Below are 55,674 nucleotides of genomic sequence, written 5' to 3'. Positions count from 1 at the left end.
GTGGCCTTCGGCCTGCGGGTGCGGCGCGGCGCCGACAAGCTGCCGGAAGCCGCCATCCGCGAGAAGGTCAACGAGTTGCTCTCCCTGGTGCAGATCGACTGGCTGGCCGAGCGCTATCCGGCCCAGCTGTCCGGCGGCCAGCGCCAGCGCGTGGCGCTGGCGCGCGCACTCGCCATCTCGCCGCGCGTGCTGCTGCTGGACGAGCCCTTCGGCGCCCTCGACGCCAAGGTGCGCAAGGAATTGCGGCGCTGGCTGCGCCACCTGCACGAGGAACTCCCGGTCACCTCCGTTCTCGTCACCCACGACCAGGAAGAGGCGTTGGAACTCGCCGACCGGGTGGTGGTGATGGGTCACGGCAGGATCGAGCAGGTGGGCTCCCCCGCCGAGGTCTATGACCATCCCGCCACCGCCTTCGTGCACGATTTCATCGGCGAGACCATCGCTTTGCCCGGCGAGGTGCGCGGCGGCGCGCTCTATTTCGGCACCCAGGCGCTGGGCCTCGATCCGCAGGGAGTGGCCGACGGTCCGGCGCGCATCCTCGCCCGCCCGCATGACGTGGACCTCGCCGATCCCGGCACCACGCCCTTCGCCGGCAAGGTGCTGGCGGTGCGCACCTTCGGCCCCACCCGCCGCGCCGATGTGGAACTGACCAGCACCGGCGGCCCGGTGGTGGTCGAAGCCGCCGTGCCCCATGGCCAGATCCTGGAGCCAGGCACCCAGGTGGGCCTCCTGCCCCGCCGCTACCGGGTCTTCTCCCAGCCCGCGCGGTGAGACGAGGCGGGAAGGCGGGCGACGATTTTTCGCCATGGGCGTATGATGAGAATGCCTCAGGCTGTCCGTCCCGGAGGCCTGAAGGGAGAACGTCGTGCCCCCGCTCCTCGTCGTCGCGCTGGGCGCCTTCGGCGCCGCCGCTGTGGTCAAGGTGATCGTCGCCGAAACGCGCCGCATTAACGCGGCGCTCGATCGCCGTCGTGCCGCCAGCACGAATGAGATGAAGACCGTGCCGCTGGAGCGCGACCCGGTCACCGGCGACTACCGTCCCAAACAGAACTGAAGGCCCGAGCCGAGCTGGCTCCGCGCGCCAAGCCGGGCTGCCCGCCGAAAGTCGCTCGCAATCACATCCACGCGGGCACGTTCCCGGCGGCTCTTGAGAAGCCTCATCCGGCGACGGTCAGGACCGCACCCGGCGGGCTCATCAATCGCGGGCGGGCGCGCAGGCGGCGGCGGGCCGGCAGCCGGGCACCGTGGCGCCAAGCCCCGGAGTGGCGGCGCGGCGAGCGGCGCGGCTCTTCTCGTGCTCGCGGTGCACGGCATAGAGGCCCGCGCCCACCACCAGCACCATGCCCACCGTGGTCCAGGCATCCGGCAGATCGCCGAAGACGAAATAGCCCGACACCAGCGCCCCGAACACCAGCAGGTAGCGCAGGGGCGAGACCGAGGCCACCGGTGCGTTGCGGAAGGCGAAGACGAGCAGCAGCGTGCCGCCGGCAAAGGCAACGCCCGAGGCGACGATATAGGCTACCACCGCCACCGAAGGCAGCTTCCAGCTTTCCCAGGCCATGAAAACGGCGGCGGTGGCGCACAGCACCAGCGTGCCGGAAAAGCCCACCACCGTGCCCGGAATCTCCCGGCCGATGCCGCGCGTCGATACGTCCCGGATGGCGCCAAACAGAGCGGCCAGCAGGGGCAGGATGGCGATGGCTTCGAAGGTGGCCGGATCCGGCCGGGTCACGATCACCGCGCCGCAGAAGCCGACCACGATGGCGCACCAGCTGCGCCAGCCCACCTTTTCGCCCAACATGGGCACGGCCAGTGCCGTAGTGATGAGCGGCGTCGCCATGTAGATGGTGGTGGAGGAGGCGATGGCCATTACCGCCAGCGCAGCCACATAGACGAAGGTGGTCAGCGTATCGAGGGTGGAGCGCATCACCACGCGGGGGTGAAATGCGTAGCGCAGGGCCGGAAGGTCGCCCGCACGCACGATCAGCCCGAACAGTACGATTCCGGCCAGGAACGAACGCAGGCCCAGCGCCTCCCCGAGCGGGATCTCCCGGATGGAGAGCTTGAGGAACGTATCGTTGGTGACGAAGAGCGCCATGGACAGGGCCATGGCGAGCAGCCCCTTCGCCGTGGACGACATGGCCGGCTTTGCCGCCGCAGGGCCGGCTGCGGTCGCCTTGGCCGATTGAGGGAGACGGCTCATGCCCTGCGCTCCACCGGACAACCGGCGAAGGAGAGGACAGGCGTTGCGGCAATGAAGCTGTCGCCGACGCGCAGGCGCGCGGCAGCCCGGGGCAGGCTCACGATCGACCTCTTGGGGTTTGCTCCCACGGCGCGAACTTCCTGTCCGCACCTCATCGATTAGTTGAACCAGATGTAGCTGATTTCAGGTAAATCGCGCCTTGCGGAATCCCAAGGGCTCGCGCTCGAGCCCTTCGCGCGCCGCATGCCGCCGCCACCTCACCGCCGCATTTCACCTTCGCGCCGGCACAGGACGTTAGCGGGAAACCTCCTAGCTCCGGGCGAAGGCAGGGCGCCGGGCGCAGTAAGCTTCAGCCGCCGGTGGTGCTCATGTGGCGGCTCACGGCTGGCTGGCGCGTGCGACGGTCGATGACGAAATCGTGGCCCTTGGGCTTGCGGAAGATGGCCTCGTCGATGGCCTGCTGCAGCACGGCGTCGTCCTTCGAGGCCCGCAGCGGCGCGCGCAGATCCGCGGCGTCGTCCTGGCCGAGGCACATGTAGAGGGTGCCGGTGCAGGTGACTCGCACGCGGTTGCAGCCCTCGCAGAAATTGTGGGTCATGGGAGTGATGAAGCCGAGCCGCCCGCCGGTCTCCTTCACCTGCACGTAGCGGGCCGGGCCGCCGGTGCGATAGTCGATGTCGGTGAGGGTGAAGCGCTCTTCCAGCCGCGCGCGCACGTCGGAGAGCGGCAGATACTGGTCCACACGCTCCTCGCCCACCTCGCCCAGCGGCATCACCTCGATGAGGGAGAGGTCGTGCCCCTCGCCGTGGGCCCATTCCATCATGGACGCGATCTCGTGCTCGTTCACGTCCTTGAGCGCCACCGCGTTGATCTTCACCTTGAGCCCGGCCGCGCTGGCGGCCTTGACGCCCTCCAGCACCTTGGAGAGCTCACCCCAGCGGGTGATGGCGCGGAACTTGGCCACGTCCAGCGTATCAATGGAGACATTGATGCGCTTCACCCCGCAGGCGGCGAGGTCGGCCGCGTGGCGGGCGAGCTGGGAGCCGTTGGTGGTCAGCGTCAGTTCCTCGAGCTGCCCGGTTTCCATGTGGCGGGACAGGCTGCGGAACAGGGTCATCACGTCCCGGCGCACCAGCGGCTCGCCGCCGGTGAGACGCAGCTTGCGCACCCCGCGCAGCACAAAGGCGCTGCACAGGCGGTCCAGCTCTTCCAGGCTGAGCAGGTCCTGCTTGGGCAGGAAGGTCATGTGCTCGGCCATGCAATAGACGCAGCGGAAATCGCAGCGGTCGGTCACGGAGACGCGCAGATAGGTGACGGCGCGGCCGAACGTATCCACCAACGGTCCGGCCTGAGCCGCCGCTGCCACGCTTGGCCGGTCGATCAGATCCCTCGGCACGTCACTCACGAGACCACTCCCCACATCCACCCTGCGCCGCCTCTCCTGCCGGCTTCTTGCCGATCTCGAAGGCCCGCTCCCGCCGGCCTCCCTGTTTCCAAAGAGGCTGCGGCAGTGCGCGGACTTCGGCGCACGCTCTATATATCGTATGCAAGCAACCCATGGATAGGGTCGGGTCCGGTACACATTGCGGTGTGGCCCCGCCCGAGCATGCGATTGGAGAACGAAAATGCCCACAGCGACTGCCCCCGCCGCGGCATGGCCCACCGAGTTGCGCGTGGTGAATGACCGGCACGCCCTCGCCGTCACCTTCGATGATGGCAAGAGCTTCACCCTGCCGGCGGAATACCTGCGCGTGGAAAGCCCCTCCGCCGAGGTGCAGGGCCACAATCCGGACGAGAAGATCCTCATCGCCGGCAAGCGCAACGTGCGCATCGCGCAGGTGGAGCCGGTGGGCAATTACGCGGTGCGGCTCATCTTCGACGATGGCCATTCCACCGGCCTCTACACCTGGCCGCTGCTCCACGCCTATGGCGCCGAGCAGGAAGAGAAGTTCGGCGCCTATCTCAAGGCGCTTGAGGAGAACGGCCTGTCGCGAGGGTAAGGCACGCACGATGACGTGAGAGTGTAACCGGGCACGGGCGTCGGCCGAAGCGCTCAAGGAGCGCGTTCGGCCGTGTCGCGGCGAATGGCGCCTCGCTCCGGAGAACTGCCCGATGCCCGCACCGACACGCTCCTCTCCACGCGCACGCCTGATGCACGCCACCGCCCTCATGGTGGCGCTTGCGACTGCCGCCGTAATACCGGCCGTCGCCGCTCCGCAGAACCAGCGTCTCACCGTAGTGGAGCTGTTCACCAGCCAGGGCTGCTCCTCCTGCCCGCCGGCGGACGCCAACCTCGTCGCCCTCAGCCGGCGTCCGGATGTGCTGGCCCTCAGCTTCAGCGTGACTTATTGGGACCATCTCGGCTGGCGCGACACCTTCGGCAAGCCGGAATTCACGAAACGCCAATATGCCTACGAACCGCAATTGGGCGAGCGCGGGCCGTTCACGCCGCAGATGGTGGTGAACGGTCGCATCAGCCGCGTCGGCTTCAACCTGGCGGAGATCGAGCGGACCATTTCAGCCGCCGCGCCCTTGAGCGGACCGGACATCGCGCTCGGGCCAAGGGAGGTGTCCATCGACCGGGGAGCGGCGCCGCCGGCCGAGGCCGACATCTGGCTCGTGGCCTATGATCCGAACGTGGTGGAGGTGCCCGTGCGGCGCGGCGAGAATTCCGGCCGCACCTTGCCCCACGTGCGCGTTGTGCACCGGCTGGAACGCCTCGGCGGCTGGGACGGCAAGCCCCTCCACATCGCCCGGAGCGAGACGCCGTCGGGCCTTCTCACAGCGGTCCTCGTCCAGCTTCCGTCCGGCGGCCCGATCCTGTCGGCGGTGACGGAATGAGCCACACGCCGGGCAGGGCTGGAAGCGGCCGAAGCCGCCCCCGGCGGGATAAGGGGACCGTCGGCCCCCTGCCCTCACTTCACCCGTTCGAGGACGGAGACGTAGTTGGCTACGGCGGCACCACCCATGTTGAAGATGCCGGCCATCTTGGCGTCGGCGATCTGCATGTCGCCGGCCTCGCCCATGAGCTGCATGGCGCAGAGCACATGCATGGACACGCCGGTGGCGCCGATGGGATGGCCCTTGGACTTCAGCCCGCCCGAGGCGTTCACCGGCAGCTTGCCGGTCTTCTGCGTCCAGCCCTCGCGCACCGCCCTGTAGCCCTCACCGGGGGCTGTGAGGCCCATGGCCTCGTACTCGATCAGCTCGGCGATGGTGAAGCAGTCGTGGGTCTCCACCAGGTCGAGGTCATCGAGGCTGATGCCGCCCTGCTCCAGCGCCTTCAGCCAGGCGCGGCGGGCGCCCTCGAAGGCGATGGGATCGCGTCGCGACAACGGCAGGATGTCATTGGCGTGGGCGCGGGCGCGGAAGGCGACGGCGCGCTGCAGGGTCTGCGCCACGTCGGGCGAGGCGATCACCAGCGCCGCGGCGCCGTCCGACACCAGCGAGCAGTCGGTGCGACGCAGCGGGCCGGCCACATAGGGGTTCTTCTCGGAAATGGTGTTGCAGAACTCGAAGCCGAAATCCTTGCGCATCTGGGCGTAGGGATTGGAAACACCGTTCTTGTGGTTCTTGGCGGCGATGCGCGCCAGTTCCTCGGAGCGGTCGCCGTAGCGCTGGAAATAGGCCTGCGCGATGCGCCCGAACACGCCGGCGAAGCCGCCGTCGATGTCGGCTTCTTCCTTGCGGTACGAGGCGTTGAGCAGGATGTCACCCACCTCGGCGGTGGGCTTGGCGGTCATCTTTTCAGCCCCCACCACGAGGGCGATGCGGCCCTGCCCGCTCTCGATATAGTTCAGAGCCGAGTGGATGGCCGCCGATCCGGTGGCGCAGGCATTCTCCACCCGCACCGCCGGGGTATGGGCCAGCTCCGGCACGCTCAGGGCCGGCATGGCGCCCTGGAAATCCTGCTTCTGGAAGCCGGCGTTGAACACGCCCACGTGGATGGAATCCACATCCGAGGGGGCAAGGCCCGCATGCTCGATGGCGGCGCCCGCGACGCGGCCCATCAGCGCCTCGGTGTCGGCATCCTCAAGCTTGCCGAACGGCGAATGGGCCCAGCCCACGATGGCGGCCTTGGTCTCCAGATCTCCTAAAGGCATGTCGTTCTCCCGGCGGCGTGACACCGCGTTGTGTTGGTCTTGGTTGAGATAGGTGCGCGGCCTGCCTTATGACAGGCCCGCGATAAAGCCATCCGGCATCACGAAAATCTGCTCGGCGGCAGGGGCCGAGGGCAGGCCCGGCATGGTCATGATGTCCCCCGCCAGCGCCACCACGAAGCCGGCGCCGGCGGACAGGCGCACCTCGCGCACCGGCAGCACATGGCCTTCCGGGGCGTTGCGCGCCGCCGGATCGGCCGAAAAGGAATATTGCGTCTTCGCCATGCACACCGGCAAGTCTCCGAAGCCCGCGATTTCGTATTCATGCAGCTTGCGGGCGGCGGCGGGGGCGATGTCCACGCGGGCGGCGCGGTAGATCTCGCGGGCGATGGTCTCGATCTTCCGGGTGAGCGGAAGCTGGTCGGGATAGAGGGTGTGGAAGGTGGAGGGACGGGCCACCAGCTCCAGCACCTCGCGGGCGAGGTCTTCAGCCCCCGCACCGCCTTTCGCCCAATGGCCGCAGACATGGACGCCCACGCCCAGGGGCGCCAGGGCGGCGCGCACGGCCTCGGTCTCCTCATGCGTGTCGGAGGTGAAATGGTTCAATGCCACCACCACCGGCAAGCCGAACTTCTCCAGGTTCTCCACATGTCGCTTCAGGTTGGCGCAGCCGCGCGTGACCGCATGCGGATCCGGCGTTCCCAGCTCCTTGAGCGAGACGCCGCCATGCATTTTCAGCGCCCGCACGGTGGCCACCACCACCGCGGCGGAGGGCGCAAGGCCCGCCTGCCGGCACTTGATGTCCAGAAACTTCTCCGCCCCGAGATCGGCGCCGAAACCGGCCTCGGTCACCACCACGTCGGCAAGGCCGAGGGCGGCCTTCGTGGCCATCACCGAATTACATCCATGGGCGATGTTGGCGAACGGGCCGCCATGGACGAAGGCGGGAGTGCCCTCCATGGTCTGCACCAGGTTGGGCTGGAAGGCATCGCGCAGCAGCGCCACCATGGCGCCGATGCCGCCGAGCTCCTCCGCGCTCACCAGCCGGCGCCCCCGGGTCTGGCCGATGACCATCCGGGACAGGCGCTCCTCCAGGTCGGCGAGATCGGTGGCGAGGCACAGGATGGCCATGACCTCGCTGGCGACCGTGATGTCGAAGCCGTCCTCGCGGGGGAAGCCGTTGCCGGGACCGCCGAGCCCCACCGTGACGTGGCGCAGCGCCCGGTCGTTCAGGTCCATCACCCGCCGCCAGCTGATGCGCCTTGCGTCGAGGTCGAGGCCGTTGCCCCAGTGGATGTGATTGTCGATGAGCGCCGACAGCAGGTTATGCGCGGCGGTGATGGCGTGCAGGTCGCCGGTGAAATGCAGGTTGATGTCCTGCATGGGGACGATCTGCGCCCACCCCCCGCCGGTGGCCCCGCCCTTGGCACCGAACACCGGGCCGAGGGAGGGCTCGCGCAGGCACACGGCGGCCTTGGTGCCGAGCCGGGCCAGCGCATCGCCGAGGCCGATGGTGGTGGTGGTCTTGCCCTCCCCCGCCGGGGTCGGGTTGATGGCGGTGACAAGCACCAGGTGCCCGCGCGGCCGGGATTCGATCTCGGTGATGAAATCCAGCGCCACCTTGGCCTTGTAGGGTCCATAGCGGTAGAGCGCATCCGCCGGGATCCCCAGGGCGTCCGCCACCTCGGCGATGGGCCGGGGCGTCACGCTGGCGGCGATGGCGGCGTCGGATGAGGGATCGAGCGGGCGGGCGGTTCTCTCGTGCATGCATCAGTCCCTGGGCGGCGGCGACCCTATCGGGTCCCGCCACGCGAGGGAAGCATGGGCGCGGCAAAAATGCTGTGCCCGGACGGGAGGGAAAGCCCCATGCTGCGGCTCACCGGGGCAAGGCTCCAGGAGCCCGGCCAAGTTTCAGCACGGGTCCAGCGCATGGACCCCGCGCATGGGTCCATCACAGGCCTCCGGCAGGCCCCGGCACACCGACTTCCGGCCTGCTGCGCAGGAGTCTCGTGCTGGGTCCCGGCGCGCATTCCGCTCACGCTGCATGCGTCCGGGACACGCGCCTCAGCCGCCCTTCTGGGTGTCCTCGGCCTTGCGCACGGGGGCCGGCTGGTCCACCGCGTCGAGGCCCTTGTCGATCTTCTGCACGATCTTGGTCAGGTCGTCCGGCTCGGGCTTCAGGTCGCGGGCGTGGGCCCACTGGAAGCCCGCCTCCAGCTTGCGGCCCACCTTCCAGTAGGCATCGCCCAGATGGTCGTTGATGACCGGATCCTGCGGCATCAGCTCGATGGCGCGCTCAAGCTGCACCACCGCCTCGTCGTAGCGGCCGAGGCGGTAATAGGCCCAGCCCAGGCTGTCCACGATGGGGCCGTCGTCGGGCCGCAGCTTCGCCGCCTTGCGGATCATCTCGACGCCCTGGTCGAGGTTGATGCCCTGGTCCACCCAGCTGTAGCCCAGATAGTTGAGCACGTGGGGCTGGTCCGGGTTCAACTCCAGCGCCTTCTTCAGGTCGGCTTCCGCCGCCGGCCAGTTCTTCGAGCGCTCGTTGCAGATGCCGCGGAAATAGAACAGCGCCCAATTGCCCTTGGTGGGCTGGGGAATGAGGGCGAGGGCCTTGGAATAGGTCGCGGCGCATTCGGCGAACATCTTGCGGGACTGCTGGATCTTGCCCAGCGCCACGATGGCCTCGATGTCCTTGGGATCGGCCGCGATCATCTTGTCCAGATGGGCGCGGGCCTCCTTGTACTTGTCGGCGGCGTCGAGGTTGACGGCCAGCTGGACCTCGGCGTTGCGCTTCAGCGGCGAGCTGTCCGGCACGCTCTCATAGACCTCGATGGCCTTGGAGGGCTGCTTCAGCTGCTCGTAGAGATCGGCGAGCGTCAGGCTGGCGAAGGGGTGCTCGGGATAGAGCCAGATGGCGAGCTGCAGATAGACGAGGGCGAGGTCCTCGCCGCCCTGCCGGCCCACGGTGGAACCGAGGCCGTAGAGCACCTCGGAGGAGCCCTCCTGCGCCGTCTTGACCAGCGGCGGCAGGGCCTTGCCCGCCTTCAGGTCGCGGATGGCCGCCATCACGATGGGGTGGTTGGGCAGCTGCTTCTCGAAGCTGGCATAGGCGGCCAGCGCCGCGTCGATGCTCTCGTTGCGCGAGGCCCAGCGGGCATAGGCGTCGATGGCGCGCAGCGAGCCGGGATCGATCTTCATCGCCTGCTCGAGGCGCTTGCCCGCTTCCTTCTTCTGCCCGGCGGCATCGAGGATCAGGCCGGCGTGCAGCTCCTTGAGAGGCACGTACCAGTCGGGGCCTTCCAGCCGGTCGATGAGCTCCACCGCGCCCTTGGTGTTGCCGGAGCCGTAGAAGGTCCAGGCGGCCAGCAGCGTGGCGGTGAGATCGCCGATGGGGCCGCGCACGGACAGGGCGAGGTTGGTGCGGGCGGTCTGGTAATGGGCCTTCTTGATGGCGCGCACGGAAAGCGCCAGGCGGGCGATGCGGTGAGTGCGGTCCGCCTTCACCATCCGGTCGGCGAGCTTCATGGCGTCGTCGATGTCGCCATCCATGAGCATGGCGAAGAAGGTGCGCTCGACGATCTCGTCATTGCGCGCATCGAGCTTCATCAGGTTGCGCAGGTAGGTCACCGCCGCATCCGAATCGCGCTCGGAGCTGGCGAGCCGCGCGGCGAGATAATTGCCGGCCAGCGAGGTATCGACGTCGGGGACCGCTTCGGCGCGGGCCGGGCTCGCCGCGAGATGGAGCACCGCAGCAAAGCCGGCCGCGAGGGCCAGGGAGAAAAAGGGGCGTGCAGTCGTCACCGATCGTATGTCCTGAAAAAGCCCCCGGCCGGTTGAACGCCAGAGATACGGGTGAAGGATCCAAGCGGGGCGAGATGGCGCGAGGATGGCGGCTTTCCTGTGACACCGCAAGTTACGTGCGCGTAATGCCGCGGAAGCGATACCGCAGGGTGGTGGTGCGGTGCGGGAGACGGGCTCGCGCACGGGCGTGACGGCCCAGCCCGATCTGCTATAAGCCCGCCCCATGGAACTGATGCGCGCGCGCGCCCCGGCGAAGATCAACCTGACGTTGCGCATCGAAGGCCGTCGCACCGATGGCTTTCACGATCTCGCGAGCCTCGTGGCCTTTGCCGGCGCCGGCGACCTCGTCTTCCTTCATCCCGATGCGCCGCTGGCGCTGGAGGTGTCCGGCCCCACCGCCGCCGCCGCCGGCCCTGACGACGACAATCTGGTGCTGCGCGCCGCCCGTGCCTTTACGGAACGGGTGCCCGGCGCGCGGCTCGGCCGTTTCGTGCTGGAAAAGCGGCTGCCGGTGGCGGCGGGGCTGGGGGGCGGCTCGTCCGATGCCGCCGCCGCGCTGCGCCTGCTCGCCGGCCTCAACGGGCTGGCGCTGGACGATCCGCGCCTGTTTGCCGCCGCCCGCGCCACCGGATCGGACGTGCCGGTGTGCCTTGATCCGCGGGCGCGGCTGATGCGCGGGGTCGGCGATGTTCTGTCCGCCCCGCTGGCGCTGCCGCCCTTGTCGGCGGTGCTGATCAATTGCCGGGTCGCCGTGCCCACCGCCGGCGTGTTCCGGGCGCTGGGCCTTCAGCCGGGCGCGACGCTCGCCGGTCCGGAACACCCGGACGCCCCGCCGGAGGCAACGGCGGGGGATACGGCCGCCCTGCGCGCGTTCCTTTCCGGCCTGCCCAATGATCTGGAGCCGCCGGCCCTGGCGCTGGCCCCTGAGATTGGCCGGGCCATGGCGCTGCTGGCCGAAGCTCCCGAGGCGCGCCTCGTGCGCATGTCCGGCTCCGGCGCCACGGTGTTCGCGCTCACCGACAGCTGCCGCGCCGCCGCCGCGCTGGCACGGCGCGTGCTTGCGCAACAGCCCGGCTGGTGGGTGAAACCCACCGTTCTCCGATAGGGCTGAACGCCACCATGACGCTGCCCGCCTTCCTGCTCGCCGCCCTCGGCGAAATCGCCGGCTGCTTCGCCTTCTGGCATGTGGTGCGGCTCGGCGGCTCGCCGTGGTGGCTGCTGATGGGTATCGCCAGCCTTGCCGCCTTCGCCTATGCCCTCACCTTCGTGGAGGCAGAGGCCGCCGGGCGGGCATTCGCGGCCTATGGCGGCATCTATATCCTTTCGTCGCTGGTCTGGATGTGGACCGTGGAAGGCGTGCGCCCCGACCACTGGGACGCCACCGGCGCGGCCTTGTGCCTCGCCGGGGCCGCGGTCATCGTCTTCGGCCCGCGCGGCTGAGGCTCAGAAAGGCCCCTGCCCGCGTGGTGCGTCATTCTGTGGCGCGGCCTTCTCGCGGGCGAGCAGGCGCTGGTAGACCCAGCCCATGGCCACCAGCACCACGCCGAGGCCGATGAAGGAGACCGCGCGCAGCACGCCCTCCAGATCCGCCATGTCGGAAAGGAACACCTTCAGCACGGTCAGCACCATCACCGCCGCCGAGGCGAGGCGCAGGATGCGCGATCCCCGCCACAGGCCGATGCCGAGCAGCACCATGCCGGACACCAGCCACGCCGCCGAATAGGCGTACCACTCGGCCGAGCTGATCTGGTCGGGATCGAGCACGTCGCCCTGGAACAGGCGGCTCACCTCGAAGGTGATGTAGGCCAGCGCCAGTACGATGGCGAGGCCGCCCGCCGCCAGCTTCACCCGGGGGCGCGCCTCCGGCTGCACCCCGGCGAAGACCAGCGCAAGCACCGCCGGCAGCGCGAAGGCGACGAGCAGGTCGTTGAACAGCACCCCGCCGACGCTCTCGCCGGTGGCGAACGGGTTGTTCTCGCCGAGGCCGTTGAGGGCGCACAGCGCCGCGATCGCCGCGACGAGGTCCGAGAACAGCCGGTAGAAGCTGCGCCCTGTGATGGTGGCAAGGCGCGACAGGCCCACCGCATAGGCACCGTAGATGGTGGCGAGCAGCCCGGTCTCGAACAGGCGGGTGCCGCTGGCATAGATGTCGCCGCCGTGGGCGAGGTGGCGCACTTGCGTTGCCGCCAGCATCACCGCGAACAGCAGCGCCAGGCTCTCGTGCACCCGGCGGCTCCAGTCGTCACCGGTCTTGGCGAGCAGGAAGGCGGCGCCGGCGAAGGCGAAGGCCGGCACCCCATAGCCCCACAGCAGCCAGTTGAAGATGGGCGTCGCGCCCGGCTCCACGGCGATGGTGGGCAGCCACACGATGCGCCCCAGCACCACCAGCGCGAGCCCGGCGGAGAAGGCGCGCAGCCCCGGCAGCGGCCGCAGGGTCGAGATCCACGCCACGCCCAGCGCCGCCAGCGCGAGGCCCACCGTGAGCCAGCCCTTCTCCAGCGCGAAGGTGAGCGCGAGCGCAAGGGTCACCACCGCGCCGGCGGCGAAGATGGTGCCGCCATAGACGCGGGTGGCGCGCGACAGCCGCTCGGCGGCGAGGGTGAACAGGAAGGCGAGGGCCAGCGCCAGCGCCGCGAACGGCACGCTGCGGTCCAGCTCGGTCAGGCGCGCATAGGCGGCGATCAGCATCAGCACCGGGCCGAGGGTGCCCGTCACCGCCCAGCCGACGAGGACGAGGAACCGCCCACCGCGCCACGCGCCGGCAAGGCCTGCCCCCAGCATCAGCGCGCCCATGCCGAAGGCGTAGACCATGAAGTGGCCGATCGACAGCCGCGCCGGCTCGGGCAGCGCGCCGGCCATGGGTCCGGCGGGGGCCATGGCCGTGCCCGGCAGCGGCGGGAACACCCATTGGGTGAGGATCGCCGGCGCCAGCGCCGCCACCACCAGCGTGGCCAATGTCATGGGCTTCACCCGCCACGCCAGCGCCAGCACGCCCACGGCCGCGAGCACGAAGACCGAGAGCGGCATGGCACCCACCTGCCCGTCCACCGCCGCCACGGCGGTGACGAGCAGAGCGCCCACGGCGCCGAGGATGGAGATCGGCTCCGGCCGTGGGCCGGTATCAGGACCCCAGAACAGGCGGGGCGCCAGCAGCAGGGCGGTCAGCGCCAGCAGCACCAGCCCCAGCGCGCCCGAGGCGCTCACCGCCTGCGGCACGGCGAACACCACCAAAGTGAGGCCCCACGCCACCACGCCGATGATGGCAATGTAGGCCAGCCACGCCCAGCCACGCACCCGCGCCACGGCGAGCGCACTCGCCGCCACCGCCGCGATCAGCAAGGCCACGCCCCAGGCATTGGGGTCCTTCGAGGTGATGAGGAAGGGCGTCACCGCCGCGCCGATGAAGCCCAGCGCCGCCAGCGCCGGGCCATGCAGCAAGGCGGCCAGCAGGGTGGCGACGCCGCAGGCCGCCAGCAGCAGGAAGGCGGCCTGCGGTGGAATGAGATGGTACAGCTCATAGGCGGCATAGATGCTGCCGAAGGCGGTCATGGTGCCGGCGGCGGTGAGGATGCTCGGCACGTCGGGCACGCGCCCGAGACCGGCAAAGGGGCCGGCGGACGGCGCCAAGGGCGGCTCGGCCGGCTCTTCCCCGCGGGCGCGACGGCGCAGCACTTCGCCCCCCGCAAGCAGCGCGACCGCCAGCAGCAGCCCGAGCCCCACCCGCATGGCCGGGCCGATGAGGTCCTGCTCCACGGCGAAGCGCACCAGGAACACCCCGCCCAGCGCGAGGGCGAGGCCGCCCACCCACACCGTCCAGCGCGCGCCCACCTTCTCCTCGAACCCGGCGAAGCGCTCCTTGAGCTGGCCGGAGTCAAAGCCCGGACGCGGCGGGACCGGCGGCACGGCGTCCTCGGGCTGCGATGGCGTCGACAGGGACGGCGGCCGCGTCACGTCATGCAGGGCCGGCGGCAGGGCGGGTTCAGGCGGCGGGGCGACCTGTTCCGGCGGCCGGGGCGCGAAGGGCGCCAGCGTGACCGGGCCTGAGGGAATCGGGGCGGCGGCGGGCGGCGTCTCGGGAACGAGGCCGAAGGCCTGCGCCTCCAGCGCGGCGACCCTGGCCTCCAGCACGCGGATGCGGCCCCGATGCTTGAGGACGAGAACGAAGGCCACCAGCGTCATCACCGGAAAGGCGAGAACCACCAGAATGAGAAGAGCCCATTCATCCATCGCCATGCACCCGTCTGCTGCCACGCCGGCCTTGGGCCGACTCCGCGCGGGAAACGCGCACGTCTCCCCCACCGGCATCGGGGTGTAGCGCAGCGCCCGGCGCAACGCTAGCTGAGCCACGTTAAGTGCTCAATTCTTATAATGATTTTGCTCTTCGCCGTGGCGGTAGCATGGACACGCCGGCGGACGGTGCCGGCCGGCGCTGTCCTTATCGCCTCACCCCTCGCGGAAGCGGTTGGTGATGGGATAGCGCCGGTCGCGGCCGAAGTTGCGGCCCGTCACCTTCACCCCCGGCGCCGCCTGCCGGCGCTTGTATTCGGCGATGTTCAAAAGCCGCTCCACCCGCGTCACGGTGGCAGCGTCGAAGCCGTCGGCGATGATCTGGGCCACCGAATGCTCGCGCTCCACCAGCCGTTCGAGGATGGCATCCAGCACCGCGTAGGGCGGCAGGGAATCCTCGTCCTTCTGGTTGTCGCGCAGTTCGGCAGTGGGCGGCTTGTCGATGAGGCTGTCGGGGATGACGATGCCGTTCGGCCCCAGTGCGTCCGCTGGCTTCCAGCGGTTGCGCAGGCGCGACAGGCGGGTGACCTGGGTCTTGTAGAGGTCCTTGATGGGATTGTAGCCACCGTTCATGTCGCCATAGAGGGTGGCGTAGCCGGTGGACATCTCGGACTTGTTGCCGGTGGTCACCACCATGGCGCCGAACTTGTTGGACACCGACATGAGCAGCGCACCGCGCACGCGGGACTGGAGGTTCTCCTCCGTCACGTCGCGCTGGGTGTCCTTGAACAGGGGCGCGAGCGCTGTTTCCATGCCCTCCACCCCGGCGGCGATGGGCACGATGTCGTAACGCACGCCCAGGGCCTGCGCCACGGCGGCCGCATCCGACAGGCTGTCGCCGGACGTGTAGCGATAGGGCAGCATGATGCAGTGGACGCGCTCCGGCCCCAGGGCATCCACCGCCATGGCGGCGCAGATGGCGCTGTCGATGCCGCCCGAAAGCCCCAGCACCACGCCGGGGAAGCGGTTCTTGTTCACATAGTCCCGCAGGCCCAGCACGCAGGCGGCATAGTCCGCCTCATCGCCCTCGATGCGGTCGGCCAGGTTGGCGCCGAGGCACTTCCAGCCGTTCTCGAAGCGCTGCCACTTGGAGATGCGCACGCGCTCCATGAAGCCGGGAAACTGCAGGGCGAGGAAGCGGTCGGGATTGAGGGCGAAGGAGGCGCCGTCGAACACCAGCTCGTCCTGCCCGCCCACCTGGTTCACATAGAGCAGCGGCAGGTGGCTCTCCACCACGCGGGCCACCGCCACGTTCTCGCGCTCGGCATAGACGTTCTGGCGATAGGGCGACCCGTTGGGCACGATGAGGAGTTCCGCGCCGGTCTCAGCGAGACATTCCACCACGTCCGCGCCCCAGATGTCCTCGCAGACCGGCACGCCCAGGCGCACCCCCTTGAACGGGATCGGCCCCGGCAGCGGGCCGGGCGTGAACACGCGCTTCTCGTCGAACACGCCGTAATTGGGCAGGTCCACCTTGTGGCGAACGGCGGAGATGCCGCCGTTTTCCAGCAGCAGCACCGAATTGTAGAGCTTGCCCTCCTCCACCCAGGGCGCGCCGATGAGCATGGCCGGGCCGTCCGCGGTCTCGGCGGCCAGCATCTCGATGGCGGCGCGGCAGGCCTGCTGGAACGCCGGCTTCAGCACCAGGTCCTCAGGCGGATAGCCGGCGATGAACAGCTCGGGGAAGACCACGAGGTCCGCCCCCGCATCTTTCGCACTGGCACAGGTGCGGCGGGCAAGGTCCAGGTTGCCGGCCACATCGCCCACGATGGGGTTGAGCTGGGCGACAGCGATGAACAGGGTGTCGACGGGAGCGTCGGTCTCGGGGGCGCCGGGCGCTGTGCCGGTAGGGAGGACGGTGGTCATGGAATCGGATTTAACCCCAGCTGCGAAGGGGGGAAAGGGCAAGAAAAGGGCAGGCGCGAAATCTGCCTCATCCGGCGCCATCGCAGCACCCCGGAGGGGCTGCCGCGCGGCGTTTTTCGTCGATCACAGGCCGAGCCGCGACCACAGGGCGCGCTCCTCCACCGCCGCCAGGGCGCCTTCCGCCGCCTGACCGGCGAGCGTTCCCGCCAGGGCAGCGCCAAAGCCACCCGCGCGGCGGGGGATGAGGCCGGAGGATGACTGCACCAGCGGCAGCCGCACCTCCTCGCCATAGCGCGCCTTCAGGATGGAGCGCACGTCGCCCAGCCCATCCACGAGGCCGAGGCCCGCCGCCTGGGTGCCGAGCCAGAACTCGCCGGAGAACAGGCTCTCGTCGTCGGCCGGCAGCGCGTCGCCGCGCCGCGAGCGCACGAGGTCCACGAACACGGTGTGGAGTTCCTTCAAGAGCACGTCGAGCCGCTCCACGTCCTCCGGCCGGGTGGGACGGAAGGGGTCGAGGGTCACCTTGCGCTCGCCGGCGGTGAAGACCCGCCGCTCGACGCCCAGCTTCTCGATGGCCTTGTCGAAGCCGAATCCCGCCGTCACCACGCCGATGGAGCCGACGATGGAGCAGGGATCGGCGAAGATCTCGTCCGCCGCGCAGGCGATCATGTAGCCGCCGGACGCCGCCGCATCCTCCACGAAGGCGAAGACGTGCTTCTCCTTCTCCTCCGCCAGCGCGCGGATGCGCCGGAAGATCAGGTGCGACTGCACCGGTGAACCGCCCGGCGAATTGATGAGCAGCGCCACCGCCGGTGCCGATTTCACGGCGAAGGCCTTGTCCAGTGCCTGCGCGGTGCCGGCCAGCGACAGGCTGCGCGCAAACGGCGTCGTCTGCATGCCGATGGCGCCGGAGAGCCGCACCACCGGCACCACCGGCAGGTCCCGGCGCCACTTCTTGGGGAGGATGCCGCTGACGCGGCGCGAAAGGGAAGAGAGGAAGCTGTCGGCCATGGTCCAGATGTAGGGCGCGCAGGTGACGCACTCAAGGCGGAGGGAGCAAGGGCGAACAGGTTCAGGGCTGGGCGAGACCGGACTGCACGAGACCTTCCCCCTGTCGCAGCACCGCATCGGCGGCGGCGGTGGGGGTGCCGTCCGCATCAGTGAGGACAAGGCCCGGCAGCAGCGCCGGCGGCGTCCGGCGCCCCTTCACCGCGCGCACCAGAAGACGCACCGCCGGCCGGTCGGGACGCGGATGCACGGGGAGAATCTCCACCGCGCCGAAACGACCATCGAGCGCCGCAAGAATCGCCGCCAGCGCCTGCGGCCGGTGGATCAGGCAGAGCACGCCCCGTGCCGCGAGGCAGCGGTCGGCGGCGCGCACCCACTCTTCCAGCAGCGCGTCGTCCGCCATGTGGGCGCGGGCGCGGGCCTCGTCGGGGGAGATGCGATGCTGCGCCGTATCGTTGAAGGGGGGATTCGTGAGCACGAGGTCCGCCGCCCCCGCCTGCGGCACCTCGGGCCCCGACGGGCGGCCGAGGCGGGTGACATCGCCCGCCACCACCTCGACCCGCGCGGACAGATCGTTCAGCGCCGCATTGTCCCGCGCCAGATCCGCCAGCTCCGGCGCGATCTCCACCAGCACGGCCTGCGCCTGCGGCACGCGGGTGAGGAAGGCGAGGCCGCAGCTGCCCACCCCGGCGCCGAGATCCACGACGCGGCGGCGATCGGCCGGGGCGAAGGCGGCGAGCAGCAGCGCGTCGTGTCCCACGCGGTGGCCCGTTTTCAGCTGACGCAGCGTCAGTCCGCCGCCGAGAACGCTGTCGGTGGTGTATGCGGGTGGCGCGGTGTCAGTCGCCATCGCGGAGCGCCGCGCCGAAGCCGGCCTCCCGGAGCAGGCGCCGGGCGCGGTCCACATCCTCGTCCACCACCAGCAGGCGGCGGGGCAGGATACCGATGGTGCCTTCCATGACGCTCATATACTGGTCCGCGACCATGTGCCCGATATCGGCCGACACGAACAGCGCCTCGATGGCGCCGATGAGCACCAGATCGTTGGTCCGCACCAGCTCCTGCATCGTATTCCACCCGACCTAGCGGCAATGTGCCCGACCGCGCGACGCGAAGAAAACCGCCCGGCGCTTGCACGGAGCCCGTCAGCATCCCTATGGTGCGCCCCAAAGAATGACAAGCGGGAGCGTTTCTTGGCCCTCGTCCTACCGTTCGAGCCCAACGAGCCGTCCATCGAGGCCCTGGTCGCCCTGGTGAAAGCGGACATGGAACGCGTGAACGCCACCATCCTGGCGCGCACCGGCTCCGACGTGGCGATGATTCCCGAGGTGGCCAACCACCTCATCTCCTCCGGCGGCAAGCGCTTGCGGCCGATGCTGACGCTCGCCTGCGCGTCGCTCTCCGGCTATCGGGGCGACGGGCATGTGAAGCTCGCGGCGTCCGTGGAGTTCATGCACACCGCCACCCTCCTCCACGACGACGTGGTGGACGAGAGCGACATGCGCCGGGGCAAGCTCGCCGCCCGCAAGCTGTGGGGCAACGAGGCCAGCGTGCTGGTGGGCGACTTCCTGCTGGGACAGGCCTTCAAGATGATGGTGGAGGTGGGCTCCATGACCTGCCTCGACATCCTGGCCACCGCCGCCTGCGTCATCGCCGAGGGCGAGGTGATGCAGCTCGCCGCCGCCAAGAACACCGCCACCTCGGAAGACGATTATCTCGCCGTCATCCGCGGCAAGACCGCCGAGCTGTTCGCCGCCGCCTGCGAGGTGGGCGCGGTGCTGGGCCAGCGGCCCAAGGCCGAGCAGGCTGCCTGCCGCTCTTACGGCATGAATCTGGGCATCGCCTTCCAACTGGTGGATGACGCCCTCGACTACGGCGGCAGCCAAGCCAAGCTCGGCAAGAATGTGGGCGACGACTTCCGCGAGGGGAAGATCACCCTGCCGGTGCTGCTCGCCTTCCGCCGCGGCGACGCCACCGAGCGCGCCTTCTGGCAGCGCTGCCTGGAGAAGGGCGAGGGCAACGATGCCGACCTAGCCCAGGCCATCGGCCTGATGACGCGCCACCGCGCCATCGCCGACACGGTGGAGCGGGCGCGCCACTACGGCGCCATCGCCAAGGACGCGCTGGCCCTGTTCCCCAACGGGCAAGCCAAGGACGCGCTGATGGAAGCCGTGGATTTCTGCCTGTCCCGCGCTCACTGATACCATTGGCCTCGGTCGTTGACCGAGGCCAAGTGGCCAAGCCCGTGCGACACGCATCTCGAACAGCAAAAGGCCGGCCCCTTGCGGAGCCGGCCTTTTTCGTGTGTCGCGGAACAGGATCAGGCGAGGGCGCGACGGCCGCCGGGGATGAGGGCGGCGGGCTTCAGCGCATAGGCGCCTTCGCCGGCAAGGGCCACCACCAGGGACGCCACCACGAGGAAGGCGGGATATTCCCAGCCGCCGCCGGTGGTGGAGAACACCCAGCCGTTGGGCAGGTGGTAGTTCAGCGCGCCGAGCATGATGGGGATGAGCAGGATGGCCACCTGGCGGGCATAGACGCCCGAGGCGATGAGCAGGCCGCCGATGATCTCGGCCGCGATGATGGGCAGGGCGAGGGCGGAGGGCAGCCCGATCTTGCCGAGGAAGCCGGCGAAGCCCGGCACGGTGAAGATGAAGACCTTCATGAGCCCGTGCGAGACCCACATGAGGCCGAGGGCGAGACGAAGGATGAAGAGGCCGTAGGGGGCGGTGCGGTTGTCAACCATGGGAGTGATCTCCGGTTTGATGTGGCACCACCTCTAGCTTTCGCACTCCCGCAACGCCATAATCAAGAAATCAAGCTGGAGTTTGCATTCACGCAAATCACATCCTCGCGCGGAGCGAGAGGCAGCGTGAGGCGAATGACCGTAGGGCCAACGAGCGTGTGGGATTGGGAATGATCGCCTGGGACGATTTCCGCCTGGTGCAGGCCATTGCGCAGAGCAGCTCCCTTGCCGGCGCAGCCGAGCAGCTGGGGGTGAACCACTCCACCGTGTTCCGCCGGCTCGGCGCGCTGGAGGAGCAGCTCGGCGCCCGCCTGTTCGAGCGCGCGCGCTCCGGCTACGTGCCCACAGCCACCGGCGAGGAGATGGTGCGCCTCGCCGAGCGCATGGCCGACGAGGTGCTGTCGGTGGAGCGGCGAATCACCGGGCAGGACCTGCGGCCCTCCGGCGAACTGCGCGTGACCACCAACGACACATTGCTGGTGCACATGCTCACGCCCGTTTTCGGCTCGTTCCTCAAGGCTTACCCCGAGATCCGGCTGGACGTGGTCATCTCCAACCAGTCCCTCAGCCTGTCGAAGCGCGACGCGGATATCGCCATCCGCGCCAGCGACCGGCCGGGGGACACGCTGGTGGGCCGGCGGATGGCCTCCATCGCCTGGGCCATCTATGCCCGCGCGGACCTCGCGCCCGCGACCCCGCTCGGCACCGGCGATTTCAGGCGTTACGACTGGATCGGGTTTTCCGACAATCTCGGCGGCATCAAGCCGGCCAAATGGCTGCGCGAGCGGGTGGACGAGGACAAGCTCGTCTATCGCGTCAACACGGTGCTGGGGCTGGCGGAAGCGGCGGCGGAGGGCATCGGGCTCGCGGTGCTGCCCTGCTTCATCGCGGCGGTGACGCCGGACCTCGTCCAGATCGTGCCGCCGCAGCCGGAGATGGAATCCGGCCTGTGGCTGCTCACCCATCCGGACATCAAGGCCACGGCGCGGGTGCGCACTTTCATGGAGCATGCCGGCCGCGAGATCGGCAAGCTGCGCGGCCGCATCGAGGGCCAAGAAACGCCAGTGGACGCAGTGGCGGCCGCGGAGGAAATGCTGGCCGAGGACTGAGCGGCCGGGATTATTCCGCAGAGGCTTCCGTGGTGGGGCTGCGAGGCTTGGTCTTGGCGCGGCGGGAGGCGACCTGCGACTTGTCCCCGCCCGCGCTCACGAACTCGCACCACATGGTCTGCACGCCGGCGAGCGAGCCGCGGAACGAGCCGGGGCCGGTCTTCACCAGATCGAAGCAGGGCTCGAAGGTCATGCCCTTCACGAAGCCGCACACGTTATCGCCGCGCACGCGCAGGGTGTTGGCCGGCAGGCGGACAAAGCGCGGCTCCTTGTCGGGCATGGTGATCATGCCGGCGACGGAGCCGTCGGGATAGATCCGCCCCGCGCCCTTCGATCCCTCGAAGCAGCTGAAGGAGAACATCTTGCCCACCGCGAAATCCCGCGCCTGCTGGGCGGAGAGCTGCTGGCCGGAATTCTGCTGGGCCAAGGCCGGGCCACTGGCGAATGCGGCAAAGCCCAAGGCCGCGAAAAGGATGCTGCGCATGGCTCGTTCGCGAATACCTGTTTGATCCCTACCACGTTGCGCAGAGACCGCGGGTTGTTGTCAAGAGTCCGGAACAGCAGGGGAACACCCGAGGCGCCCGCCGTGTCGGATTTCGCCGGGACCGTGCCTTCCATGTCGCGGAAAGGCCCGGCCCGGCGTTAGGACTTAGGTCACCAGCGTGCCCGAACTGTGGCGGCTAGGCCGCCACACGCACCCGCGCCACCGGGCGCTCCTTGATGGGCAGGTTGATGGCGGCGGAGGCGAACGACAGCGCCACCGAGAGCCACCACACCCAGCTGTAGGAGCCCGTCGCCACATAGAGCATGCCGCCCAGCCACACGCCGAGGAAGCCGCCCACCTGGTGGGAGAAGAAGGCGAAGCCGTACAGCATGGCCATGTACCGGGTGCCGAACATGAGCATCACCAGGCCCGAGGTGGGCGGCACGGTGGAGAGCCACAAAAAGCCCATGGCCGCGCCGAACACGTAGCAGCTGAGCGGCGTGATGGGCATGAGCACGAACACGGCGATGGCCACGCCCCGCCCCGCATAGATCCACGCCAGCAGCCACTTGCGCGACACCCGGCTGGACAGGTAGCCCGCCGTGAGCGAGCCGAGGATGTTGAACAGGCCGATCAGCGCCAGCGTGTAGGCGCCCACCGACAGGCTCACGCCGTTGTCCACCAGGAAGGCCGGCATGTGCACGGTGATGAAGGCGAGCTGGAAGCCGCAGGTGAAGAAGCCGAGCACCAGCATCACGTAGCTCGGATGCCGCAGCGCCTCGCCGATGGCGGCGCCGATGCCCTGCTGCGGTGCCGATGCCGCTACGCCCGAACTGGCCGCGCCGGATTTGGCCGCAGCCACGCCACGGGTCGCCAGCGCCAGCGAGAACGGCATGACGATGAGCAGCGCGGCGCCGAACACGATCAACGTCTCGTGCCAGCCGATGGTATCCATCAGCGCCCGGCTGAGGGGCGGGAACAGGAACTGGCCGAACGAGCCCGCCGCCGTCGCCGCGCCGAAGCCGATGGACTTCCATTCGTCGGGCAGCAGCTTGCCGAAGGCGGCCAGCACCAGGTTGAACGAGGCGGCGGACAGGCCGAAGCCCACCATGATGCCGGCGGTGAGATGCAGCATGCCGGGGGTGGTGGCATAGGACATCAGCACCAGGCCGGCGGCATAGAGCAGCGCGCCGCAGCACATCACCCGCACGGTGCCGAAGCGATCGGCGATGGCGCCGGCGAACGGCGAGCCGAGGCCCCAGAGCAGGTTCTGCAGCGCCACCGCGAGGCCGAACACGTCACGCCCCCAGCCGAATTCCTGCGACATGGGCAGCAGGAACAGGCCGAACACCGAGCGCGGGCCGAAGGTGATGAGGGCGATGACGCAGCCGGCGACCAGGATGAGCATGGCCGGAAGCGCGCGCCGCGCGCCGGGAGGCGCCGGCATCGAGGACGTGGCAGACATGGAAAAACTCGCTGTGCGGCGCCGGGGGGCACCTTTCACAGCCAGTCTACGGATTTGCCGGCCCTATTGAAAATCAATATTGATCAACCGATCCATGAAGGATGCTCATGGAAGGCCGACCGGCGATGGCCGGTGGAGGGTCCACCGGCCATCGCTCGGAGCCTGTTTGGAACTTCAAAAGGGCATAACCGCAATTACCGCCGTCATGGCCGGGTCAAGCCCGGCCATGACGATCGTAGCGAACTTCCAGGCCAACTCGCGAGACTCAGGGCGCCAGCACTCAGCCCCGGCGCGGGCCATCGCCGTGCGGGCCGTGGCCACCGTGGCCGCCGCCCTGGAACTGCTGGCGCAGCATCAGGTTGAGGCGCTGCTTCTGGCCATCGTCCAGGGTCTTGTAGAGCGGGTCGGCGGCGTCGGCGATCTTGCGCAGGTCGGTGGCGCTGGCGTCCATGCGGGTGGCCATGGCGCGCATGCGGGCGATGGGATCGGGCGCTGTGTTGGCTTCGCGGGCGGCTTGGCGGGCGGCGCGGGCTTCGTCGCGTCGGGCCGCGCGGTCCTTCGACACCTGCTTCAGCGTGGCCTCGACGCCGGGCCAGAGCTTCTCCTGGTCGGGGGTCAGCTTGAGCGCGGTCTTCAGGGCGACGATGCGCGCGTCGGTAAGGATGGCGCGATCCTCGGCGCTGGGATGCCAGCGGCCGCCGGTGTCGGGGCCGGCGTTGGAATTGGCGGCGAAAGACACCGCCGAGCCGGCGATAAGCGCAGCGGCAGTGGCGGCAATGACGGCGCGTTTCATATGCAGTCCTCCTTCAAGGGGCGAAGGAAGCATCGGTCCGCAGCCGCTCGCGGGCAACTTAAAGTTCTGTAATCAGCCTTCAGTTACAAGTCGTTACGCCGGCTCTTGCACGGTCACATCCACGCCGTTTCACCGGCACGATTTCGCCATGACTTTTAAGACGCCTGCCTCTCCCCGACGAGCACCTGACGCGTCAGAGACTGGACGCTCGCAACGTCCTTAGCGTAGCCGCGCCGCTCCATGTCGCAGCGCCACGCGCCGGGGGCACCGGAGATGCGGTAGAGGCAATAGCCGCCGGGGCCGCGCTCCGATGCGGGCCCGGCCGAGGCGGAAGGCACGCCCACCACCGGGATCGGCCCGGCATCGGTCGTGATCTGGCCGAGGGAGGCGCGATGGTCGTGGCCGTGCAGCACCAGTTCCGCCCCCGCCTCCGCCAGCACCGCGCGCACCTTGGCGGCGTCGCGCAGGTCGCGGTGGAACGGCCGCTCGCCCACCGGCGGATGGTGGATCATCACCACCCGGAACAGGCCCTCCGCCTTCAGCCGCTCCAGCAGGGCCTTCAGCCGCGCCCGCTGCGCGCGGCCCATCTCGCCGCTGGCGAGGAACACGGCGGTGGGCACGGCGGTGGAGACGCCCACCACCGCCACCGGCCCGCGCCGGCGCACATAGGGAAAGGCCTCCACGTCCACCGGGGTGTGGGGGTGGGTGTCGTCGCCGGCGAGGAACGGCGCCCAATGCTCCAGGTGATAGTGCATGGCCGAGCGCACATAGGCGTCGTGGTTGCCGGGCACCACGCTCACCTTGTCCGGCGCGCCGAGGGAGGCGAGGAAGGTGGCGCCGGTATCGAATTCCGCCGGCAGGCTCACGTTCACCAGGTCACCGGTGACGCAGATATGGTCCGGCGCCTGGGCCAGCATGTCGGTGATGAGCGGCGCCAGGGTGGAAGCGCCGAAATTGCGCCGCCGCGCGCCGATCCAGTTCATCATGCCGAAGAAGCGCTTGCCCAGAAGCTCGGAGATCCGCGCCTCGGGGATGGGGCCGAGGTGGGGATCGGAGAGATGGGCCAGCACGTACATGCGGAAAACCTCAGCTTCTGCCGCGAACGCCGGCCTTATAGCAGATCGCCCGCCCGGTTCACCCGCCTGCCGCCGCGGCCCTCACTTTCGGGGAAGGAGGGGGCCGGCGCGGGAGCGCCGACAATAAGTTGATGTTGCCGCCACGGTCCTGCACCCTTCATGGTGCAGTGCAGCTGCCAAGGTTTTCAATGCGAGTCTGGTTCCCGTGCGTCGTGCCCTCCTCCTCGCGCTCAGCGCGTTCCTGATGTCGTCCTCCCTCCATGCCGCGCAGGTGAGCGTGCGCGGCGCCGAGATCGTCGTGGACGGCAAGCCCTTCATTCCCAACGGCGCCAGCGGCGAGGCCCGCTTCAGCGATCTGAAGGCCCTCGGCGCCACCGTGGTGCGCACCTACGGGCAGGAACCGGGGGAAATCCTCGATGCCGCCCAGCGCGCCGGGCTGAAGGTGATCGTCGGCTTCTGGCTCGGCCATCCGCGCCTCGGCTTCGACTATGCCAACCGCACCGCCGTGACCCAGCAGCTGGAGACGCTGCGCCACATGGTGGAGCGCTATCGCACCCATCCGGCGCTGCTCATGTGGGGCATCGGCAACGAGGTGGAGGTGGATCTCTCCCCCGAGGAGGCCATGGCGGTGTGGCCCGCCATCGAGGAGGCGGCCAAGCTCGCCAAGACCCTGGACGGCCAGCACCCCACCATGGCGGCCCTCGCCGAGGTGGGACAGGACAAAGCGGCGCTCATCAAGCGCCACGCGCCCAGCATCGACGTCATCGGCATCAACGGCTATGGCGACGGCCTGCTCACCTCGGCCAAGCGCGCGCGGGCGCAGGGCTGGACCGGGCCGGTGATGCTCACCGAGATGGGCGCGCAGGGCCACTGGGACGCCCCCACCGCGCCGTGGGGCGCGCCGTTGGAGCCCACCTCCTCGCAGAAGGCCGATCGCGTGCGGCGCTACCTGCTCACGGCCAAGCAGGCGGGGGTTGGGGCCATACCCTTCCTGTGGGGCCACAAGCAGGAGATCACCCCCACCTGGTATTCCCTGCTGCTGCCCACCGGCGAATGGACCGAGACGGTGGAAGTGATGGCCGCCATCTGGGGCGGCACGCCGCCGGGCGGAACCAACCATGCCCCGCGCATCCTCGCCCTCACCTTCGCCGGGCCATCGCGCTTCGCCGCCGACGGCGACACCCATGTGCGCATCGCCGCCACCGATCCCGACGGCGATTCCCTGAAGGTGGAATGGCAGGTCATGGCCGAGACCACCGTGCGCAGCGTCGGCGGCGATCCCGAGCCGGTGCCTCCGAGCTTTCCCGAGGCCATCCACGAGCCCCATCCGGACGGGGTCCGCATCGCCGGCCTGCCGCCGGGCCGTTACCGCGTGTTCGTCACCGTGCGCGACGGCCGCGGCGCCGCCGCCACCGGGAACCTGCCGTTCGAAGTGCTGTAGGGCGGTTCCGGCGCGCGCCAAGCAACAATCCAGGCACTGAACGGGCGACAAACGCTGGCCCGGGAGCGGTCAGGTTATTGCATGAAAAGGCAAATAGCCCCGGCCATGCCGGCCCCTTTTCAGCACGTTGCGTATTTTTGGAGGTTTCATGCCGAAGATCGATCGCCTGATGGTGGGCGAGGCCCTGGTGGGCGAGGGCAACGAGGTGGCCCATATCGACCTCATCATGGGCCCGCGCGGCTCCTCCGCCGAGACCGCGTTCGTGACCGCCCTGACCAACAACAAGGACGGCTTCACCACCCTGCTCGCAGTGGTGGAACCCAACCTTCTGGCCAAGCCCGCCACCGTGCTGTTCAACAAGGTGACCATCAAGGACGCCCGCCAGGCGGTGCAGATGTTCGGCCCGGCGCAATATGCGGTGGCCAAGGCGGTCACCGACTGCGTGGCCGAGGGCATCATTCCGGTGGAGGAAGCCGACGATGTCTTCATCTGCGTCGGCGTCTTCATCCACTGGGATGCGAGCGACAATGCGAAGATCCAGGCCTTCAACCACGAGGCCACCCGCCTTGCCATCATGCGGGCGGTGAGCGGCACGCCCCGTCCGGCGGACGTGCTGGCGCAGAGCGCGAGCGCACGCCACCCCTTCGCCGCCGACTGACGGGCACGCGGCCGACCGACCGCCCAAACGAAAGATGGCGCCCGGCCCGCCGGCCGGACGCCATCCTGGAATACCCGCCGTCAGCCCTTGATCTGGGCGACGAGATCCTTGGCGAACCAGGCGCCGGTGCCCGCGAGCACGGCCCCGAACACGAACGCCAGCGCCGGCCAGTGTGCAGCAGCAAGGCAAAGGCCCATGAGGAGGCCGGAGGCCGCGCACGAAAAGGCAACGACGAGAACCGCAGCGCTCTGACGCGCCGTATCATCACCTGCGGCGATGCTCCTCGCCGCAACACGTCCAATGGGCCGGCGTGGACGACCGTTGGTTTCGAATGTCACAATATCCCTCCCGCGCCCCGTCGTTCCGGGAGCATTTGTTGGAGCGGGAGTAAAGCAGAAAACCCGGCGGACGACACCCTCTTCCTTGGTCGGGGGGTAATATATTCTTCCCGCACTGCGGTAAAGGAGGGCGAGCCGCCTGCTGCACTGCACTGTCTGAGCGCTCTTCTGCATCGTTTCGGAAGAGAAGCCCTAGCCTTGGCGCCATAGCCTGCGTGATCGTCGCACCATGCCCCTACGGGGCGGCCCCTTGTTGCCACGCCTTTTTATCGATACGCCCTTGCGGGGAGCCGTCTTCAACACCCGCTCGCAGCAGGTCTTTTTGTATTGCGCACGCTGCATCACAGACAGAACAGTATTCCGCATCACCACGCCGGATCGGCAAGAGAATCGACCGCGCCGGCCCTCGATCCAGCCACGCCTTGTAAGGTGCCTGTAAGCTTGGCTGCCTAGTGGTTCGACAGCGCCAGATGGAATCCATCTGTCGCGAGCAGGTCGAACCACCAGGTTCGCCCATGGCCTGGGATGGCGAGTGAAACCGGGACTGAGTGTCGGGGCAGGCTGCACCATCGCAGATGTCATGTACCAGCATACCGGAATACGCGTCGAAAGTTGCTGAAAATTACCGTCCACACCCGTCGCACACTTCCATTTCTCCCGGCAAATGCTCCAGACAGCGCGGATGATGTACAAGAAAAACAACGCCATCGAAGTGAACGACGACCGCATCGGCACCGCGCCCGTGGTCCATGCGCCCCGCCAGTCCTTCGGCACGGCCGGGGCACTGCCATGAACCCATACGTTTCTCCCCCGCAGGCCGGCATGGGTGTCATTGCAGTGCCTCCGGCCGTGCCGGAACTCTCGGTCATCGTCCCCACCTTCAACGAGCGCGACAATGTCGAGGCCCTGTTCGGCCAGCTTGAGGCGGCATTGGAGACTGTCGCCTGGGAAGCCATCTTCGTGGACGACGATTCCCCCGATGGCACGGCCGAGACCGTCCGCGCCATCGGAGCGCGCGATGGGCGCGCCCGCTGCATCCGCCGCGTGGGACGGCGCGGTCTTGCCGGCGCCTGCATCGAGGGCATGCTGGCCGCCCAGGCGCCCGTGGTCGCCGTGATCGACGCCGATCTGCAGCATGATGCCTCCGCACTGCGGACCATGCTGGAACGCATCCGCGCCGGCGCCGACCTGGTGGTGGCGAGCCGCTACATGGAAGGCGGCAACGCCGACGCCTTCGACCGGCAGCGCGGCTGGCTGAGCCGCACCGCCACCACCATGGCCAAATGGCTGCCCGGCGTCTCCACCACCGACCCCATGAGCGGCTTCTTCATGATCCGCCGCGAGGCGGTCGAGGCGCGCGCCCCGCACCTGTCGCGGCACGGCTTCAAGATCCTGCTGGACATCATGACCACCTGCGGCCAGCCGCTGGCGTGCGTGGACGTGCCGTTCACGTTCGGGGCGCGGCAGGCGGGCGAGAGCAAGCTCGACCGGCGGACCATCCTGGATTTCCTCGCCCTGCTCGCCAGCAAGGGCATCGGCGCCACCATCTCGCCCCGCTTCCTGTGGTTCTCCGCAGTGGGGGGCCTGGGCCTGCTGCTCCACCTCGCGGTGCTGAAGGGCGCGCTTGCGGCCGGCCTCGCCTTCGCCGGCGCGCAGGCCATCGCCACGCTTTGCGCCATGACCTCGAACTTCGCGCTCAACAATGCCCTCACCTATCGCGACCGCCGGGTCCACGGCTGGCGCATCGTGCCGGCGCTGGCCAAGTTCTACGCCATCTGCGGCGCCGGGGCGGTGGCCAATGTGGGGGTGGCGAGCTGGGTCTTCTGGGGCGGCTCGCGCTGGTGGGCGGCGGGCGTCGCCGGCTCGCTGATCGGCGCGGTCTGGAACTACGCCATGAGCACCGCCCTGGTCTGGGGAGCCGACGAATGACGCATGCGGTGCCGGCGGCGACGCCGGTTGCGGGGGCAGCCCTGAACCCGACTTTGGACGCTTCCCTGGACACCCCCTGCCCGGCTTCCACAACCGGCCTTGCCAAGGCGCTGCCGCGCCGCATCTCGCCCGCGATCGCCCTGCTGGCGATCCTTGTGGGCGCGACGGTTCTGCGGATCGCGTTCGCAGCCGCCACGGGCCTCGGCAACGACGAATCCTACACCGTGGTCACCAGCCGCGCCGTGGCCATGAGCTATTTCGACCACCCGCCCATGGCGTGGTGGCTGGCACGCCTCTCGGCGTGGCTCATGGGATCCGAGGCGCCGGCGGTGGTGCGTGCGCCGTTCCTCGTCTTCTCGGCGCTCTCGACTTTCCTGATGTACCGGCTCACCACCCGCCTGTTCGATCCGTGGGCGGGGGTGCTGGCGGCGCTGATGATGGCGTGCGCGCCGGTATTGGGCGTCACCAGCGCCAGCTGGGTGCTGCCGGATGGGCCGCTGATCGCCTTCCTGCTCGCCGCCACGCTGGTGCTGGCGCGGGTGCTGTTCGAGCCCGATGCCCATCCGGCGGGCTGGCTGCTGGCGGGGCTGCTCGGCGGCCTTGCCATGCTGTCCAAGTATCATGGCGTGTTCTTCTTCGCCGGCACGGTCCTGTTCCTGCTCACCAGCCCGCGCCACCGCTTCTGGCTCGGCCGGGCGTGGCCCTATGCGGGTGCGCTGGTGGCGCTGGCGGTGGTATCGCCGGTGGTGATCTGGAACATCCAGAACGACTTCATCTCGCTCAGCTTCCAGGCCAGCCGGGCGGCGGCGGCGCGGTTCCAGCCGGTGATGCCGCTGGTGGTGATCGGCGGCATCGCCCTGTTCCTCACGCCGTGGATCTGGGTCGGGCTGGTGGCCGCTGCCGTGCGGGCGGTGCGCGCCCATCTACGTTCACCGCGTGGGCCGTCGCGCCGCGCGGCGCGCTCCTGGCTGCTGGTGTGCATTGGCTGCGGCCCGATGCTGCTGTTCCCGCTGGTGGCGGCGTGGTCGCCGGCGAAGCCCTTCTTCCACTGGGCAGCGCCCGGCTACCTGATGCTCTTCCCCCTGCTCGGGCACTTGATGGCGCAGCGCTGGCCGCGCCATCCGGCGACACGGCGCTGGGCTTTCGGCTCGGCCATTTTCGTGGCCACGGTGATGGTGGCCGTGATGGTGCTGGCGCAAGTGCCGACGCTGGCCGCCTATGGCCCGGGCACGCCCCGCGATCCGCTGCGGGAGCTTGCCACCTGGAGCGACCTTGCGAGCGCCTTCCAGCAGCAGGGCCTGACCCTGGAACGCACGCCGTTCGTGGTGTCGCGCATCTGGCACGAGGGCGGCAAGGTCGGCTACGCGCTGGGGGACGGCTGGCCCATCGCCTGCATCGGCGACGACTGCCGCGGCTTCCGCGTCACTCACGTGGAAGAGGACCATGTGGGAGACGATGCCATCATCGTGGTGCCGGCACCGGCGCGACCCGAGGATCTGGCGCAGATCCGAAGCCATTTCACCCGGCTGGAGCCCCTCGCCACCATCGACCTGCGCCATGCGGGCGCGGCCGTGGGGACGGTCTCGATCCTGATCGGGCGCCGCTACAGCCGCTAGGCCGGCGCCCGGATGCAAAAAGGCCCCGCACACGGCGGGGCCTTCGGGTCGAAACCGGACGGCGGAGGGCTCAGCGCCGCGAGCCGCTGGCCAGGATATAGCCGGCGGCAAAACCCACCAGAAGCCCTATCACGCCAGCGGACGACAGCACCGCCGCGGCCGTGCCGGGATTGTCGCCGATGGCCTCGGACACGGCGTGGGCCTGCCGGCGGACCGTCTTGGCCGCGCCATTGGCCCGCGCCTTCACGGTCTCGAACGCATCCTCGGCCTCTTCGGCGGCGTCCGACGCCCGCGACTGGAGCGACTTGCTGAGGCGGCCCATCTCGTTCCTCAACTCGATGATCTGCGCCTCGATGGTCGCACGGGTGTCCTGGGCGAGATTTGAGTCGGCCATAATCGTTCATCCTCGATGAATGCATGCTGCCATGGCGCGAGAGCCTGACCACGACTGCGAGGAAAAACGTTGCGCTGGGTCAATCGTTCCACGAGATGGCGCCATCTGGTCGCGCCGCTCGAAAGCCAGCGCGCCCGGCGCGCGGAGGCGATCCCTGGCCCCGCCGTAGCGAGGTCTATTGCGCCGCCCGCTTGCAGGCCTCCAGGGAGGCGACGAGGTCCGCGAAGCGCTCGCCCTGCACCACCACATGGGCTTTGAGCAGAGCCGAGGCCGCATCGGCGTCGCCCGCCATGATCGCCTTCACGATGGCCTCGTGCTCCTCGAACGACTTGCCGATGCGCGAGCGCACGCGCAGCTGCAGGCGGCGATACGGCCGCAGCCGACGTTGCAGCACCCGCGCCTGATCGATCAGGAACTGGTTCTGGCTGGCGTTGTAGATGGCGAAGTGGAAATCCTCGTTCAGCCGGAAATAGGCGTCCGGATCCTTGGCCTCGCAGGCCTGCCTGCAGGCTTCGTGGGCCGCGAGGATGGCCTGGTGGTCGGCTTCCGTCCCCCGGCGCGCGGCAAGGCGCGCGCACATGGCCTCAAGCTCGGCCATCACCTCGAACATCTCGCACAGCCGGTTGGCGGGGATCTCGGCGACCACCCATCCCTTGCGCTGGCGCTTCTCGATGAAGCCCGCCGCCCCGAGCTGGATCAGCGCTTCCCGCGCCGGCGTGCGTGACACGTTGAAGGCGGCGGCAAGCTCCACCTCATCGAGGCGCGCACCGGGCCCGTAGGCGCCGGTGACGATCTGCTCCTCGACATCTTCCCGCAGCTGCTCCGAAAGGCTGCTGGGGTGCACTGGTCCGCTGTCCACGGGCATCGAATCCCAAAAAAACGTCTTTTGCATAGATACACCTTGACACCAAATTCTCAATGACGTTCTCTGTATACAGAAATCGCATCATAAGAATGCGTAACAGAGTCATCGGCGTACCATAACTGCCCCGACAGGATTCGTGGGCCGGCGCCGAGGCACGGTGGGCTGTGATCGCCTGACCGAAATGAAGGCAGAGGGAGGAACATCGATGGTCATTTTTGGAACCGCCTTGCTGGCGGCGTGCTACCTCGCGGGCATATGGGTGGGCGAGGCGATCGCGGTGCTCATCGGCGTCAAGGCCAATGTGGGCGGCGTCGGCATCGCCATGATCTTTCTCATCGCCGCCCAGCACTTTCTCAAGAAGAAGGGCCTGTTCCCGGCCGAGACCGAGAAGGGCGTGGTCTTCTGGGCGATGATGTACATCCCCGTGGTGGTGGCCATGGCCGCGACGCAGAACGTGGTCGTCGCCATCAAGGGCGGTCCCATCGCCCTCCTCAGCGCCGTGGGCTCCTTCCTGCTGTGCTTCGGCGTGGTGGCGCTGATCAACCGCTCCATGCAGCGAAACGCGCCGCCGGATGAGGCTGACGCAGCCGCCGGCCTCGTCGCCGCCCCCGAAGCCCTCAAGTCCCGGTAGGAGCGCGCCATGCTGCACATGCTGGAAAAGACCATCGCCGACAATCCGCTGATCACCGCCTTCGCCTTCGTCGGCGTGGTGATCTGGGTGTCGAACCAGATCGGCCGCCACCTGACCGGCGGGCGCGTGGCGGGCTCCGCCATCGCGGTGCTCGGCGGACTGGCGCTCGCCTATTGGGGTGGCGCCGTGACCGGCAAGGCCAAGGGCCTTGCGGACATCGCCACCTTCAGCGGCCTCGCCCTCATGGGCGGCGCCATGATGCGGGACTTCACCATCGTCGCCACCGCCAGCGAGGTCCATGTGGACGAGGCGAAGAAGGCCGGCTGGCTCGGCGTCGTGGCGCTGCTGCTCGGCACCGTGCTGCCCTTTGCCGTCGGGGTGATCGTGGCCTGGTCGTTCGGCTACACCGATCCCATCGCGCTCACCACCATCGGCGCCGGGGCGGTCACCTACATCGTCGGGCCCGTCACCGGGGCGGCCATCGGCGCCTCGTCGGATGTGATGGCCCTCAGCATCGCCACCGGGGTGGTGAAGGCCATCATGGTGATGGTGTTCACCCCCGTCTTCGCCCGCTTCATGGGGCTGAAGACGCCGCAGTCGGCCATGGTGTTCGGCGGGCTCGCCGGTACGGTGAGCGGGGTCAGCGCCGGCCTTGCCGCCACCGACCGCAAGCTCGTGCCCTACGGCGCGCTGGTGGCCACCTTCCACACCGGCCTCGGCTGCCTCCTCGGCCCCTCCGTCCTCTATCTCGCCGTCAAGGCCATCACCTGGTGACCGGAATGCTGCAACAGACCGCGCCCGCAAGCGCCACATCTTGCGCCCCGTCTTCCGCACCCGCCGCGCGGGACTGGAACACGCAGGCCCGCAACCGGGAGGCGCGCCTCGAGCGCGCCGCCCCCCTCGCCCGAGGCAAGGTGGTCAATAGCGCCGACGCGGCGGCGCTGCTGGAGGCCATCCTGGAGACCGGCGACCGCGTCTGCCTGGAGGGCAACAACCAGAAGCAGGCGGATTTTCTCGCCAAGGTGCTGGCGGGGCTCGATCCCGCCCGGGTGAACGGCCTGCACATGGTGCAGTCGGTGCTCGCCCTGCCGGAGCATCTCGACGTGTTCGAGAGCGGGGTCGCGTCCCGGCTGGATTTCTCCTTCTCCGGGCCGCAGGGCGCGCGGCTCGCCCGGCTGGTGTCGGGCGGGCAGATCGCCATCGGCGCGATCCACACCTATCTCGAATTGTTCAGCCGCTATTTCGTGGACCTCACCCCGCGCGTCAGCCTCGTCTGCGCCCAGGCGGCGGACCGCAACGGCAATCTCTATACCGGCCCCAATACCGAGGATACGCCGGTCATCGTCGAGGCCACCGCCTTCAAGCGCGGCATCGTCATCGCCCAAGTGAACGAGCTGGTGGATACCCTGCCGCGGGTGGACATCCCCGCGGACTGGGTCGACTTCGTCATACCGAGCCCGAAGCCCCATTACATCGAGCCGCTGTTCACCCGCGATCCGGCGCAGATCTCCGACATCCAGGTGTTGATGGCCATGATGGCCATCAAGGGCATCTATGCGCCCTACGAGGTCAACCGGCTCAACCACGGCATCGGCTTCGACACCGCCGCCATCGAGCTGATCCTGCCCACCTATGCCGAAAGCCTCGGCCTCAAGGGCAAGATCTGCCGCCACTGGGCGCTGAACCCGCATCCGGCGCTGATCCCGGCCATCGAGGCGGGCTTCGTGCAATCGGTGCATTCGTTCGGCTCCGAGCTGGGCATGGAAGCCTATATCCGCGCCCGGCCGGACGTGTTCTTCACCGGCCCGGACGGCTCCATGCGCTCCAACCGGGCCATGTGCCAGGCGGCGGGCCACTATGCCTGCGACCTCTTCATCGGCTCGACCCTGCAGATCGACCTCGCCGGCAACAGCTCCACGGCGACGCTCGGGCGCATCGCCGGCTTCGGCGGCGCGCCCAACATGGGGGCGGATGCCCGCGGCCGGCGCCATGCCAGCCCCACCTGGCTCAAGGCGGGACGCGAGGCGCGGGCGGGGCGCAACCTGGTGCCGCGCGGGCAGAAGCTGGTGGTGCAGATGGTGGAGACCTATCGCGAGCACATGCAGCCGGCCTTCGTCGAGACGCTGGATGCCTTCGCCCTCGCCGAGAGCGCCGGCATGGACCTGCCGCCGGTGATGATCTACGGCGAGGATGTCACCCACATCCTCACCGAGGAGGGCATCGCCAACCTCCTGCTCTGCCGCACCGACGAGGAGCGCGAGCAGGCGATCCGCGGCGTGGCGGGCTACACCCCGGTGGGGCTCGGCCGCGACAAGCGCGCAGTGGAGAATCTGCACGACCGCGGCATCATCCTGCGGCCCGAGGACCTCTGCATCGACAAGCGCAGCGCGACGCGCGACCTGCTCGCCGCGCGCTCCATCAAGGACCTCGTGCGGGCGTCAGGCGGGCTCTACGACCCGCCCAAGCGCTTCCGCAACTGGTGAGGAGACACCCATGGAACGGCTGACCTTCACCTATGCCGGCGGACGACCGGCCACGCGCAACGCCAAGGCCACCCTGGCCGGCGTCGTCGGCTCCGGCAATCTGGAAGTGCTGGTGGAACCGGTGGCGCAGGATGGCGCCATGACCATCGAGATCACCACCGCCGCGGTGGGCTTCGGCCGCATCTGGCAGGCGGTGATGGACGATTTCTTCGCGCGGCACGGCCTCGGCGACCTGCGCATCTCCATCAACGACGTGGGCGCGACGCCGGCGGTGGTGTCGCTGCGGCTCGACCAGGCGATCGAGACCTATCTGGGAGGCGGGCAATGACCAGCTATTACGAGGCGAGCGCCCGCGAGCGCGTCGCCGGCCTTCTGGACGCGGGCTCGTTCATCGAGATCCTGCCGCCGCAGGAGCGGGTCATGAGCCCGCATCTGCTTCAGCTCGACACCCCCGCGGCCTTCGACGACGGCATCGTGGTGGGCGAGGGCCGTCTTGATGGACGCCCCATTCTGGTGGCGGCCCAGGAGGGCGGGTTCATGGGCGGGGCGGTGGGGGAGGTGCACGGCGCCAAGCTCACCGGCCTGCTGGAGCGGGCGCTGGACACCCGCCCTGCCGGCGTGATCCTGCTGGTGGAATCCGGCGGCGTGCGCCTGCACGAGGCCAATGCCGGCCTCATTGCCGTGTCCGAGATCATGCGCGCGGTGCTCGCCTTGCGCGGCGCCGGGGTGCCGGTGATCCTGCTCGATGGCGGACAATTCGGCTGCTTCGGCGGCATGGGCATCGTCGCCCGGCTGTGCGACGCCGTCATCATGAGCGAGGAAGGCCGGCTCGGCCTGTCCGGCCCGGAGGTGATCGAGACCACCTGCGGGGTGGAGGAGTTCGATTCCCGCGACCGCGCCTTGGTCTGGCGCACGGTGGGCGGCAAGCACCGCTACCTGCTGGGCGAGGCGGCCGAGATCGTCGCCGACGACATGGCCGCCTTCCGCGCCGCCGCCATCGCGGCGCTGGAGCACGCCCGGCCCGACCTGTCGCTGGCCGCGCTGGAGGCCGAGCATGCCGGCCTCGGCGCCCGCATCACGCGCTTCGGCGCCTGCCGTGACGCGCTCGACATCTGGCGCGACCTCGGCTTCGAGGCGCCGGACCGCCTGCCTTTGCTGGAAGCCGACGCATTCCGGGCGCTCGCCGCCGGACGGAGGGCCTGACATGGATACGCAAACTCTGGACACGCAAACTCTGGACACGCAACCCCTGGACGCGCAGACCCTGGACGCCGAAACCCTGTTCGACCGCCTATTTCCGGACGGCCACGCCATCACCCGTGACGGCCTGTTCTTCTCCGGCACTGGCACCAGCGCGGGCCAGACCGTCGCGGTGATCGGCAGCGTGGATGCCGCCCCCATCGGCGTCGAGCTTGCCTTCCGCATGGCGGGCGAGGTGCTCGCCATCGTGCGCGACCATCCCGGCCGGCCCATCCTGCTGCTGGTGGACACCCAGGGCCAGCGCCTCAGCCATCGCGACGAGCTTTTGGGTATCAACGGCTACATGGCGCACCTCGCCAAGTGCCTTGCGCTTGCCCGCAACACTGGCCATCCCATCCTCGGCCTCGTCTGGTCGCAGGCGGTGAGCGGCGGCTTCCTCGCGAGCAGCCTGTTCTCCGACCGCTGCTTCGCGCTGAAGGAGGCCGAGGTGCGGGTGATGAACCTGCCCGCCATGTCGCGCATCACCAAGATCCCGCTGGAGCGGCTGGAGGAGCTGAGCAAGACCTCGCCGGTGTTCGCCCCCGGGGTGGAGAACTACTGGCGCATGGGCGCCATCGAGGCCCTGTGGAGCGGCGACCTCGCCCGGGAGCTGGCTGCGGCCCTCTCCACCCACGACACCGCCGACCAGCGCCGCGCCCGCGGGGCGGAGCGGGGCGGCCGCAGGCTCGCCCTCGACGTGGCCGAGCGGGTGCGCCATGGCGCCCCGTGATCCGGCGCCCGTCCCTCCACAGGTGCGGCGCCACGACCGGGTCTGGCTCGCCGCACACTGGCGGGAGGCCCTCGCCTTCCCGCTGCCCGCGGCCGAGGCGCCCGTGGTCGCCGACTGGATCGCCGCCGGCCGGCCGCTGGTCGCCGCCAGGCCGGTCTCCACCGATCCCGAGGACGGCATCCGCCTCGGCCTCGCCTTGCCCGGCCGGCGCCGGGTCGGGCTGGTGGTCGAGGCCGGCGCCATCGGCGCAGTCGCACCGCCCCTGACGCTCGATGCGGCAGCAGCGCTCGCGCCGGCGTCCTGGCGCGGCCCACTTCGGGACCTCGCCGCCCAGCTGGACGCGGCGGGCCTCGGCCCCCGCGTGTTCGGCTCCCTCGCCTGGCACGCTCTGGCGTGCGACGGCATGGAGGGGCGCGATACGGGCTATCTCACCGCCGCGTCGGACGTGGACCTGCTCCTGTTCCCCGCCGATGCCGCCGCCTGCATCGCGGCCGGACGGCTTCTCGAGGGCTTCGGCACAGCCCATCCGGCCCCACGGCTGGACGGCGAGTTCGTGCTGCCGGATGGCGGCGCCGCGGCGTGGCGAGAAGTCCTTGCCGGGCCGGAGCGTGTCCTGGTCAAGCACCTGCGCAGTCTCGCGCTTCGTTCCACGGCGGAGCTGTTCGTCACCAGCGGACAGGAGGCGGCATGAGGCATGTGCGCGAGATCGGCGCGGCATCGCGCCTGTCGCTGTCCATCGGCCGGCGCGCCGTCGCGGCCCTGCACCAGGAACTGGTGCTTTATCCCAAGCCGGGGCTTGTGAGCCTCGTGGACAACGGCGCCCATGACGACATGGACGCCGTCACCTTCCTGCGCAGCCTGTTCGCCTTGCGCCGCTATTTCCAGGACATCGCGGACGCGGGCATGGGCGCTGCCCCGTTCAACGAATTGCAGCGCCTCGGCATCGCCGCCGAAACCCGCATGCTGAAGGCGACGGGCGGCATCAACACCCATCGCGGCGCCATCTTCTGTATCGGCCTGCTCGCCGCCGCCGCCGGCTTCCGGGTGGCGCGCGGCCTGAGCCTCGCGCCCGACGCCCTCGTGGGCACCGTGCTGGACCAGTGGGGCGATGCCATCGCGGCCGCCGCCGGAGCCGCGCCCGCGAGCCACGGCCGGCGGATGGTCGCCCGCTTCCGGGCGCGCGGGGCGCGGGAAGAGGCGCTCGCGGGCTTTCCGACCCTCATGGCGGTGGCCCTGCCGGCGCTGAAGGACACGTTCGCCCGCCTGGGCTGTGCCGAGCGGGCCCGGGTCCAGAGCCTCTTCGCCGTCATGGCGCGGCTCGACGACACCAACCTCCTCCATCGCGGCGGCGCGGACGGGCTCGCCTTCGTGCGCGCGCAGGCCTCAGCCTTTCTGGAAGCCGGCGGCGTTGCGGCCCCGGACTGGCGCGCACGGGCGCTCGGCCTGCACCACGCGTGCATCGCGCGGCACTTGTCGCCGGGCGGAAGCGCCGACATCCTCGCGGCGGCGATCTTCGTCCAGTCGCTGGACCCGTGAGGCGGCAGGATGACGCTCGCCATTCTCTGCCCCGGCCAGGGCGACCAGACCCCCGGAATGCTCGACCTGCTGCGCGGATCGCCGGGGGCGAAACCCCTGCTCCATGTCCTCGCAGAGGTGATCGGGCACGATCCCCTGACCCTTCCGCCCGACCTGTGCCACGCCAACGCCATCGCCCAGCCGCTGGTGTGCACCATCGCCCTCGCCACCTTCGCCCTGCTGCGGGATCATATTCCCGAGCCGGCGGTGTTCGCGGGCTACAGCGTGGGCGAGCTTGCGGCCCACGGCTGCGCCGGGGCCTTGGCTCCTGAGGCGGTGGTGCGGCTGGCCCGCCAGCGCGCTGAACTCATGGATGCGGCCAGCGCCGAGCCCGGCGGCCTGTGCGCGGTGCGCGGGCTCGACCGGGCGACGCTCGCGGCCCTGTGCCGGCGGACCGGCTGTTTCATCGCCATTGTCAACGGTGAGGACCGCTTCATCGCCGGCGGCCGCACGGCGGACCTCGCCGCCCTGGAGCATGCGGCCGAGGTGAAGGGCGGCAAGGCGACGGCCCTGTCCATCGCCATCGCCTCCCACACGCCCCTCATGGAGCCGGCACGCGAGCCATTCCGCGCGCGGCTGCTGGAGGCCGCCTGGCAGGCCCCGACCGCCCCGGTGCTGGCCGGCGTGTCAGGCGCCGCCGTGCGCAACCGGGCCAAGGCCATCGAGGCGCTGGCCACCCAGATCGACCACCCCCTCGACTGGGCCGCCTGCCTCGACGCCATCGATGAACGGCGCTGCACCGTCCTGCTGGAGCTGGGGCCGGGCAGCGGCCTGTCGCGCATGGCCCGCGAACGCCTGCCGCACCTTCAGGCGCGTGCCGTGTGCGAATTCGCCAGCATCTCCGGCGTGGCCTCCTGGGTCCGCCAGCATCTGGCCGACGCGGAGTAGGCCCGGGAGGCGGCTCCCGCTCAGGGCTGCCCGGCGATCCGCTCCCGCCAGAGTGCCGGCCCAAGGGTGTGGATGGACTGGCCCTCGGCGCTCACCGCCACCGTCACCGGCATGTCCTCCACCTCGAACTCGTAGATGGCCTCCATGCCGAGGTCTTCGAAGGCCACCACCCGCGCCGCCTTGATGGCCTTGGAGACGAGATAGGCCGCCCCGCCCACGGCGACGAGATAGGCCGCCTTGTGCCGGGCGATGGCCGCGATCGCCTCCGGCCCCCGTTCCGCCTTGCCCACCATGGCGAGAAGGCCGGTGCCGAGGATGGCGTCGGTGTAGCGATCCATGCGGGTGGAGGTGGTGGGGCCGGCCGGGCCCACCGCCTCGTCCCCCACCGGGTCCACCGGCCCGACATAATAGATGACGCGGCCTTCGAGGCTGACCGGCAGGGGCGTGCCGGCCTTCAGCATGTCGATGAGGCGCTGATGGGCGGCGTCGCGGCCGGTGAGCATACGGCCGGAGAGCAGCAGCTTCTGCCCCGGCGTCCAGGAGGCGACCTCCGCCCGCGTCAGCCCATCGAGACTGACCCGGCGGGCGCTGCCGTCGGCGGCGTCCAGCACGATCTGCGGCCAGGCCGAAAGATCCGGCGGATCGAGCCGCACCGGCCCCGAGCCATCGAGCACGATGGTGGCGTGGCGGTTGGCGGCGCACTGGGGAATGAGCGCCACAGGTTTCGAGGCCGCATGGGTGGGGAAGGTGGCGATCTTCACGTCGACCACTGTGGTGAGGCCGCCGAGGCCCTGGGCGCCGATGCCCAGCGCGTTGATCTTCTCGTAGAGGGAGATGCGCATCTCCTCCAGCTTGCTGGAGGGACCGCGCGCGAGGAGATCGGTCATGTCGATCTCCTCCAGCAGCGCCTCCTTGGCGATCAGCATGGCCTTTTCCGCCGAGCCGCCGATGCCGAGGCCGATGACCCCCGGCGGGCACCAGCCCGCGCCCAGCTCCGGCACGGTCTTCAGCACCCACTCCTCCACGCTGGCGCCGGGATCCAGCGTCACGAACTTCGCCTTGTTCTCCGAGCCGCCGCCCTTGGCCGCCACCGTGATCTCCAGCGTGGCGCCCGGCACCAGCTCCACGTGCACCACCGCCGGGGCGTTGTCCCTGGTGTTACGCCGTTCGAACAGCGGGTCCCCCACCATGGAGGCGCGCAGGGGATTGGCCTCGTCCAGATAGGCGCGGCGCACGGCATCGTTGATGAGGTCGGCGAAGGGCCGGGCGCTGTCGATGCGCACCTCCATGCCCACCTTGGCGAACACCACCACGAGGCCGGTATCCTGGCAGATGGGCCGCCGCCCCAGCGCCGCCATGCGCGAATTCACGAGGATCTGGGCGATGGCATCGCGGGCCGCGGGGGAGGCCTCGCGCGCATGGGCGCGGGCGAGATGGGCGATGTAGTCCGCCGGATGGAAGAAGGAGATGTACTGGAGCGCATCGGCGACGCTCTGGACGATGTCGTCCTCGCGGATGACGGTTGCAGCGCCAACGGGGCGGACACCGGTGGAGCTGGCTTGGGCGGGGCGGACTTGGGCGGAGCACATGGCGCCTGGCTTTCCTTGTCGTGGGGATGGGGAGGCGGCAGGACGCCGCCTCCCCATCCGATCTCAGACCATCGGCCGCGTTGCTCGCGCACGGCCGCACGGGTCATGCGCACGCGCGCCCGGCCTCACATCTCCATCACCATGGGCGCCGGAAAATAGCGGAAGCCCTGCCCCTGCGCCGCCACATGGCCGAAGCCCGGCCAGGCGAAATGGTAGGCGATGAGGGGAATGCGGTTGGCCGCGAGCATGGACAGCACCTTCACCCGCGACTGGGCCGACTGCCTGGGGTCGGTGTCGTACATGAACTCGGTGAGCGGCTGCTCCAAGAGCAGCACCGGATGGTGGGCGAGGTCGCCGATGTAGCACAGCTGCTTGCCGCCGGAGCTGATCATGAACACGGTGTGCCCCACCGTATGTCCCGGCGCGGAGATGGACTGGATGCCGGGCAGGAATTCCTCCCCGTCCTTGAAGAACACCATGCGGTCGCGGTTGGGAACGAGGTTCTTGCGCGCCTGCTCCAGAAAGGCCTTCAGGTTCGGCCCCACAGTCTTCTCGTCGGTCCAGTAATCGTAATCGGCCTGGGAGATATAATACTGGGCATTGGGGAAGTTGCGCGTGCCGTCCTCGGCCATGCAGCCCCCGCAATGGTCGATATGGGCATGGCTCATCACCACCGCGTCCACGTCCTTCGGATCGATGCCCGCCTGCTTGATGGAGGTCATCAGCTTGCCGGTGGTGGGGCCGAACAGCTTGGACGTGCCCATGCCGGTATCGAACACGATCAGCTTCTCGCCGGTGTTCAGCACCAGGATGTTCTGCTCCAGCACCGCGTTGGAGAGGGGCAGGAAGTTGGACGTGAGCTGCCGGTCCATCTCCGGGGCGGACAGGCCGGTGAAGTTGGCGTGGGGGTCGCCGAGCGGCAGCGTGCCGTCGGACACCACGGTGATCTCGCCGTCACCGAACTTGAAGCGGTAGAAATAGGGCGCCGGCTGGCCCACCAGCGGCGCCTTGGCGAAGGCAGGCGCAAGGCCCGTCCCCAGCGCAAGCGCGCCCACGGAAAGGGCGCCGCCCAGGAGCGCGCGCCGGCGTGTGATCAGCATCCTCGGATCGTTCATGTCTGTCCTCCCTGACGCATTGGTCCGGGAGCCGGCCGATCCGCGCCATCGTCGGGCTGCGAGACAGGTGACGATGCGCGACAGGCGATCCGACTCCCTCCTCCCTCACGGCGCCGTATGCCGGCGCTCTTCCCCTCGGAACACGCACCCCCACCGTGGCGAGAGCGAAGGAGCCCGGCGGTTGGCGCCGGCCGGGCTCCCTAGAGCGTTTTTCGCTCGCCCTGGCTCACGGAAAGCGCTCTAGGCTCTTGCACCGACGCGTTTTCTTCACGCGAACCGGTGTCCACTTCGCTCGAAAACGCTCTAGACTCTTACATTGACGCGTTTTCTTCACGCGAACCGGTGTCCACTTCGCTCGAAAACGCTCTCTTGCGATCAGATGGTGCGGCCGCCGTCCACCTCCAGCACCACGCCGGTGATGAACTCCGCCTCGTCGGAGGCAAGGTAGAGGCAGGCGTTGGCGATGTCCTTCGGCTCGGAGAGCCGGCCGAGGGGAATGGTGGAGATGAAACGCGCGCGGTTCTCCGGCGTGTCGGGCACGCCCATGAAGCTCTCCAGCAGGCCGGTGGCGCCCATCACCGGGGCGACGCAGTTCACGCGAATCTTCTGCGGCGCCAGCTCCACCGCCAGCGAGCGGGTGGCAAGGTTCACCGCGCCCTTGGAGGAATTGTACCAGGTGAGGCCCGGCCGCGGGCGGATGCCGGCGGTGGAACCCACGTTCACCACCACGCCGCCGCCCTGGGCCGACATGACCGGAACGATGGTGTGGATCATGTGATAGATGGACTTCACGTTGATGGCGTAGACCTTGTCGAATTCTTCCTCGGTCACTTCCATCAGCGGCTTGTTGCGGTGGGTCCAGCCCGCGTTGTTGACGACGATGTCGATCTTGCCGCCATGAGCGATTGTGGCCTTCACCGCCGCCTCGATGTCGGCGCGGCTGGTCACGTCCGCCGTGACGGCGATGGCGGCCGGGCCGATCTCCTCGGCCACCGTCTGTGCGCCCGCGCCGTTCAGGTCGAGGATGACGACCTTGGCGCCCTCGCGGGCGAAGACGCGGGCGATCTCGGCGCCGAAGCCCGAGGCGGCGCCCGTGACGAGCGCGGTCTTTCCGGAAAGACGCAGGTTTCCAGCAGTGGACATGGTGGGCCGCTTCCTCAATCGTGCTTGATGATCAGGGTCTTGAGGGTCGAGAACTCGTAGAGCGCCTCGAAGCCCTTCTCCCGGCCGTGGCCGGATTTCTTCATGCCACCGAACGGCAGTTCGATGCCGCCGCCGGCGCCATAGGCATTCACATAGACCTGCCCCGCCTTCACCTTGCGGGCCACGCGGATGGCGCGCGAGGCGTTGGTGGACCAGATGCCGGCCATGAGGCCGAACTCGGTGCCGTTGGCGAGGGCGATGGCGTCGGCCTCGTCGTCGAAGGGCAGCACCGCGAGCACCGGGCCGAACACTTCCTGGGTGGCGAGGATGTGGCTGCGCGGCACCGGGCCGTAGACCCGCGGCGGCACGTAGAAGCCGCCCGCGGGCACGCCCTCGGCCACCAGCCCCTCGGCCACCACGCCCACGTCGTCCGCCGCCGCCTTGGCGAAGAAGCTTTCCACCCGCTCCTTCTGCTTGGCGTTGATCACCGGGCCGAGGTCGAGGTCCATCTCCGGCGAGCCGGCGCGCAGCGAGGCGAAGCGGGCGTTGAGGCGGGACACCACCTCCTCATAGACCTTGCGCTCCACCAGCAGGCGCGAGCCGGCCGAGCAGGTCTGCCCGGCGTTCTGCACCACGGTGTTGGCGATGACCGGGATGGCCACGTCGAAGTCCGCATCGGCGAACACCACGTGGGGCGACTTGCCGCCCAGCTCCAGGGTGCAGCCGATATGGTTCTTCGCCGCCGCGGTCTGGATCAGGATGCCTACCTCCGGCGAGCCGGTGAAGGCGATGAAATCGATGTCCGGATGGGCGGAGAGCGCCGCGCCCGCCTCCTCGCCGAGGCCGGGCACGATGTTGATGGCGCCGTCCGGGAACCCCACCTCGGCGGCAAGCTCGGCCAGGCGCAGGGGCGTGAGGCAGGCATCCTCCGCCGGCTTGATGACGGTGGCGTTGCCCACCGCCAGCGCCGGGCCGATGGTGCGGCCGAACATCTGCGCCGGGTAGTTCCACGGGATGATGTGGGCGGTGACGCCGTGGGGCACCCGCTCGGTGGGCACGAAATAGCCGGCGAGGAAGGGAATGGTCTCGCCGTGCAGCTTGTCGGCGGCGCCGCCGTAGAACTCGAAGTAGCGCGAGGTGGCGGCGATGTCGGCGCGGGCCTGCTTCATGGGCTTGCCGGTGTCGCGGGCCTCGAGCTTGGCCAGTTCCTCCGCATGGTCGGCGATGACGACTGCGAGCTTGGAGATCAGGCGGCCGCGCTCGGTGGCGGTGAGGCGGCTCCAGGCCCCCTCCTCCGCCGCATGGCGCGCGGCCTTGACCGCCGCATCCACGTCGGCGGCGGTGCCGGCGGCGATCTGGGCGAACACCCGGCCCTCGGCGGGGGCGTAGACATCGATGACGCGCCCGGAGGCGGCCGGGCGCCAGGCGTTGTTGATGAAGACGCCCTTGGCGGGCATCACGGGGCTCAGCTCATTCATGCGGCCAGTCCTTCGTTGGGCACGTCGCCCGCGATCTCGCCACGCTCGATGGTGATGGTGCGTTCGGCGAAGCTGCGCAGCAGGTGCGGGTTCGATTCAGTAATGATGAGGGCAAGGCTGGGATCGGTGTCGCGCAGGCGCCGCAGCGCCTCGGCGTAACGGTTGGCGAGCACCGGGGCGAGGCCCTGGAAGGGCTCGTCCAGCAGTACGAGACGGGTGGCGAGCATCAGCGCGCGGCCGAGCGCCACCATCTTCCCCTGCCCGCCGGAGACCGAGCCCGCCGGGCGCTTGGCCATCTCCTTCAGCTCGGGCAGCACGTGGTAGACGCGATCCAGCCGGCGCTTCGTCTCATCGCTCGAGAGCTTAGCCACCTGCGCCGGAAGCAGGATGTTCTCCTCCACCGTGAAGCGGGAGAACAGGCGGCGGTCCTCCGGCGCATAGCCGATGCCGAGGCCTGGCCGCAGGTGGGCGGCGATGCCCGCGAAATCGTGCCCGTCGAACACGATGCGCCCGCCATTCCGGGTGAAGCCCATGATGGAGCGCAGCGTCGTGGTCTTGCCGGCGCCGTTGCGGCCGACGAAGGCCACCGCCTCCCCCTCCTTGAGCTGGAAGGACACGCCGCGCAGCACCGGGACGGTGCCGAAGGAGACGGTGACATGATCGAGGAGGAGCATGATCAAACTCCGATCACGGTGCGGATGACCTCGGGATCCTCCAGCACCTCGGCCGGGGAGCCGAGCTTCTGGATCTTGCCGGCGCTCCACACCGCCACCCGGCCGGCGTAACGCTGCACCATGTCCATGTCGTGCTCGACGAAGACGGAGGCGACTTTGGCCTTGGCGAGCGCCGAGACCAGGATCTCCATGACGCCGAACTTGTCGGCGGTGGCGACGCCGGAGGTGGGCTCGTCCATGAGCAGGAGCTTGGGCTTCATGGCCAGCGCGATGGCTATGTCGACAAGCTTGCGGTGGCCCTCGGGCAGGTCGCCGGCGCGCTTGTCGAGGTCCCCGGCGCAGCCCACGAGGTCGAGCAGTTCCACCATCTCGTCGCGCTCGGCGATCTTCTCCAGCGGCCGCAGCAGGTTGAAGCGCCGCGCGCGGGAGGCCGCCGCCAGCAGCATGTTCTCCAGCACCGTGTGGTCGGAGAAGAGCTGCGGGATCTGGAAGGCGCGGGCGATGCCGAGGCGGGTGATGTCCCGCGGCGGATGGGCGGTGATCTCCTTGCCCTCGAACCGCACCGTGCCGGCCTTGGGCCTGAGATAACCGGTGCAGATGTTGAGGAAGGTGGTCTTGCCCGCGCCGTTGGGGCCGATGATGGCGAGGTTCTCGCCGCCGCGCACGTCGAGGTCGATGCCGTTGGCCGCCACCACGCCGCCGAAGCGGATCTCGAGGCCGCGCGCCTGAAGCAGGATGGGATGCTCGCTCATCGCGCGGTCTCCACGGTGAGGGCGGCGTCAGCCTGCGCCTTGCGGCGGCCGGCGATGGCCTGCACCAGGCCGACGATGCCGGTGGGCGCCTTCAGGATGATGGCGAGCAGCACGAAGCCGAGGATCATCTGCCAGCTGTCGGCCACGAAGGCCGCCGCATAGGTGCGCACCGCCTCGTAGACGAAGGTGCCGGTGAGCGCCCCCGCCACATGGCCCACCCCGCCGAGGATGGCGATGAAGACGAACTCCGCCGAGCGCGTCCAGTAGCTATACTCGGGCGTCGCGATGCCCTGGATGATGCCGAGGCAGGCGCCGCCGATGCCGCACAGGAGCGCGGAGATCACATAGCCCACCAGCATCACGAAGCGGGCGGACAGGCCGATGTATTCGAGCCGCGTCTCGTTGCTCTTGATGGCCTTCAGCGCCTGTCCGAGCGGGCTGCGCAGATAGCGCCACACGAGATAAGCCGCGCCGAAGGCGAGCACCAGGGTGAGGTAATAGATCAGCGTGTCGAACTGCGCGCGATCGAAGGCGAAGCCGAACGCGGAGGGCCGGCGGATGCGCAGGCCGTCCGAGCCGCCGGTGAGGTGGAAGAACTTCTCCAGGATGGAATAGAGCACCATGGAGAAGGCGAGGTTCAACATGCCGAAGAAGATGTAGCGGTAGCGCACCACGAACAGGCCCACCAGCAGGCCGAGAACCACGCTCGACACCGCCGAGGCGGCGAGCAGCAAAGCGATGTCGCCACCGCCCATGCTGCGGCCGAGGAAGGCCACGGTGTAGGCCCCGGTCGCGAAGAACATGCCGTGGCCGAACGACACCTGCCCCGCCTGCAGCAGCAGCAGGAGGCCGAGCACCGCGAGGCTTTTCGCGAACACGATGGCAAGAAAGGTCTGGGACGAGGCGGCAAACGCCGGCACGGCCGCCAGCACAGCGAGGAGGAGGACGAGAAGGATCCAGCGCAGGGCCATTTTCAGATCTTCCTGAGCTGGGGCGCGCCGAACAGGCCGCTCGGACGGAAGATGAGCACCGCGACCATGAGGATGTAGGGCACGAGCACCTCGAATTCGGGGGCGAGATAGACGGCGACGGATCGCCCGAGGCCGATCATCAGGGCCGCCACGGCGGCGCCCTCGATCTGGCCGAGGCCGGCGGTGGCGGCCACCGCGAAGGACAGCACGATCATCTCCGCCCCCATGCCCGGCATGAGGGAGGTGGTGGGCGCCGCCAGCGCCCCGCCGAGTGCCGCGAGCGTCGCGCCGGCGATGAAGGTGATGAAATAGACCTTCTGGGCATCGATGCCGATGGCGCTCGCCGCTTCCCGATCCTCGGTGACGGCGAGGATCTGCGCCCCCGCCGAGGTATGGCGCAGGAAGAAGCGCAGGCCGAACAGCACGATGAGCGCCAGCGCCGGCAGGAACAGGGTCTGGTAGGCGGTGTAGCTGATGCCGAACAGGGAGACGTTGCCGAGCAGTTGCAGCGGCTCCGACATGAAATAGGGCTGCACGCCCCACACCAGCCGCTGCACGTTCTCCAGGATCATGAACACGGCGAAGGTGACGAGGATCTGCAGCACCTGCTCCTTGTCGTAGATGCGCTGGAGCAGCAGCTTCTCCATGAGCCCGCCCAGCACCACGCCCACCGCGATGGCGCCGACGAACAGGGCCGGAAAGGTGAGCCAGGGGCTGAACCCCGCCTTGGTCAGCGCCATCCCCGCGCTGACCGCCGTATAGGCGCCGAGCGCGTAGAAGCTGCCGTGGGCGATGTTGAGCACGCCAAGCACGCCGAAGATGAACGTCAGGCCCACCGCCACCAGGAAGACCAGGGAGGCATAGGCAACGCCGTCGCAGACGGCCAGCACGATGGTGTCGAAGGACATGAAGGCCCCTTGCGGTACGGGCGCGGTACGTGACATGCCGCGCCCGGAAAAACGTCGGATGGCTTGGATCGCGGGGCCTATTTGGCCGCCTTGAAGGTGTCGACCTTGATGTCGACGATGCCGGGCTTCAGCGTTGCGATCCAGGCCTCGGACTTCTGGCCCACCGGCGGCATCAGCTGCGCGGCGGGGAAGATCATCATGTTGTCGAGGATGTCGAAATTATAGGCCGGCACCCGGGTGGTGGTGCCGATCAGCTGGTCCTCGACGCCCTGCCCGTCGGCGCGGATTTCCACCGGCCGGCCAAGGGCCTGGAAGGTGAGGCCGGGCATCGCCTTGGCCACCTGGTCGTGGTTCGGCCACTTGCCGCCGTTGGCGGCGACCGACTTGGCATAGACCGCCTCGAGAGCGGCGAAGGCCTGGGCCATGTGGAACACCGGGTAGATGGGATAGCTGCCGGTCTTCTGCTTGAAGGCGTCCATGAAGGCCTTGAACTTGGCGTCGCCGATGCGCTCGGGGTGCAGGAAGTAGTGGTCGCCGCGGCCGCCCACGATCACGCCCTCAGGCAGGTCGGTGCCAAGGCGCTGGAGCGAGGATTCGGCAAGCGGCAGCACGAACTGGGACGACTTGAACAGCCCGCGCTGGTTGGCCTGCCGCACGAAGGTGTCGAGATCGCCGCCCCAGGAGGTGGACAAGATCACGTCCGGCTTCAGCGCCAGCAGGCGCGAGACCTCGGTGGAGAAGTCGGCGGCGCCGAACTTGGGGAAGAATTCCGCCACCACCTTCACGTCGGGCTTCAGCACCTTCAGCGCCTGGGAGAAGATGGCCCAGCTGTCGCGGCCCCAGGCATAGTCCTGGTTCACCACGGCAATGGTCTTGAAGTCCGGCTTGGTCTTCAGGAGGTAGAGCAGCGGGGCGAGAACCTCGGGGGTCGCGTTCGCCTGGGTACGGAAGACGTAATTGTACTTGTCTTCCTCGAGGATGCGCTGGGTGCCGCAATCCCACATGAAGTTCAGGACCTTCAGGTCCTCGGCCAGCGGGGCGACCTTGTTGCACACGCCGGAGGAGATGGAGGCGAACATCACGTCCACCTTGGTGTCCTCCACCAGGCGGCGATATTCGGTCATGAGCGTCTCGATGCCGGCGCCTTCATCCACGAAGAACAGCTTCACCGGCACGCCCTGGACGCCACCCTTGGCGTTGATGTCGGCGGCCAGCATCTCCGCCGCCTCGCGGGCCGGGATGCCGAAGACGGACGCCGCGCCCGAGCTGTAGGTGGTGATGCCGATCTTCAGCTCGGCCGGCTTTTGCTGGGCCAGGGCGGGACAAAGGCCGAGCAGCGACAGTCCCGCTGCCGCGACGAGGCGACGAAGCAACATCGGCGTTCCTCCAGATCGGTCTGATTCGACCGCGTTTCTTCTCTCCCCACCGGGGGAGGCGAGGGCATTCTGGTTTCGCCGACGGCTATCTCAAAAGACTATTTTGACTTGGATCCCATAGCGGAAAGTTCTAGCCCAATACCCGCTCCCGGAGCGCCGCCGCACCGGCCTCGTCATCGATGAGATCGGCCGGCCACGCGCCCTCGCGGACTAGGCGAACGAGGGTTGCATGGGCCAGCTCCTCGATGGCCCGGACCGCATTGGACATGGGCCGGTCGGCCGGCCGGACGAGGTGCAGGTCACGCGAGAGCACCGGCTCGCCCATGGGCCAGGTGCGCAGCAGGCCCTTTTCCACCTCTGCCCGCAGTGCTGCGCCGGGCAGGATGGAATAGCCGAGCCCGCCCTCCACCAGCAGCTTGATCTGGCCGTAGGTGTCGATGTCGATGACGGTGCTGAGATGCACATTCTCGGAAAGCGCCCGCTCCTCGATGAGGTCGCGCAGGCCGTGGCCGAGGCTGGGCAGGATCAGCGTGAGGTCGGCGATGTCGGAGAAGGAGACCGGACCCGGCGGGGGATGCGGCCGCTCCATGGGTTCCGCTGGACCTAGCAGGCACAATTCCTCGGAGAGGACGCGGCGGGCCAAGAGCGTGCGATCCGCCACCGACCGGTAGAGGACGCCGAGATCGATCTTGCCCTCGCGCAGCCAGTCCAGCACGAAGCCGCTCATGGCCTCGGCGACGCGCAGCTTGATCTTGGGGTAGCGGCGGCGCGCCTCACTGAGGAGCGGCACGCACAGCATCTGGCTCACCGTGCCCGGAAGGCCGAAGCGGACCTCGCCCTCGGGCTCGCCCTGGCCCCGGCGCACCGCCTCCCGCGCCACCTCCATCTGGCTGAGGATGAGACGCGCATGGCGCACCAGCGTCTCCCCCGCCTCGGTGGCGCGCACCCCCTGCGGGCTGCGGAACAGCAGCTCCACGCCGAGGTCGATCTCCATGTTGCGCACGTGCTGGCTCAAGGCCGGCTGCGCCACGCGCAGCCGATGGGCGGCCTTGGAGAATGAGCCCACCTCGACGATGGACACGAAATAGCGCAGCTGCCGCAGGTCCATGGCGTTTCCTCGCCCCTTGATAGACAAGAAGCTTATAGAACTTCGCCCACAGACGCCAAAAAGTTATGGAGCGACGGGCACTCCCTCCAGCAGCACCGCCCGGTGCGGCTGGTCGAGGCGCACGCCTCCCTCCTCGGTCGTGCCCCAGCGCGCCATGAGCGCTGCCACCTCGCCCCTCAGTCGCCCCGCCGCTGCGGCGCGGGCGGGATCGACCGCCACGATCTTGTCGAGGAAGGCATCGACGCCGCTGAAGTGGCGCACGTCGTCGAAGACGTAGTCCCGGGCGATGGTTGCCCGGCCCTGCGTCACGAAACCGGCGATGGCGGCCTGGGCGGCATGACGTATCGCGGTCTCGTCCTCCACCGGCCGCATCGCCTCGAAGAACGGCCCCTCCGCCAACGGCTCGATGATGAGCATCGACCCTCGGCCGACCCGCATGGCCTCCGCCAGCGCGGCAGCCATCAGGTGGTGCGGCACATGGTGGAAGCTGTTGAGCAGAAGCACCGCGTCGAAGCTGGCGGCGGGATAGGGCAGCGCCTCTGCCCCGCCGGCTTCGAACCGGGCCTCCGGCACCGCAACCCGGGCGGCTTCGATCGCGTCAGTAGCGGGATCGATGCCCACCACATGCGTGCCCCGTGCCGTGAGCGCCTTGGCGAGCGCCCCCCGGCCGCAGCCCACGTCGAGGATCAGCCGGCCGGCCAGCGGCCCGAGCCAGTCGTCGATCAGCGCGAGCGCGCTGCCGGCAGGACGGCGCGCGCGGGGCGCCTCATCCGCCGGACCGGCATCGGGATGCTGCATGTCGGCCCTCCTTATGTGCCCGCGGTCACGCGCAAAGCGAACTCTGCGCGAATGGCGTCCGTATGGGCCCCCAAGGCCGGCACCGGCCCGAAGCTCGGCAAGATCCGGTCGAACAGCGCCCCCGGCGCCAGGCAACGCACCGGGCCGGTCGGAGTGTCGACCTCCACATGGCGATTCTGCGGATGGACCAAAAGATCCTCCATGGTGCTGACCCGGCCATAGGCGATCCGCGCCTTCTCCAGACGGGCCACCATCTCGTCGCGCGGATGCGCGCGGAACGCCGCCATGACGGCCGCCTCCAGCGCCGGCCGGTTCTCCACCCTGAGGCTGTTGCTGGTCCATCGGGGATCGGCGGCCATGGCCGCATCCCCCAGCACGTCTGCGCAGAAATTCACCCACTCGCGCTCGTTCTGGATGGACAGGAGCACCGCCTTGCCGTCGGCGCACTCGAAGGCCCCATAGGGCGCGATGGTGGGATGGCTGAGGCCCGCGCGCACCGGAACCTTGCCGCCATAGGCGAACTGGAGATACGGCACGTTCATCCAGTCGGACAGGGCATGATAGAGCGAGACCGACACATGGCGCCCCACGCCGGTGCGCTCCCGGCCGATGATGGCCTGGAGCACTGCCTGGAAGGCGGTCATCCCCGCCGCGATATCGCAGACCGACACCCCGACCCGCGCCAGCCCCGCCTCATTGCCGGTGATGGAGGAAAGGCCGCTCTCGGCCTGGACCAGGAGATCGTAGGCCTTGAGGTCGCGGTAGGGCCCCTCGTCGCCATAGCCGGAGATGGAGCAGGTGATGAGGCGCGGGTTGCGCCGGCGCAGGTCATCAGGGGCAAAGCCGAGCCGCTCGATCACCCCCGGCGCGAGGTTCTGGATGAAGATGTCGGCCTTTTCGAGCAGGGCGGCGAGCAGGTCCGCGTCGCCGCGCTCCTTCAGGTCGAGGCAGATGGATTCCTTGCCGCGATTGAGCCAGACGAAATAGGCGCTCTCGCCATGGACGAGGCTGTCGTAATTGCGCGCGAAATCGCCTTCGGGGCGTTCGACCTTGATGACGCGCGCCCCCGCGTCCGCCAGCCGGCTGGAGAGGTAGGGCGCGGCAACGGCCTGCTCCACCGAGACGACGAGCATACCTTCGAGATCACGATGCATCGAAACACCGGCGGACTGAGTGGCGACGGGGAAACCTCGCCGGCCGGTGCAGACGCCGTCTGCGCCTCGACCGAGGCTCTTCCTCCGCAAGATCGCCGCGCCGGGGCCAGAAAACAAATATAAGTGAAGCCTAGGCGCTATAGCAGAATGTTATGCCTCACCGCAGGCTGGCGGAAGCCGACGCTATAGCCGCGGCGTCTGTCTGCCAGCGCAAATCCCTATTTCGCCTGAAGCCGCGTTTGCGGTGACTGTGCCCCCGTTTCCATGACGTCGCGTCGCGCTGGCCCCTGCCGAGAGTGCGCCGACCCCATCCGACGGGTTTCGACCATGTCCGAGTTTGCCCGGCCCGTTTCGCTCAGAAGCGGGCGGCTCGTTGCCCTGTTTGTCCCGGCGACGCGCCCAGACCGCTTCGCGAAGGCGCTCTCCTCCGGCGCGGACGCCATCATCATCGATCTCGAGGATGCGGTGGGCCACGGTGAGAAGGCAGGTGCCCGCAATGCCCTCGCCGCCGCCGTCCCGGCCGGCGGACCCGTGCTGTTGCGCATCAACGCTTCCGGCACCCCATGGCACGCAGACGATCTCGCCGCCGCGCGGGCCTTGCCGCTCGCCGGCGTGATGCTGCCGAAGGCCGAGAGCCGGGAGGAGGTGGAGCAGGTGGCGGCCCGCCTCGGCGAGGAAATACCCATCATCCCCCTGATCGAGAGCGCCCGGGGTCTCGCGGCGGCGCGGTCTATCGCGACGGCGCCGAGCGTCGCGCGCCTCGCCTTCGGCTCCATCGATTTCGCCGCCGATCTCGGCTGCGCCCATACCCGCGAGGCGCTCCTGTCCGCCCGTTCCGAGCTGGTGCTGGCAGCCCGGCTCGCCGGCGGTCAAGGCCCCATGGACGGCGTCACCACCCGCGTCGACGACGCCGCCCTCGCGCAGGACGACGCGGCCCATGCCGTGGCCCTCGGATTCGCCGGCAAGCTGTGCATCCACCCCAGCCAGATCGCCCCCGTGATGAAGGGCTTTGCGCCGACCGCCGAAGAGGTGAGCTGGGCCACGCGCATCCTCGCCGCACTGGACGAGGGCGGTTCGGTCGTAACGGTTGACGGCGCCATGGTGGACGCCCCCGTGCGCCTGCGCGCCGAGCGCATCCTGGCCCGCACACAGGCCGCTGGAAGGTCACGCAATGAGCAATGAAACCCTCACCCTCGCCTCTTATGCCTCTGGCATCCGGCTTGCGGACATTCCGGCCGAGGTGGTCGCGCGGGCGGAACGGCTGATCCTCGACTTTGTCGGCAACATCGTGCGCGGCGGGTTCGAGACGGATTCCGCCCCATCCATCCGCGCCCTTGTGGAAAAGGCCGGCTTCGGCGCGCCCGGCCCGTGCACGGTGCTGGGCGAGGCGCGCGGCTACGGGCCGGCTGCCGCCGCTTTGCTCAATGGCGCTTTCGGCCATTCGCTCGATTTCGACGACACCCATGCGGCAAGCTCGCTGCATCCCAGCGCGCCGGTCATCCCCGCCGCGCTTGCGGCCGCGGAACTGACGGGGGCGAGCGGCGCAGATTTCGTGGCAGCGGTGATCGCAGGCTACGAAGTCTGCTGCCGCCTCGGCCTCGCGCTTGACCCCACGCGGCACTATGCGCGCGGCTTTCACCCCACCGCGACAGCCGGCACCTTCGGCGCCGCCGCGGCCGCCGGACGCCTGCTGGGCCTTGCCCCCGAGGCCATGGCGGCGGCCTTCGGCGTCGCCGGAAGCCAGGCGGCAGGCTCCCTGCAATTCCTCGCCAACGGCGCATGGAACAAGCGCTACCAGGTGGGTGCGGCGGCCATGAACGGGCTCATCGCGGCCCTCCTCGCCGCCGAGGGCTTCCACGGATCGAGCGCCGCCGTCGAGGGCGAGCACGGCTTCCTCAAAGGCTATTCGGACGGCGCCGATCCCGCCGTAGCCGTCGCCGGGTTGGGACTGCATTTCGAGACATTGCGCATCGGCCTCAAGCCCTATCCGAGCTGCCGCTACACCCATGCCGCCCTCGACGGCCTGCTCGCCCTGCGCGCCGAGCATGCTCTCCTGGCGGCCGATATCCAGCAGGTGGACATCGGCCTGCACCGCAACGGCATTAAACTCACCGCCGACCCGCTGCCGGAGAAGCGGCGCGTGCGCGCGGTGGTGGAAGGGCAGTTCTCCATGCCGTTCACTGCCGCGGTGGCCCTCGACCAGGGCCGCTTCGGCTGGGACGACTACAAGCGGCTCGGCGACCCTGTGCTCGACGCCCTGAGCGACCGCATCACCGTCTTCGCCGACCCGCGCCTCGAGGATCGCCCCCACCCGTTCGGTGCCACGCTGCGCCTCACGACGTCGAAGGGGATCTTCGAACGCACCGTCCCGGACCCGTCCGGCGAGCCCGAGACCTTCCCGGACGACGCGGCGCTGCGCGCCAAGTTCATGACCCTGAGCGCTCCCGTCATGGGGGCCGGCGCCGCCGGCGCCCTCGCCGATGCCATCCTGATCCTGTCCCGGACCGACGCGGTGACGCTGAAGACCGCCGCGTCCGCCGGCCGATAAATAAGGGTTTCCGAAACCATGCAGACCGTTGGCAGCGACCAGTTCCAGGACATCCGCGACGCGGTGCGCGCGCTCTGCGCTGACTTCCCCGCCGAATACCATCGCAAGGTGGACGAGGCCCGCGCCTATCCAGAAGACTTCGTCGATGCCCTCACCAAGGCCGGCTGGATGGCCGCGCTGATCCCCGAGGAATACGGCGGCTCCGGCCTCGGCCTCACCGAGGCCTCCGTGATCATGGAGGAGATCAACCGCGCGGGCGGCAATTCGGGGGCCTGCCACGGCCAGATGTACAACATGAACACGCTGGTGCGGCACGGCTCGGAAGAACAACG

Annotated in this window: 54 protein-coding genes (1 of these 54 only partly in view); 24 read left to right on the top strand and 30 right to left on the bottom strand. The window is 69.2% G+C overall.

Going from position 1 to position 55,674, the window contains the following annotated elements:
- Together FZ033_RS07235 and FZ033_RS07230 are read left to right on the top strand one after the other, a co-directional pair.
- A protein-coding gene (locus FZ033_RS07235; protein WP_149575492.1) for a sulfate/molybdate ABC transporter ATP-binding protein crosses the window boundary here: on the top strand, positions 1 to 771 show its 3' portion. It extends 282 nt beyond the left edge of the window; the window shows 771 of its 1,053 coding nt (coding positions 283-1,053); its start codon lies off the left edge, out of view; it ends in the stop codon at positions 769 to 771.
- 94 nt (positions 772 to 865) lie between these two features.
- The gene (locus tag FZ033_RS07230) at positions 866 to 1,054 is read left to right on the top strand and encodes a hypothetical protein (RefSeq protein WP_149575491.1); all 189 of its coding nucleotides are present in this window, start codon (positions 866 to 868) and stop codon (positions 1,052 to 1,054) included.
- Positions 1,055 to 1,195: 141 nt separating this feature from the next.
- On the opposite strand, the gene FZ033_RS07225 is transcribed toward FZ033_RS07230, so the two are convergent.
- Both FZ033_RS07225 and moaA read right to left on the bottom strand, forming a co-directional pair.
- On the bottom strand, positions 1,196 to 2,203 hold the full coding sequence (locus FZ033_RS07225) for a DMT family transporter (RefSeq protein WP_149575490.1): 1,008 nt from the start codon (positions 2,201 to 2,203) through the stop codon (positions 1,196 to 1,198).
- A 349-nt stretch (positions 2,204 to 2,552) separates the two neighbouring features.
- Complete coding sequence (gene moaA / locus FZ033_RS07220) at positions 2,553 to 3,599, bottom strand: GTP 3',8-cyclase MoaA (protein WP_149575793.1); 1,047 nt, start codon at positions 3,597 to 3,599, stop codon at positions 2,553 to 2,555.
- Positions 3,600 to 3,828: 229 nt separating this feature from the next.
- Here moaA and FZ033_RS07215 point away from each other — a divergent pair, with 229 nt between their 5' ends.
- Both FZ033_RS07215 and FZ033_RS07210 read left to right on the top strand, forming a co-directional pair.
- Positions 3,829 to 4,203 carry a gamma-butyrobetaine hydroxylase-like domain-containing protein gene (locus tag FZ033_RS07215; RefSeq protein ID WP_149575489.1) on the top strand — a complete coding sequence of 125 codons (375 nt, stop codon included), beginning with the start codon at positions 3,829 to 3,831 and terminating at the stop codon, positions 4,201 to 4,203.
- Between the two features lie 112 nt (positions 4,204 to 4,315).
- Positions 4,316 to 5,044 (top strand): DUF1223 domain-containing protein, encoded by a 729-nt coding sequence (locus FZ033_RS07210; RefSeq protein ID WP_149575488.1) that lies wholly within the window; start codon positions 4,316 to 4,318, stop codon positions 5,042 to 5,044.
- A 74-nt stretch (positions 5,045 to 5,118) separates the two neighbouring features.
- Here FZ033_RS07210 and FZ033_RS07205 read toward each other — a convergent pair whose 3' ends face one another.
- The 3 genes from FZ033_RS07205 to FZ033_RS07195 all read right to left on the bottom strand — a co-directional run bounded on the left by FZ033_RS07205 (position 5,119) and on the right by FZ033_RS07195 (position 10,107).
- Positions 5,119 to 6,306: an acetyl-CoA acetyltransferase gene (locus tag FZ033_RS07205; protein ID WP_149575487.1), complete on the bottom strand. Its 1,188-nt coding sequence runs from the start codon at positions 6,304 to 6,306 to the stop codon at positions 5,119 to 5,121.
- A gap of 66 nt (positions 6,307 to 6,372) precedes the next feature.
- Complete coding sequence (locus FZ033_RS07200; protein ID WP_149575486.1) at positions 6,373 to 8,070, bottom strand: formate--tetrahydrofolate ligase; 1,698 nt, start codon at positions 8,068 to 8,070, stop codon at positions 6,373 to 6,375.
- Positions 8,071 to 8,367: 297 nt separating this feature from the next.
- Positions 8,368 to 10,107: a tetratricopeptide repeat protein gene (locus FZ033_RS07195; RefSeq protein WP_149575485.1), complete on the bottom strand. Its 1,740-nt coding sequence runs from the start codon at positions 10,105 to 10,107 to the stop codon at positions 8,368 to 8,370.
- A 223-nt stretch (positions 10,108 to 10,330) separates the two neighbouring features.
- Here FZ033_RS07195 and FZ033_RS07190 point away from each other — a divergent pair, with 223 nt between their 5' ends.
- Together FZ033_RS07190 and FZ033_RS07185 are read left to right on the top strand one after the other, a co-directional pair.
- Positions 10,331 to 11,212 carry a 4-(cytidine 5'-diphospho)-2-C-methyl-D-erythritol kinase gene (locus FZ033_RS07190; RefSeq protein ID WP_149575484.1) on the top strand — a complete coding sequence of 294 codons (882 nt, stop codon included), beginning with the start codon at positions 10,331 to 10,333 and terminating at the stop codon, positions 11,210 to 11,212.
- Positions 11,213 to 11,226: 14 nt separating this feature from the next.
- Positions 11,227 to 11,547 (top strand): YnfA family protein, encoded by a 321-nt coding sequence (locus tag FZ033_RS07185; protein WP_149575483.1) that lies wholly within the window; start codon positions 11,227 to 11,229, stop codon positions 11,545 to 11,547.
- Positions 11,548 to 11,550: 3 nt separating this feature from the next.
- Here the strand turns inward: FZ033_RS07185 and FZ033_RS07180 are convergent, their stop codons facing one another.
- From FZ033_RS07180 to FZ033_RS07160, 5 genes are all read right to left on the bottom strand, one after another.
- Entirely contained in the window at positions 11,551 to 14,340 is a 2,790-nt protein-coding gene (locus tag FZ033_RS07180; protein ID WP_188079365.1) for a DUF2339 domain-containing protein, read from the bottom strand.
- A gap of 210 nt (positions 14,341 to 14,550) precedes the next feature.
- Positions 14,551 to 16,260 carry an NAD+ synthase gene (locus tag FZ033_RS07175; RefSeq protein WP_149575481.1) on the bottom strand — a complete coding sequence of 570 codons (1,710 nt, stop codon included), beginning with the start codon at positions 16,258 to 16,260 and terminating at the stop codon, positions 14,551 to 14,553.
- A gap of 123 nt (positions 16,261 to 16,383) precedes the next feature.
- Entirely contained in the window at positions 16,384 to 17,271 is an 888-nt protein-coding gene (locus tag FZ033_RS07170) for a S49 family peptidase (protein ID WP_149575480.1), read from the bottom strand.
- Positions 17,272 to 17,332: 61 nt separating this feature from the next.
- Complete coding sequence (locus tag FZ033_RS07165; protein ID WP_149575479.1) at positions 17,333 to 18,118, bottom strand: tRNA1(Val) (adenine(37)-N6)-methyltransferase; 786 nt, start codon at positions 18,116 to 18,118, stop codon at positions 17,333 to 17,335.
- Positions 18,108 to 18,335, bottom strand: a complete 228-nt coding sequence (locus FZ033_RS07160) for a putative signal transducing protein (RefSeq protein WP_149575478.1) — start codon at positions 18,333 to 18,335, stop codon at positions 18,108 to 18,110. The genes FZ033_RS07165 and FZ033_RS07160 overlap by 11 nt, the downstream gene beginning before the upstream one ends.
- 126 nt (positions 18,336 to 18,461) lie before the next feature.
- On the opposite strand from FZ033_RS07160, the gene FZ033_RS07155 reads away from it, so the two are divergent.
- On the top strand, positions 18,462 to 19,469 hold the full coding sequence (locus FZ033_RS07155) for a polyprenyl synthetase family protein (RefSeq protein WP_149575477.1): 1,008 nt from the start codon (positions 18,462 to 18,464) through the stop codon (positions 19,467 to 19,469).
- 119 nt (positions 19,470 to 19,588) lie between these two features.
- Here the strand turns inward: FZ033_RS07155 and FZ033_RS07150 are convergent, their stop codons facing one another.
- A complete protein-coding gene (locus FZ033_RS07150) occupies positions 19,589 to 20,014 on the bottom strand; it encodes a DoxX family protein (RefSeq protein WP_149575476.1) in 426 nt (141 codons plus the stop codon).
- A 170-nt stretch (positions 20,015 to 20,184) separates the two neighbouring features.
- Between FZ033_RS07150 and FZ033_RS07145 the strand changes: the two genes are divergently transcribed.
- Positions 20,185 to 21,123: a LysR family transcriptional regulator gene (locus tag FZ033_RS07145; RefSeq protein WP_149575475.1), complete on the top strand. Its 939-nt coding sequence runs from the start codon at positions 20,185 to 20,187 to the stop codon at positions 21,121 to 21,123.
- Between the two features lie 10 nt (positions 21,124 to 21,133).
- On the opposite strand, the gene FZ033_RS07140 is transcribed toward FZ033_RS07145, so the two are convergent.
- The 4 genes from FZ033_RS07140 to FZ033_RS07125 form a co-directional block, all read right to left on the bottom strand.
- A complete protein-coding gene (locus FZ033_RS07140) occupies positions 21,134 to 21,607 on the bottom strand; it encodes a hypothetical protein (RefSeq protein ID WP_149575474.1) in 474 nt (157 codons plus the stop codon).
- Between the two features lie 196 nt (positions 21,608 to 21,803).
- Complete coding sequence (locus FZ033_RS07135) at positions 21,804 to 23,072, bottom strand: MFS transporter (RefSeq protein ID WP_149575473.1); 1,269 nt, start codon at positions 23,070 to 23,072, stop codon at positions 21,804 to 21,806.
- A 280-nt stretch (positions 23,073 to 23,352) separates the two neighbouring features.
- Positions 23,353 to 23,865, bottom strand: coding sequence for a Spy/CpxP family protein refolding chaperone (locus FZ033_RS07130; RefSeq protein WP_188079364.1), 513 nt, complete (start codon positions 23,863 to 23,865; stop codon positions 23,353 to 23,355).
- Between the two features lie 155 nt (positions 23,866 to 24,020).
- On the bottom strand, positions 24,021 to 24,941 hold the full coding sequence (locus tag FZ033_RS07125) for a metallophosphoesterase family protein (protein ID WP_149575471.1): 921 nt from the start codon (positions 24,939 to 24,941) through the stop codon (positions 24,021 to 24,023).
- A gap of 205 nt (positions 24,942 to 25,146) precedes the next feature.
- Here FZ033_RS07125 and FZ033_RS07120 point away from each other — a divergent pair, with 205 nt between their 5' ends.
- Positions 25,147 to 26,382 (top strand): glycoside hydrolase 5 family protein, encoded by a 1,236-nt coding sequence (locus FZ033_RS07120; protein ID WP_149575470.1) that lies wholly within the window; start codon positions 25,147 to 25,149, stop codon positions 26,380 to 26,382.
- 148 nt (positions 26,383 to 26,530) lie between these two features.
- The gene (fae, locus tag FZ033_RS07115) at positions 26,531 to 27,040 is read left to right on the top strand and encodes a formaldehyde-activating enzyme (protein ID WP_149575469.1); all 510 of its coding nucleotides are present in this window, start codon (positions 26,531 to 26,533) and stop codon (positions 27,038 to 27,040) included.
- An 80-nt stretch (positions 27,041 to 27,120) separates the two neighbouring features.
- Here the strand turns inward: fae and FZ033_RS07110 are convergent, their stop codons facing one another.
- On the bottom strand, positions 27,121 to 27,378 hold the full coding sequence (locus FZ033_RS07110; protein WP_149575468.1) for a hypothetical protein: 258 nt from the start codon (positions 27,376 to 27,378) through the stop codon (positions 27,121 to 27,123).
- 822 nt (positions 27,379 to 28,200) lie between these two features.
- Between FZ033_RS07110 and FZ033_RS07105 the strand changes: the two genes are divergently transcribed.
- On the top strand, positions 28,201 to 29,307 hold the full coding sequence (locus FZ033_RS07105) for a glycosyltransferase family 2 protein (RefSeq protein WP_188079363.1): 1,107 nt from the start codon (positions 28,201 to 28,203) through the stop codon (positions 29,305 to 29,307).
- Positions 29,304 to 30,923 (top strand): ArnT family glycosyltransferase, encoded by a 1,620-nt coding sequence (locus FZ033_RS07100; RefSeq protein ID WP_149575466.1) that lies wholly within the window; start codon positions 29,304 to 29,306, stop codon positions 30,921 to 30,923. The genes FZ033_RS07105 and FZ033_RS07100 overlap by 4 nt, the downstream gene beginning before the upstream one ends.
- Before the next feature lie 70 nt (positions 30,924 to 30,993).
- Here FZ033_RS07100 and FZ033_RS07095 read toward each other — a convergent pair whose 3' ends face one another.
- Positions 30,994 to 31,317 (bottom strand): DUF3618 domain-containing protein, encoded by a 324-nt coding sequence (locus FZ033_RS07095; protein WP_149575465.1) that lies wholly within the window; start codon positions 31,315 to 31,317, stop codon positions 30,994 to 30,996.
- 175 nt (positions 31,318 to 31,492) lie between these two features.
- Positions 31,493 to 32,176 (bottom strand): GntR family transcriptional regulator, encoded by a 684-nt coding sequence (locus FZ033_RS07090; protein WP_232847370.1) that lies wholly within the window; start codon positions 32,174 to 32,176, stop codon positions 31,493 to 31,495.
- Between the two features lie 211 nt (positions 32,177 to 32,387).
- On the opposite strand from FZ033_RS07090, the gene madL reads away from it, so the two are divergent.
- From madL to FZ033_RS07045, 9 genes are read left to right on the top strand one after another with little or no spacing between them, the layout of a single operon-like run.
- A complete protein-coding gene (gene madL, locus FZ033_RS07085) occupies positions 32,388 to 32,813 on the top strand; it encodes a malonate transporter subunit MadL (protein WP_149575463.1) in 426 nt (141 codons plus the stop codon).
- Positions 32,814 to 32,822: 9 nt separating this feature from the next.
- Entirely contained in the window at positions 32,823 to 33,587 is a 765-nt protein-coding gene (gene madM, locus FZ033_RS07080) for a malonate transporter subunit MadM (RefSeq protein WP_149575462.1), read from the top strand.
- A gap of 5 nt (positions 33,588 to 33,592) precedes the next feature.
- The gene (mdcA, locus tag FZ033_RS07075) at positions 33,593 to 35,296 is read left to right on the top strand and encodes a malonate decarboxylase subunit alpha (RefSeq protein ID WP_149575461.1); all 1,704 of its coding nucleotides are present in this window, start codon (positions 33,593 to 33,595) and stop codon (positions 35,294 to 35,296) included.
- Positions 35,297 to 35,306: 10 nt separating this feature from the next.
- Positions 35,307 to 35,624, top strand: coding sequence for a malonate decarboxylase acyl carrier protein (gene mdcC / locus FZ033_RS07070; protein ID WP_149575460.1), 318 nt, complete (start codon positions 35,307 to 35,309; stop codon positions 35,622 to 35,624).
- Entirely contained in the window at positions 35,621 to 36,499 is an 879-nt protein-coding gene (locus tag FZ033_RS07065; RefSeq protein WP_149575459.1) for a biotin-independent malonate decarboxylase subunit beta, read from the top strand. The genes mdcC and FZ033_RS07065 overlap by 4 nt, the downstream gene beginning before the upstream one ends.
- Position 36,500: 1 nt before the next feature.
- The gene (mdcE, locus tag FZ033_RS07060; protein WP_232847369.1) at positions 36,501 to 37,265 is read left to right on the top strand and encodes a biotin-independent malonate decarboxylase subunit gamma; all 765 of its coding nucleotides are present in this window, start codon (positions 36,501 to 36,503) and stop codon (positions 37,263 to 37,265) included.
- Positions 37,252 to 37,956 carry a malonate decarboxylase holo-[acyl-carrier-protein] synthase gene (gene mdcG, locus FZ033_RS07055; RefSeq protein WP_149575458.1) on the top strand — a complete coding sequence of 235 codons (705 nt, stop codon included), beginning with the start codon at positions 37,252 to 37,254 and terminating at the stop codon, positions 37,954 to 37,956. The genes mdcE and mdcG overlap by 14 nt, the downstream gene beginning before the upstream one ends.
- Positions 37,953 to 38,801, top strand: coding sequence for a triphosphoribosyl-dephospho-CoA synthase MdcB (mdcB, locus tag FZ033_RS07050; protein ID WP_149575457.1), 849 nt, complete (start codon positions 37,953 to 37,955; stop codon positions 38,799 to 38,801). Before mdcG ends, mdcB begins: the two co-directional genes overlap by 4 nt.
- A 9-nt stretch (positions 38,802 to 38,810) precedes the next feature.
- A complete protein-coding gene (locus FZ033_RS07045) occupies positions 38,811 to 39,728 on the top strand; it encodes an ACP S-malonyltransferase (RefSeq protein ID WP_149575456.1) in 918 nt (305 codons plus the stop codon).
- A gap of 20 nt (positions 39,729 to 39,748) precedes the next feature.
- Here the strand turns inward: FZ033_RS07045 and FZ033_RS07040 are convergent, their stop codons facing one another.
- From FZ033_RS07040 to FZ033_RS06985, 12 genes are all read right to left on the bottom strand, one after another.
- Positions 39,749 to 41,317 carry a fumarate hydratase gene (locus FZ033_RS07040; RefSeq protein WP_149575455.1) on the bottom strand — a complete coding sequence of 523 codons (1,569 nt, stop codon included), beginning with the start codon at positions 41,315 to 41,317 and terminating at the stop codon, positions 39,749 to 39,751.
- A 125-nt stretch (positions 41,318 to 41,442) separates the two neighbouring features.
- A complete protein-coding gene (locus tag FZ033_RS07035; RefSeq protein ID WP_149575454.1) occupies positions 41,443 to 42,432 on the bottom strand; it encodes an MBL fold metallo-hydrolase in 990 nt (329 codons plus the stop codon).
- A 375-nt stretch (positions 42,433 to 42,807) separates the two neighbouring features.
- A complete protein-coding gene (locus FZ033_RS07030; RefSeq protein WP_149575791.1) occupies positions 42,808 to 43,557 on the bottom strand; it encodes an SDR family oxidoreductase in 750 nt (249 codons plus the stop codon).
- Positions 43,558 to 43,589: 32 nt separating this feature from the next.
- On the bottom strand, positions 43,590 to 45,053 hold the full coding sequence (locus FZ033_RS07025) for an aldehyde dehydrogenase family protein (protein WP_149575453.1): 1,464 nt from the start codon (positions 45,051 to 45,053) through the stop codon (positions 43,590 to 43,592).
- Entirely contained in the window at positions 45,050 to 45,727 is a 678-nt protein-coding gene (locus tag FZ033_RS07020; protein ID WP_149575452.1) for an ABC transporter ATP-binding protein, read from the bottom strand. The genes FZ033_RS07025 and FZ033_RS07020 overlap by 4 nt, the downstream gene beginning before the upstream one ends.
- A 2-nt stretch (positions 45,728 to 45,729) precedes the next feature.
- Positions 45,730 to 46,479 carry an ABC transporter ATP-binding protein gene (locus FZ033_RS07015; RefSeq protein ID WP_149575451.1) on the bottom strand — a complete coding sequence of 250 codons (750 nt, stop codon included), beginning with the start codon at positions 46,477 to 46,479 and terminating at the stop codon, positions 45,730 to 45,732.
- A complete protein-coding gene (locus tag FZ033_RS07010) occupies positions 46,476 to 47,450 on the bottom strand; it encodes a branched-chain amino acid ABC transporter permease (protein WP_149575450.1) in 975 nt (324 codons plus the stop codon). The genes FZ033_RS07015 and FZ033_RS07010 overlap by 4 nt, the downstream gene beginning before the upstream one ends.
- A 2-nt stretch (positions 47,451 to 47,452) precedes the next feature.
- Positions 47,453 to 48,358 carry a branched-chain amino acid ABC transporter permease gene (locus FZ033_RS07005; protein ID WP_149575449.1) on the bottom strand — a complete coding sequence of 302 codons (906 nt, stop codon included), beginning with the start codon at positions 48,356 to 48,358 and terminating at the stop codon, positions 47,453 to 47,455.
- 77 nt (positions 48,359 to 48,435) lie between these two features.
- On the bottom strand, positions 48,436 to 49,734 hold the full coding sequence (locus tag FZ033_RS07000) for an ABC transporter substrate-binding protein (protein ID WP_149575448.1): 1,299 nt from the start codon (positions 49,732 to 49,734) through the stop codon (positions 48,436 to 48,438).
- A 130-nt stretch (positions 49,735 to 49,864) separates the two neighbouring features.
- Positions 49,865 to 50,842 carry a LysR family transcriptional regulator gene (locus tag FZ033_RS06995; RefSeq protein WP_149575447.1) on the bottom strand — a complete coding sequence of 326 codons (978 nt, stop codon included), beginning with the start codon at positions 50,840 to 50,842 and terminating at the stop codon, positions 49,865 to 49,867.
- Between the two features lie 63 nt (positions 50,843 to 50,905).
- The gene (locus FZ033_RS06990) at positions 50,906 to 51,640 is read right to left on the bottom strand and encodes a class I SAM-dependent methyltransferase (RefSeq protein WP_149575446.1); all 735 of its coding nucleotides are present in this window, start codon (positions 51,638 to 51,640) and stop codon (positions 50,906 to 50,908) included.
- An 11-nt stretch (positions 51,641 to 51,651) separates the two neighbouring features.
- Positions 51,652 to 52,794 carry a CaiB/BaiF CoA transferase family protein gene (locus FZ033_RS06985; RefSeq protein ID WP_149575445.1) on the bottom strand — a complete coding sequence of 381 codons (1,143 nt, stop codon included), beginning with the start codon at positions 52,792 to 52,794 and terminating at the stop codon, positions 51,652 to 51,654.
- 327 nt (positions 52,795 to 53,121) lie between these two features.
- Between FZ033_RS06985 and FZ033_RS06980 the strand changes: the two genes are divergently transcribed.
- The 3 genes from FZ033_RS06980 to FZ033_RS06970 form a co-directional block, all read left to right on the top strand.
- Positions 53,122 to 53,976, top strand: coding sequence for an HpcH/HpaI aldolase/citrate lyase family protein (locus FZ033_RS06980; RefSeq protein ID WP_149575444.1), 855 nt, complete (start codon positions 53,122 to 53,124; stop codon positions 53,974 to 53,976).
- The gene (locus FZ033_RS06975) at positions 53,966 to 55,342 is read left to right on the top strand and encodes an MmgE/PrpD family protein (RefSeq protein WP_149575443.1); all 1,377 of its coding nucleotides are present in this window, start codon (positions 53,966 to 53,968) and stop codon (positions 55,340 to 55,342) included. The genes FZ033_RS06980 and FZ033_RS06975 overlap by 11 nt, the downstream gene beginning before the upstream one ends.
- A gap of 18 nt (positions 55,343 to 55,360) precedes the next feature.
- On the top strand, positions 55,361 to 55,674 hold a 314-nt coding region (locus FZ033_RS06970; protein ID WP_149575442.1), incomplete at its 3' end, for an acyl-CoA dehydrogenase family protein.

This window comes from Xanthobacter oligotrophicus, from assembly GCF_008364685.1.
Classification (GTDB): domain Bacteria; phylum Pseudomonadota; class Alphaproteobacteria; order Rhizobiales; family Xanthobacteraceae; genus Xanthobacter; species Xanthobacter oligotrophicus.
This window is presented reverse-complemented; position numbering and strand designations above follow the sequence as displayed.

Bases quoted from the DNA above. Each gene is read 5' to 3' on its own strand.
- FZ033_RS07180 (WP_188079365.1), bottom strand. From the start codon at position 14,340: ATGGCGATGGATGAATGGGCTCTTCTCATTCTGGTGGTTCTCGCCTTT.
- FZ033_RS07040 (WP_149575455.1), bottom strand. From the start codon at position 41,317: ATGTGCTCCGCCCAAGTCCGCCCCGCCCAAGCCAGCTCCACCGGTGTC.
- FZ033_RS07165 (WP_149575479.1), bottom strand. From the start codon at position 18,118: ATGGCGACTGACACCGCGCCACCCGCATACACCACCGACAGCGTTCTC.
- mdcE (WP_232847369.1), top strand. From the start codon at position 36,501: ATGGATACGCAAACTCTGGACACGCAAACTCTGGACACGCAACCCCTG.
- mdcA (WP_149575461.1), top strand. From the start codon at position 33,593: ATGCTGCAACAGACCGCGCCCGCAAGCGCCACATCTTGCGCCCCGTCT.
- FZ033_RS07190 (WP_149575484.1), top strand. From the start codon at position 10,331: ATGGAACTGATGCGCGCGCGCGCCCCGGCGAAGATCAACCTGACGTTG.
- FZ033_RS07215 (WP_149575489.1), top strand. From the start codon at position 3,829: ATGCCCACAGCGACTGCCCCCGCCGCGGCATGGCCCACCGAGTTGCGC.
- mdcG (WP_149575458.1), top strand. From the start codon at position 37,252: ATGGCGCCCCGTGATCCGGCGCCCGTCCCTCCACAGGTGCGGCGCCAC.
- madL (WP_149575463.1), top strand. From the start codon at position 32,388: ATGGTCATTTTTGGAACCGCCTTGCTGGCGGCGTGCTACCTCGCGGGC.
- FZ033_RS07130 (WP_188079364.1), bottom strand. From the start codon at position 23,865: ATGAAACGCGCCGTCATTGCCGCCACTGCCGCTGCGCTTATCGCCGGC.
- FZ033_RS06980 (WP_149575444.1), top strand. From the start codon at position 53,122: ATGTCCGAGTTTGCCCGGCCCGTTTCGCTCAGAAGCGGGCGGCTCGTT.
- FZ033_RS07100 (WP_149575466.1), top strand. From the start codon at position 29,304: ATGACGCATGCGGTGCCGGCGGCGACGCCGGTTGCGGGGGCAGCCCTG.
- FZ033_RS07025 (WP_149575453.1), bottom strand. From the start codon at position 45,053: ATGAATGAGCTGAGCCCCGTGATGCCCGCCAAGGGCGTCTTCATCAAC.
- FZ033_RS07175 (WP_149575481.1), bottom strand. From the start codon at position 16,260: ATGACCACCGTCCTCCCTACCGGCACAGCGCCCGGCGCCCCCGAGACC.
- FZ033_RS07095 (WP_149575465.1), bottom strand. From the start codon at position 31,317: ATGGCCGACTCAAATCTCGCCCAGGACACCCGTGCGACCATCGAGGCG.
- FZ033_RS07015 (WP_149575451.1), bottom strand. From the start codon at position 46,479: ATGAGCGAGCATCCCATCCTGCTTCAGGCGCGCGGCCTCGAGATCCGC.
- FZ033_RS07225 (WP_149575490.1), bottom strand. From the start codon at position 2,203: ATGAGCCGTCTCCCTCAATCGGCCAAGGCGACCGCAGCCGGCCCTGCG.
- FZ033_RS07135 (WP_149575473.1), bottom strand. From the start codon at position 23,072: ATGTCTGCCACGTCCTCGATGCCGGCGCCTCCCGGCGCGCGGCGCGCG.
- FZ033_RS07205 (WP_149575487.1), bottom strand. From the start codon at position 6,306: ATGCCTTTAGGAGATCTGGAGACCAAGGCCGCCATCGTGGGCTGGGCC.
- mdcC (WP_149575460.1), top strand. From the start codon at position 35,307: ATGGAACGGCTGACCTTCACCTATGCCGGCGGACGACCGGCCACGCGC.
- FZ033_RS07105 (WP_188079363.1), top strand. From the start codon at position 28,201: ATGGGTGTCATTGCAGTGCCTCCGGCCGTGCCGGAACTCTCGGTCATC.
- FZ033_RS07140 (WP_149575474.1), bottom strand. From the start codon at position 21,607: ATGCGCAGCATCCTTTTCGCGGCCTTGGGCTTTGCCGCATTCGCCAGT.
- FZ033_RS07035 (WP_149575454.1), bottom strand. From the start codon at position 42,432: ATGAACGATCCGAGGATGCTGATCACACGCCGGCGCGCGCTCCTGGGC.
- FZ033_RS06975 (WP_149575443.1), top strand. From the start codon at position 53,966: ATGAGCAATGAAACCCTCACCCTCGCCTCTTATGCCTCTGGCATCCGG.
- FZ033_RS07020 (WP_149575452.1), bottom strand. From the start codon at position 45,727: ATGCTCCTCCTCGATCATGTCACCGTCTCCTTCGGCACCGTCCCGGTG.
- FZ033_RS06995 (WP_149575447.1), bottom strand. From the start codon at position 50,842: ATGGACCTGCGGCAGCTGCGCTATTTCGTGTCCATCGTCGAGGTGGGC.
- FZ033_RS07170 (WP_149575480.1), bottom strand. From the start codon at position 17,271: ATGGCCGACAGCTTCCTCTCTTCCCTTTCGCGCCGCGTCAGCGGCATC.
- madM (WP_149575462.1), top strand. From the start codon at position 32,823: ATGCTGCACATGCTGGAAAAGACCATCGCCGACAATCCGCTGATCACC.
- FZ033_RS07125 (WP_149575471.1), bottom strand. From the start codon at position 24,941: ATGTACGTGCTGGCCCATCTCTCCGATCCCCACCTCGGCCCCATCCCC.
- FZ033_RS06985 (WP_149575445.1), bottom strand. From the start codon at position 52,794: ATGCATCGTGATCTCGAAGGTATGCTCGTCGTCTCGGTGGAGCAGGCC.
- FZ033_RS07145 (WP_149575475.1), top strand. From the start codon at position 20,185: ATGATCGCCTGGGACGATTTCCGCCTGGTGCAGGCCATTGCGCAGAGC.
- fae (WP_149575469.1), top strand. From the start codon at position 26,531: ATGCCGAAGATCGATCGCCTGATGGTGGGCGAGGCCCTGGTGGGCGAG.
- FZ033_RS06990 (WP_149575446.1), bottom strand. From the start codon at position 51,640: ATGCAGCATCCCGATGCCGGTCCGGCGGATGAGGCGCCCCGCGCGCGC.
- FZ033_RS07160 (WP_149575478.1), bottom strand. From the start codon at position 18,335: ATGCAGGAGCTGGTGCGGACCAACGATCTGGTGCTCATCGGCGCCATC.
- mdcB (WP_149575457.1), top strand. From the start codon at position 37,953: ATGAGGCATGTGCGCGAGATCGGCGCGGCATCGCGCCTGTCGCTGTCC.
- FZ033_RS07150 (WP_149575476.1), bottom strand. From the start codon at position 20,014: ATGGTTGACAACCGCACCGCCCCCTACGGCCTCTTCATCCTTCGTCTC.
- FZ033_RS07005 (WP_149575449.1), bottom strand. From the start codon at position 48,358: ATGTCCTTCGACACCATCGTGCTGGCCGTCTGCGACGGCGTTGCCTAT.
- FZ033_RS07045 (WP_149575456.1), top strand. From the start codon at position 38,811: ATGACGCTCGCCATTCTCTGCCCCGGCCAGGGCGACCAGACCCCCGGA.
- FZ033_RS07185 (WP_149575483.1), top strand. From the start codon at position 11,227: ATGACGCTGCCCGCCTTCCTGCTCGCCGCCCTCGGCGAAATCGCCGGC.
- FZ033_RS07065 (WP_149575459.1), top strand. From the start codon at position 35,621: ATGACCAGCTATTACGAGGCGAGCGCCCGCGAGCGCGTCGCCGGCCTT.
- FZ033_RS07200 (WP_149575486.1), bottom strand. From the start codon at position 8,070: ATGCACGAGAGAACCGCCCGCCCGCTCGATCCCTCATCCGACGCCGCC.
- FZ033_RS07000 (WP_149575448.1), bottom strand. From the start codon at position 49,734: ATGTTGCTTCGTCGCCTCGTCGCGGCAGCGGGACTGTCGCTGCTCGGC.
- FZ033_RS07010 (WP_149575450.1), bottom strand. From the start codon at position 47,450: ATGGCCCTGCGCTGGATCCTTCTCGTCCTCCTCCTCGCTGTGCTGGCG.
- FZ033_RS07210 (WP_149575488.1), top strand. From the start codon at position 4,316: ATGCCCGCACCGACACGCTCCTCTCCACGCGCACGCCTGATGCACGCC.